Annotated in this window: 53 protein-coding genes and 1 pseudogene (2 of these 54 only partly in view); 27 read left to right on the top strand and 27 right to left on the bottom strand. The window is 69.9% G+C overall.

Annotated features, from left to right (window positions below; genetic code table 11):
- The 4 genes and pseudogenes from MNO14_RS00535 to MNO14_RS00550 form a co-directional block, all read right to left on the bottom strand.
- A protein-coding gene (locus tag MNO14_RS00535; RefSeq protein WP_241944875.1) for an endonuclease/exonuclease/phosphatase family protein crosses the window boundary here: on the bottom strand, positions 1–746 show its 5' portion. 22 nt of this gene lie to the left of the window's left edge; only the first 746 of its 768 coding nucleotides appear in the window; its start codon is at positions 744–746; its stop codon lies off the left edge, out of view.
- A gap of 35 nt (positions 747–781) precedes the next feature.
- Entirely contained in the window at positions 782–1,579 is a 798-nt protein-coding gene (locus MNO14_RS00540; RefSeq protein ID WP_241944876.1) for a thiol:disulfide interchange protein DsbA/DsbL, read from the bottom strand.
- A gap of 47 nt (positions 1,580–1,626) precedes the next feature.
- A complete protein-coding gene (locus MNO14_RS00545; protein ID WP_241944877.1) occupies positions 1,627–2,286 on the bottom strand; it encodes a thiol:disulfide interchange protein DsbA/DsbL in 660 nt (219 codons plus the stop codon).
- A 353-nt stretch (positions 2,287–2,639) separates the two neighbouring features.
- Positions 2,640–3,410: pseudogene (locus tag MNO14_RS00550) on the bottom strand (cytochrome c4); the annotation flags it as partial.
- A 132-nt stretch (positions 3,411–3,542) separates the two neighbouring features.
- Between MNO14_RS00550 and yihA the strand changes: the two are divergent.
- Positions 3,543–4,172: a ribosome biogenesis GTP-binding protein YihA/YsxC gene (gene yihA / locus MNO14_RS00555; RefSeq protein WP_241944878.1), complete on the top strand. Its 630-nt coding sequence runs from the start codon at positions 3,543–3,545 to the stop codon at positions 4,170–4,172.
- A gap of 21 nt (positions 4,173–4,193) precedes the next feature.
- On the opposite strand, the gene MNO14_RS00560 is transcribed toward yihA, so the two are convergent.
- Both MNO14_RS00560 and MNO14_RS00565 read right to left on the bottom strand, forming a co-directional pair.
- The gene (locus MNO14_RS00560; protein ID WP_241944879.1) at positions 4,194–4,493 is read right to left on the bottom strand and encodes a hypothetical protein; all 300 of its coding nucleotides are present in this window, start codon (positions 4,491–4,493) and stop codon (positions 4,194–4,196) included.
- A 75-nt stretch (positions 4,494–4,568) separates the two neighbouring features.
- Positions 4,569–5,558: a trypsin-like serine protease gene (locus tag MNO14_RS00565; RefSeq protein ID WP_241944880.1), complete on the bottom strand. Its 990-nt coding sequence runs from the start codon at positions 5,556–5,558 to the stop codon at positions 4,569–4,571.
- A 33-nt stretch (positions 5,559–5,591) separates the two neighbouring features.
- On the opposite strand from MNO14_RS00565, the gene MNO14_RS00570 reads away from it, so the two are divergent.
- Entirely contained in the window at positions 5,592–5,732 is a 141-nt protein-coding gene (locus MNO14_RS00570) for a hypothetical protein (protein WP_241944881.1), read from the top strand.
- A gap of 147 nt (positions 5,733–5,879) precedes the next feature.
- Here MNO14_RS00570 and MNO14_RS00575 read toward each other — a convergent pair whose 3' ends face one another.
- Entirely contained in the window at positions 5,880–6,995 is a 1,116-nt protein-coding gene (locus MNO14_RS00575) for an MBL fold metallo-hydrolase (protein WP_241944882.1), read from the bottom strand.
- Between the two features lie 173 nt (positions 6,996–7,168).
- The gene (locus tag MNO14_RS00580; protein ID WP_241944883.1) at positions 7,169–8,029 is read right to left on the bottom strand and encodes a helix-turn-helix domain-containing protein; all 861 of its coding nucleotides are present in this window, start codon (positions 8,027–8,029) and stop codon (positions 7,169–7,171) included.
- A gap of 151 nt (positions 8,030–8,180) precedes the next feature.
- Between MNO14_RS00580 and MNO14_RS00585 the strand changes: the two genes are divergently transcribed.
- The 5 genes from MNO14_RS00585 (at position 8,181) to fghA (ending at position 14,841) form a co-directional block, all read left to right on the top strand.
- Positions 8,181–9,545: a glutamate--cysteine ligase gene (locus tag MNO14_RS00585; protein WP_241944884.1), complete on the top strand. Its 1,365-nt coding sequence runs from the start codon at positions 8,181–8,183 to the stop codon at positions 9,543–9,545.
- 56 nt (positions 9,546–9,601) lie between these two features.
- Positions 9,602–12,331, top strand: a complete 2,730-nt coding sequence (gene ppc, locus MNO14_RS00590; RefSeq protein WP_241944885.1) for a phosphoenolpyruvate carboxylase — start codon at positions 9,602–9,604, stop codon at positions 12,329–12,331.
- Between the two features lie 204 nt (positions 12,332–12,535).
- Complete coding sequence (gene frmR / locus MNO14_RS00595; protein WP_241944886.1) at positions 12,536–12,808, top strand: formaldehyde-responsive transcriptional repressor FrmR; 273 nt, start codon at positions 12,536–12,538, stop codon at positions 12,806–12,808.
- Positions 12,809–12,860: 52 nt separating this feature from the next.
- The gene (locus MNO14_RS00600; RefSeq protein WP_241944887.1) at positions 12,861–13,970 is read left to right on the top strand and encodes an S-(hydroxymethyl)glutathione dehydrogenase/class III alcohol dehydrogenase; all 1,110 of its coding nucleotides are present in this window, start codon (positions 12,861–12,863) and stop codon (positions 13,968–13,970) included.
- Positions 13,971–14,010: 40 nt separating this feature from the next.
- Entirely contained in the window at positions 14,011–14,841 is an 831-nt protein-coding gene (gene fghA / locus MNO14_RS00605) for an S-formylglutathione hydrolase (protein WP_241944888.1), read from the top strand.
- A 12-nt stretch (positions 14,842–14,853) separates the two neighbouring features.
- Here the strand turns inward: fghA and MNO14_RS00610 are convergent, their stop codons facing one another.
- Positions 14,854–15,303: a hypothetical protein gene (locus MNO14_RS00610; protein WP_241944889.1), complete on the bottom strand. Its 450-nt coding sequence runs from the start codon at positions 15,301–15,303 to the stop codon at positions 14,854–14,856.
- An 81-nt stretch (positions 15,304–15,384) separates the two neighbouring features.
- Positions 15,385–16,116, bottom strand: coding sequence for a ComF family protein (locus MNO14_RS00615; RefSeq protein ID WP_241944890.1), 732 nt, complete (start codon positions 16,114–16,116; stop codon positions 15,385–15,387).
- Between the two features lie 49 nt (positions 16,117–16,165).
- Here MNO14_RS00615 and bioB point away from each other — a divergent pair, with 49 nt between their 5' ends.
- From bioB to bioC, 5 genes are all read left to right on the top strand, one after another.
- Complete coding sequence (gene bioB, locus MNO14_RS00620) at positions 16,166–17,239, top strand: biotin synthase BioB (protein ID WP_241944891.1); 1,074 nt, start codon at positions 16,166–16,168, stop codon at positions 17,237–17,239.
- A 27-nt stretch (positions 17,240–17,266) separates the two neighbouring features.
- Positions 17,267–18,475, top strand: coding sequence for an 8-amino-7-oxononanoate synthase (bioF, locus tag MNO14_RS00625; protein ID WP_241944892.1), 1,209 nt, complete (start codon positions 17,267–17,269; stop codon positions 18,473–18,475).
- The gene (locus MNO14_RS00630; protein ID WP_241944893.1) at positions 18,472–19,476 is read left to right on the top strand and encodes a multidrug resistance efflux transporter family protein; all 1,005 of its coding nucleotides are present in this window, start codon (positions 18,472–18,474) and stop codon (positions 19,474–19,476) included. Before bioF ends, MNO14_RS00630 begins: the two co-directional genes overlap by 4 nt.
- 68 nt (positions 19,477–19,544) lie before the next feature.
- Positions 19,545–20,312: a pimeloyl-ACP methyl ester esterase BioH gene (gene bioH, locus MNO14_RS00635; RefSeq protein ID WP_241946380.1), complete on the top strand. Its 768-nt coding sequence runs from the start codon at positions 19,545–19,547 to the stop codon at positions 20,310–20,312.
- 33 nt (positions 20,313–20,345) lie between these two features.
- Positions 20,346–21,245 (top strand): malonyl-ACP O-methyltransferase BioC, encoded by a 900-nt coding sequence (bioC, locus tag MNO14_RS00640; protein ID WP_241944894.1) that lies wholly within the window; start codon positions 20,346–20,348, stop codon positions 21,243–21,245.
- 21 nt (positions 21,246–21,266) lie between these two features.
- On the opposite strand, the gene MNO14_RS00645 is transcribed toward bioC, so the two are convergent.
- Positions 21,267–22,016 (bottom strand): SDR family NAD(P)-dependent oxidoreductase, encoded by a 750-nt coding sequence (locus MNO14_RS00645; protein WP_241944895.1) that lies wholly within the window; start codon positions 22,014–22,016, stop codon positions 21,267–21,269.
- A 95-nt stretch (positions 22,017–22,111) separates the two neighbouring features.
- Between MNO14_RS00645 and MNO14_RS00650 the strand changes: the two genes are divergently transcribed.
- The 3 genes from MNO14_RS00650 (at position 22,112) to MNO14_RS00660 (ending at position 24,514) form a co-directional block, all read left to right on the top strand.
- Positions 22,112–23,023, top strand: a complete 912-nt coding sequence (locus MNO14_RS00650) for an AraC family transcriptional regulator (RefSeq protein WP_241944896.1) — start codon at positions 22,112–22,114, stop codon at positions 23,021–23,023.
- A gap of 96 nt (positions 23,024–23,119) precedes the next feature.
- Positions 23,120–23,824, top strand: coding sequence for a YitT family protein (locus MNO14_RS00655; RefSeq protein WP_241944897.1), 705 nt, complete (start codon positions 23,120–23,122; stop codon positions 23,822–23,824).
- Positions 23,825–23,896: 72 nt separating this feature from the next.
- A complete protein-coding gene (locus tag MNO14_RS00660) occupies positions 23,897–24,514 on the top strand; it encodes a hypothetical protein (protein ID WP_241944898.1) in 618 nt (205 codons plus the stop codon).
- A 15-nt stretch (positions 24,515–24,529) separates the two neighbouring features.
- Here the strand turns inward: MNO14_RS00660 and MNO14_RS00665 are convergent, their stop codons facing one another.
- Positions 24,530–25,153, bottom strand: coding sequence for a YdcF family protein (locus MNO14_RS00665; RefSeq protein ID WP_241944899.1), 624 nt, complete (start codon positions 25,151–25,153; stop codon positions 24,530–24,532).
- Positions 25,154–25,169: 16 nt separating this feature from the next.
- A complete protein-coding gene (locus tag MNO14_RS00670; protein ID WP_241944900.1) occupies positions 25,170–26,150 on the bottom strand; it encodes a pyridoxal-phosphate dependent enzyme in 981 nt (326 codons plus the stop codon).
- A gap of 133 nt (positions 26,151–26,283) precedes the next feature.
- Here MNO14_RS00670 and MNO14_RS16655 point away from each other — a divergent pair, with 133 nt between their 5' ends.
- From MNO14_RS16655 to MNO14_RS00695, 5 genes are all read left to right on the top strand, one after another.
- Positions 26,284–26,913: a hypothetical protein gene (locus MNO14_RS16655; RefSeq protein ID WP_305879405.1), complete on the top strand. Its 630-nt coding sequence runs from the start codon at positions 26,284–26,286 to the stop codon at positions 26,911–26,913.
- 548 nt (positions 26,914–27,461) lie between these two features.
- Positions 27,462–29,375 carry a tRNA uridine-5-carboxymethylaminomethyl(34) synthesis enzyme MnmG gene (gene mnmG / locus MNO14_RS00680; RefSeq protein ID WP_241944901.1) on the top strand — a complete coding sequence of 638 codons (1,914 nt, stop codon included), beginning with the start codon at positions 27,462–27,464 and terminating at the stop codon, positions 29,373–29,375.
- Between the two features lie 102 nt (positions 29,376–29,477).
- Positions 29,478–30,290, top strand: a complete 813-nt coding sequence (locus tag MNO14_RS00685) for a rhomboid family intramembrane serine protease (RefSeq protein ID WP_241944902.1) — start codon at positions 29,478–29,480, stop codon at positions 30,288–30,290.
- A 53-nt stretch (positions 30,291–30,343) separates the two neighbouring features.
- On the top strand, positions 30,344–30,958 hold the full coding sequence (locus MNO14_RS00690; protein ID WP_241944903.1) for a hypothetical protein: 615 nt from the start codon (positions 30,344–30,346) through the stop codon (positions 30,956–30,958).
- 40 nt (positions 30,959–30,998) lie between these two features.
- Complete coding sequence (locus MNO14_RS00695; RefSeq protein ID WP_241944904.1) at positions 30,999–31,598, top strand: hypothetical protein; 600 nt, start codon at positions 30,999–31,001, stop codon at positions 31,596–31,598.
- A gap of 3 nt (positions 31,599–31,601) precedes the next feature.
- Here MNO14_RS00695 and MNO14_RS00700 read toward each other — a convergent pair whose 3' ends face one another.
- Together MNO14_RS00700 and MNO14_RS00705 are read right to left on the bottom strand one after the other, a co-directional pair.
- Positions 31,602–33,056 (bottom strand): glycine betaine ABC transporter substrate-binding protein, encoded by a 1,455-nt coding sequence (locus MNO14_RS00700; protein ID WP_241946381.1) that lies wholly within the window; start codon positions 33,054–33,056, stop codon positions 31,602–31,604.
- A gap of 26 nt (positions 33,057–33,082) precedes the next feature.
- Entirely contained in the window at positions 33,083–33,823 is a 741-nt protein-coding gene (locus MNO14_RS00705; protein ID WP_241944905.1) for an ABC transporter ATP-binding protein, read from the bottom strand.
- Between the two features lie 90 nt (positions 33,824–33,913).
- Between MNO14_RS00705 and MNO14_RS00710 the strand changes: the two genes are divergently transcribed.
- Positions 33,914–35,593 carry a M28 family peptidase gene (locus tag MNO14_RS00710; RefSeq protein WP_241944906.1) on the top strand — a complete coding sequence of 560 codons (1,680 nt, stop codon included), beginning with the start codon at positions 33,914–33,916 and terminating at the stop codon, positions 35,591–35,593.
- 44 nt (positions 35,594–35,637) lie between these two features.
- Here the strand turns inward: MNO14_RS00710 and MNO14_RS00715 are convergent, their stop codons facing one another.
- The 3 genes from MNO14_RS00715 to MNO14_RS00725 form a co-directional block, all read right to left on the bottom strand.
- Positions 35,638–36,789 (bottom strand): HAMP domain-containing sensor histidine kinase, encoded by a 1,152-nt coding sequence (locus MNO14_RS00715; RefSeq protein ID WP_241944907.1) that lies wholly within the window; start codon positions 36,787–36,789, stop codon positions 35,638–35,640.
- Positions 36,790–36,906: 117 nt separating this feature from the next.
- Positions 36,907–37,449 (bottom strand): pseudouridine synthase, encoded by a 543-nt coding sequence (locus MNO14_RS00720; RefSeq protein ID WP_241944908.1) that lies wholly within the window; start codon positions 37,447–37,449, stop codon positions 36,907–36,909.
- Positions 37,450–37,558: 109 nt separating this feature from the next.
- Complete coding sequence (locus tag MNO14_RS00725) at positions 37,559–38,410, bottom strand: methyltransferase (protein ID WP_241944909.1); 852 nt, start codon at positions 38,408–38,410, stop codon at positions 37,559–37,561.
- Between the two features lie 167 nt (positions 38,411–38,577).
- Between MNO14_RS00725 and MNO14_RS00730 the strand changes: the two genes are divergently transcribed.
- On the top strand, positions 38,578–39,528 hold the full coding sequence (locus MNO14_RS00730) for an aldo/keto reductase (protein ID WP_241944910.1): 951 nt from the start codon (positions 38,578–38,580) through the stop codon (positions 39,526–39,528).
- 76 nt (positions 39,529–39,604) lie between these two features.
- A complete protein-coding gene (locus MNO14_RS00735; RefSeq protein ID WP_241944911.1) occupies positions 39,605–40,633 on the top strand; it encodes an NADP-dependent oxidoreductase in 1,029 nt (342 codons plus the stop codon).
- Between the two features lie 250 nt (positions 40,634–40,883).
- Here the strand turns inward: MNO14_RS00735 and MNO14_RS00740 are convergent, their stop codons facing one another.
- The 5 genes from MNO14_RS00740 to MNO14_RS00760 all read right to left on the bottom strand — a co-directional run bounded on the left by MNO14_RS00740 (position 40,884) and on the right by MNO14_RS00760 (position 45,937).
- A complete protein-coding gene (locus MNO14_RS00740) occupies positions 40,884–43,115 on the bottom strand; it encodes an NADP-dependent isocitrate dehydrogenase (protein WP_241944912.1) in 2,232 nt (743 codons plus the stop codon).
- Between the two features lie 230 nt (positions 43,116–43,345).
- Positions 43,346–43,579, bottom strand: a complete 234-nt coding sequence (locus MNO14_RS00745) for a hypothetical protein (RefSeq protein WP_241944913.1) — start codon at positions 43,577–43,579, stop codon at positions 43,346–43,348.
- Between the two features lie 54 nt (positions 43,580–43,633).
- The gene (locus MNO14_RS00750) at positions 43,634–43,957 is read right to left on the bottom strand and encodes a SymE family type I addiction module toxin (protein WP_241944914.1); all 324 of its coding nucleotides are present in this window, start codon (positions 43,955–43,957) and stop codon (positions 43,634–43,636) included.
- Between the two features lie 111 nt (positions 43,958–44,068).
- The gene (locus tag MNO14_RS00755; protein ID WP_241944915.1) at positions 44,069–44,761 is read right to left on the bottom strand and encodes a hypothetical protein; all 693 of its coding nucleotides are present in this window, start codon (positions 44,759–44,761) and stop codon (positions 44,069–44,071) included.
- 354 nt (positions 44,762–45,115) lie between these two features.
- Entirely contained in the window at positions 45,116–45,937 is an 822-nt protein-coding gene (locus MNO14_RS00760; RefSeq protein WP_241944916.1) for a hypothetical protein, read from the bottom strand.
- A 732-nt stretch (positions 45,938–46,669) separates the two neighbouring features.
- On the opposite strand from MNO14_RS00760, the gene MNO14_RS00765 reads away from it, so the two are divergent.
- The 4 genes from MNO14_RS00765 (at position 46,670) to MNO14_RS00780 (ending at position 53,645) form a co-directional block, all read left to right on the top strand.
- The gene (locus tag MNO14_RS00765) at positions 46,670–50,446 is read left to right on the top strand and encodes a hypothetical protein (protein WP_241944917.1); all 3,777 of its coding nucleotides are present in this window, start codon (positions 46,670–46,672) and stop codon (positions 50,444–50,446) included.
- A 357-nt stretch (positions 50,447–50,803) separates the two neighbouring features.
- Positions 50,804–51,508: an aspartate/glutamate racemase family protein gene (locus MNO14_RS00770; RefSeq protein WP_241944918.1), complete on the top strand. Its 705-nt coding sequence runs from the start codon at positions 50,804–50,806 to the stop codon at positions 51,506–51,508.
- Positions 51,509–51,773: 265 nt separating this feature from the next.
- Positions 51,774–53,087, top strand: coding sequence for an acetamidase/formamidase family protein (locus MNO14_RS00775; RefSeq protein WP_241944919.1), 1,314 nt, complete (start codon positions 51,774–51,776; stop codon positions 53,085–53,087).
- Positions 53,088–53,198: 111 nt separating this feature from the next.
- Positions 53,199–53,645, top strand: a complete 447-nt coding sequence (locus MNO14_RS00780) for an HIT family protein (protein WP_241944920.1) — start codon at positions 53,199–53,201, stop codon at positions 53,643–53,645.
- 268 nt (positions 53,646–53,913) lie between these two features.
- On the opposite strand, the gene MNO14_RS00785 is transcribed toward MNO14_RS00780, so the two are convergent.
- From MNO14_RS00785 to MNO14_RS00800, 4 genes are all read right to left on the bottom strand, one after another.
- Entirely contained in the window at positions 53,914–54,384 is a 471-nt protein-coding gene (locus MNO14_RS00785; RefSeq protein WP_241944921.1) for a DUF3244 domain-containing protein, read from the bottom strand.
- Positions 54,385–54,420: 36 nt separating this feature from the next.
- Positions 54,421–54,693 (bottom strand): LysM peptidoglycan-binding domain-containing protein, encoded by a 273-nt coding sequence (locus MNO14_RS00790; protein ID WP_241944922.1) that lies wholly within the window; start codon positions 54,691–54,693, stop codon positions 54,421–54,423.
- 73 nt (positions 54,694–54,766) lie between these two features.
- Positions 54,767–55,597, bottom strand: a complete 831-nt coding sequence (gene queF, locus MNO14_RS00795) for an NADPH-dependent 7-cyano-7-deazaguanine reductase QueF (protein WP_241944923.1) — start codon at positions 55,595–55,597, stop codon at positions 54,767–54,769.
- 43 nt (positions 55,598–55,640) lie between these two features.
- Positions 55,641–55,768, bottom strand: the end of a protein-coding gene (locus MNO14_RS00800; RefSeq protein ID WP_241944924.1) for a DUF4261 domain-containing protein. Its footprint extends 676 nt past the window's final position; the window shows 128 of its 804 coding nt (coding positions 677–804); its start codon lies beyond the right edge, outside the window — the gene reads right to left on this strand; its stop codon occupies positions 55,641–55,643.

Below are 55,768 nucleotides of genomic sequence, written 5' to 3' on the forward strand. Positions count from 1 at the left end.
GGTACCACGAGCTCGGTCGACAGGGCCAGATGGTCGGAGAATGCCGCCGGCAGTGCCTGCATGTTCGTGCACTGCAGCGTGCGGGTGGCGAGGATGTGGTCGATCGCGCGCTGCGGTCGCCAACTGGGGAAGGTGTGCACCTCGCAGGCCGGCGGCTGCAGGCCGGTGCCGCGGTAGAGCACGTCCATCTCCGGGCGGTCCCAGGTGCAGTTGAAGTCGCCCATCAGCACCGCGTTGGGATAGTCCTGCAGCACTTCGGAGATGAAGGCCAGCTGCGAGCGTCGCGACTGCGCGCCCAGCGACAGGTGCGCGATGGCGACCACCAGGCCTTCGGTGCCTTCGCCGAACCGGCTCAGCAGCACGCCGCGTCCGCCGATCCGGCCGGGCAGGGCGTGGTTGATAACCTCGACCGGTTCTAGCCGGCTCAGCAAGCCGTTGGCGCTGGAGGCAACCGTGCCAACGCGGCGGTTGGGCTGGTGGCTCCAGAACGCGAAGCCGCCGCGCTCGGCGAGGTAGTGGGTCTGGTTGGTGAAACCCGAGCGCCAACTGCCGGGGTCGGCCTCCTGCAGGCCGACGATGTCGTGGCGGCCGGCCAGCGCCGCGATCGCATCGAGCGCGGTGCGCTTGCCGGCCGGCAGCACGTGCGACCAGCTGCGGGTCGCATAGTCGGTGTAGCGGCGGGTACTCGAACCGGCCTGGATGTTGGCGCTGAGCAGCCGCAGGCGCTGCGGTGCGGGTTCGGACACTGGGGCGGGCGTCGGGTCGGGCTGCGGCATCGGCCCTAGCGTGCGGCACGCTCCGTTGCGATCAGGTGATCGGCGATACGCAGCATGTCCTCGAGCGACTTGCGGCCAATGATGCGGTACTTGCCGGCCACGACCAGCGTCGGCGTGGAGTCGACACCGCTGCGGGTCGCGAACTGGCGCGCGCGGCCGAGGTTCGCATTGACCGCGAAGCTCTGCATCGTGCTGCGGAAGCGCTGCGGGTCCACGCCCAGGCTGCCGTAGAACGCCACGATGCTGTCGGCATCGGCGTTCTGGCGCAGCTTGCGCTCGATGTGGATAGCGTTGAACGTCGCGTCGTGCGTGCGCGCCAGCGTGCCCATCGCCTCGGAGGCGTAGAACGCGCGCGGGAACTGGTCGTTCTGGTCGAACACCACCGGCACGGCGACGAAGTTGACGTCGTCGGGCAGCTTGGCCTTCCAGGCGTTGACCAGCGGTTCGAACGCGGCGCAATGGCCGCACCAGTAGGCGAACACCTCGGCGACCTCGATCTTGCCGGCGGTCTGGGCGAACGGCTGGCCGTTGTCGATGACGACGTAGTCGGTGCCGGCGACCGGGGCCGGGCCTTCGGGCGCGACGACCGGATTGTGGGCGGCCGGTGCGGCGGCCTCGGCCTCGTTGCCCGCTTCGGCGGCCGGGGCCTGAGCTGCGTCGGGCGTGGGGGCCTGCTCGCTTGCGGGCGCGCTAGCCGGCGCAGTCGGCGCGGCGTCGGGCGCGGCGGCCGGGTCGGGCTGCTGCCCGCAGGCGGCGATCAGGACGGGGGCGAGCAGCACCAGCAGGGAATGGCGGATCTTCATGGATGGTCTCTCGATGTGAGCGTTCGGTACGGGGCTCGGTCGCCGGCTCAGGGCCGGACGCGTTCCCGGGCGATGAGCTGGTCGGCGATCGTCAGCGCGCCCTCGAGGGTACGCGCCTGGACCCGGTAGCGGCCATTGATGATGAGCGTCGGGGTGCCCTGCAGGCCACTCCGCAGCGCGAAGGCCTGCGCTGCGTTCAGCCGCTCGTCGGTCTGCGCGCTGGTCATCGCGGCCTTGAACGCCGCCTGCGATGGCGCGCCGTGCGCGGCGTAGAACGTCGCCAGCGCATCGAGACTCGCGCCGCTGCGCGGCAACTCGCCGGTCTTGTGGACCGCGTCGAACACCGCGGCATGCGTGCGCTTGTCGATGCCCAGCGATTGCGCGGCGAAGAACGCCCGCGCGAACGGGTCGCCCGCGGTGAACACTGCCGGCAGGTACGTGAAGCGCACATCGCGCGGCTGCCGGGCCAGCCACGCGTCGATCATCGGCTGGAAATGGAAGCAGTGGATGCAGCCGTAGGAGAACACCTCAACCACCTCGACATGGCCGTCGAGCGGCTGCCACGGCGTGCCGCCTTCGATCACGGCGTAGTCGACGTTCTCCACCGGCGCAGGCGACTGCGCGGCGGCGGGCAGGGCGGCCGCCAGCGCGAACAGCGCGCAGGCCAGCCAGCGACACCAGGCGGGAACGAAACGGGAGACGGACATGGCGGCGTGGACTCCTGGAGCGGCGCGGCGCAGGCCGGCCGGGAACACGGGGATGGACACAGCACGGTGGGACGGACACACGAACGCCGGCGCGGGAAGCCCGGCCGGCGTTGCGGACGATACGGGATCGGGCAGGACCGTGCATGGCCCACGCCCGGCGGCGACGCTCACTCGGTCGCGGCGGGCGCCGGCTCGGCGGGTGCGTCGGCAGCCGGGGCCGCCTCGGCGGTGCCGTCGTTCTGCTGGGCCTGCTCGGCGGTCTCGTCGGTCGGCGGGACCGGCTGTTCGGCCGGCGGCGTGGCCGGTGCCGGCATCGCCGCGGCCTGGGCCTCGATCGCGGCCAGCATCTTCGGGTCGGGACGCGTGTGCAGGCCCTGCATGTAGCTGGCCAGCGCCTCGATCTCCTGATCGGTCAGCGGCTTGGCGACCGTGGCCATGATGTCGAACAGGTGGCGGTCGGCCTCCTGCGTCTCGCCGGCACGGTAGGCCTGCAGGCGCGCGGCGCTGTACCAGGCCTGCTGGCCACCGACATGCGGGTACGCCGGGCCGGGGTTGCCGGCGCCTGCCGGGCCATGGCAGGCCATGCACGCCGGGATGCCGCGCTTGGCGTCGCCGCTGCGGAACAGCGTCTGGCCGATCTCGTAGAACTTCATGCCGTCGTAGGGGCCGCCTTCGACGACCGCATCGTCGGCGATGCCCGCGCCGCTCTTCTGCAGCGCGTAATGCGCACCCAGGTCGCGCATGTCCTGCGCGCTGAGCATCGCGGCGAACGGCTGCATGATCGGGTTCATGCGCTCGCCGCTCTTGAACAGCGCGAGCTGCCGGGCGACGTAGCGCTCGCTCTGGCCGGCGATGCGTGGATAGACCGTCGGCGCGGCGTCGGCGTTGCCGTCCACGCCGTGGCAGGCGGCGCAGGTGCCGGCCAGCTGGCCACCCTTCTGCGCATCGCCCGGACGTGCCTTGGCCAGCGCGGCGACCGCATTGACGTCGGGATGGCTATCCAGGTCGACCGCCTCCACTTCGGGGGCGTCGGGCAACGGCGCCACGGTGGACTGGGCGAACGCGACCGCGCCGACCACGAGGGCGGCAAAGCCGGCGATAGCAAAGACGCGAGCGTGGCGCATGGCTGGGCTCCGAGAATTCTCGACGCTGCGGCCGGCGGAATGCGGCTCGCGAGGGTTGAAATTATGTGTGGCGGACCCGAAGCGGTCAAACCGCGACCGGACGCCGCAGGGGCGGTGTGCCAAGCTATGCCGATGTCCAATCCTTTCAACCGCGCCGCGTACTTGCTCGCCGCGCACGTTCCGCGCCAGCTTCCGCCCGACGACGGCTTCGAAGTCGCGTTCGCCGGCCGCTCCAATGCCGGCAAGTCCAGTGCGCTCAATGCGCTGTGCCGACAGAACGCGCTGGCGCGTGTGTCCAAGACCCCCGGCCGCACGCAGCAGCTGGTGTACTTCGAGCTGCCGCCGCACGAGCGCCGGTTCCTGGTCGACCTGCCGGGCTATGGCTACGCCAAGGTGCCGCGCGAGCTGCAGGCGCACTGGCAGGCGTTCATTGCCGACTACTTCGCCCATCGCCAGGCGCTGCGCGGTCTGGTGGTGGTCATGGACATCCGCCACCCGCTCAAGGACTACGACCGGCAGATGATCCAGTTCGCGGTCCGCAACGGCACACCGGCGCATGCGCTGCTGACCAAGGCCGACAAGCTCGGCCGCGGCGCGGCGGGTAACACCTTGCAGGCGGTGCGCCGTGAACTGCAGGCCCAGCACGGGGAGCAGGTCAGCGTGCAGACGTTCTCGTCGGAATCCAAGGCGGGCGTCGACGAACTGCGCGCGGTGGTCGCGCGCTGGATGGAGATCGGCGCACCCGCCCCCGGCGCTGACTGACCTGGCGTCTTGCCCGATGCGCTACTGCGGCGCGGTCGGGCGCGGTGCACCGACCCGCGGCATCGCCTGGAGTTCGTCGATCACCTCGCGCGGCGCGCGCAGGCGGATCTGCACCGGGAACGATTCCTGCACGACGACGTTCTCGACGACGCCTTGCCGTTCCAGCGCCTGGACCCGCTCGAGCACCGGGTCGGGGGATTCGGCGCTGCCGACGATGGTCGCCGCCTCGAGCGGCGCGCGTGGCGTGGATGTCTGCGAGGGCGTCGCGCCGCAGGCGGTCAACAGCAGTGGCAGGGCGAGCGTGGCGAGCAACGGTCTCATGGAGCCTCCTGTGGTCTGCGGGTGGAGGTCATGGCGCCCATGCTGCGGGCGCCATGAGGGTCGGCAACGCGCCGGTCAGGGGTTGCTGGAGATCCAGTTCTGCACCGTGTTCTGCACCGTGGCAGTGATCCGCGTGCCGCAGTTCTGGCTCGACGAGCCGGTCGTGTGCACACCGCGCACGACATAGCCGCTGTCGTAGATGCCACTGCCGCTGTTGCCGCCGGCGGTGTCGATCGTATAGCACAGCCGGAACGAACCGCTGGTGTTGACCGTGCCCGAGTGCCGCCACATCGTGCCGAACGGCTTGTCACCCGGATAGCCGGTGATGGTGTGGGTGCCGCCGCCGTAAGTGCCCCAGGCCGCGTAGCCGCCGTGCGGCGGCGCGCTGAGCACGATCAACGCATAGTCGTAGTTGGTGTTGCCGCCGTTGTGGTATTCGCCCGTGGTCATGACCCGGCTCCAGGACGTCGTGCCCCAGGGCTGGTAGCTGCCGTTCTGCGCCACGGTGAAGTTGAGGCTGGAATAGAAACTGCCCGCGCCGTTGGACACGCAATGGCCGGCGGTGAGCACATGTTTGGGGCCGATCAGCGTGCCGGTGCAGCCGATGCCGATGCGGCCGATGTTGTAGAACGGCGCGACGGTGGTGTTGGTCACCTGCACGCGGTCGTCGGCGCCGATGACCACTTTGGGCGAGACCGTCGGCAGGCCGTCGGTCCGGGGCAGCGAGGGCGGCATCCCGGGCGTCGCGGCGGGCGTACGGCCCAGCACCTCGAGGGCCTCGATCGCCTGCTCGAACAGCGCGACATCGCGCGGGTCCATCGTCGCGATGTACTGGTCGCCTTCGCGCGTGGCCATGACCGTGCTCAGGCCCCCGGCCTTCTGCAGCAGGGTCGGCGGGCGGTTGGCGGTGGCGGTCTCGGGCTGGACGCCGGTCACCAGGTCGTCGCCGTGGATGAATCGGGCCTTCTGGCCCAGCTTTTCGAACTTCAAGGGTTCAGCGCTCGCCACGCCGACGCTCAGTGCGCCCAGCGCGAGGGTCAATCCCAATGCGGTGACATGCTTCATCGCAATTACTCCTTGTGTCGATGGATGGTCCTGGTGAAATACGCCGGAAAGAGCGTGTCGCGAACACCCGGGCCGCCCGGCGATGCGGTCCGGCGTGCGTTCGATGGCGATGCGGCGTTGAGGCCGTTCGACGCGCGGCTGCGCGGCGAAGGCGATGCATCGATACGGCAATGACCTTGCGGGCACCTCCTGTCCTGCGCCGCGCCATGCGACGACGGGCATCGAGCCGATACGGCGGCGATGGCGCGGTGCGACAGAATGTCGCAGCAATCGCGAGCGGCCACTATGGCCATAAACCCGCGGGCGTGGTTGTGATTGGAGTCACGGATGATCGGGCGCAGCGCGCGCTGCCGCATATTCATGTGTGGGTGAATACGGTCGGGGCCATTCAGATGGCGGCCAGTCCGCCGACTCGACACAGCGTGGGGCATGGCCGATGCCGCCCGCTGCGTCGTCGTGCGACCGCGGCACGGGCGCGAACTCCACCGGCACCCAGGCGTGGCCGTCGCCGTCGCGGCGCACGTGGCCCAGACCCGGAAAGGGCAGGTGTGCGCCTGCGACCCACCAGCCGCGCGTCGCCGCTTCGGCCAGCAGCCGGCGCCGGCTTGTGATTGCCGCCGCGGGGTCGCTATCGGCTTCGTAGCTGGCCTCGGGCCGTGCGAACTGCACTGCGTGGTAGTGGACGATGTCGCCCCAGACCAGCAGTTGCGCGCCGGCGCCGCCGTCGATCAGCCACGACACGTGGCCGGGGGTGTGCCCGCGCGAATCGAGCGCACGCACGCCGGCAGGCAACGCATCGCCGGGCGAGAACCGCCGCAGTCGCCCGCGCGCGGCGTACGGCGCGGCCGCGCGTTGTGCCATCGCGAACGCCGGCCGCATCCTGTCCGGCGCATCGGCCGCGTTCGCCGGGTCCAGCCACCAGGCCGCGTCGGCAGCCGACAGCCATAGTGTCGCGTTGGCGAACGCCGGCCTCCCGTCGGCCGCGAGTACGCCGCACATGTGATCGGGGTGTGCGTGGGTCAGCAGGACGTCGTCGATCGACGACGGGTCGATGCCGGCGGCGGCGAGATTGCGCGGCACCTGGCCGAGTGCGTCGCCGAAGCACTGCGCGGTGCCGGCATCGACCAGCAGCCGGCGACCGTCGCGCTCGACGAGATAGGCATTGACCGCGGTCTGGATGCCGTCGGCGCGTTCGGGCACGTAATGCCCGTCGAGCAGTCGGGCGACCTGGCCGGGGTCGAGACCGTGCAGTTGCTGGCGCGGCAACGCGACCACACCGTCGAACAGCGCGGTGACCCGCAGCGTGCCGATGTCATGGTGCTGGAAGCCGGGCACCTGGGCATCGGCGGCACCGGCGGCGGACACGGACGACAGCGGGGCGATCGCCAGCAGGGCGGGTAAGAGCAGCGCGCGCAGCGCGGACGCGGGGAGGGGCATGCGGCGGGTCCGGAAGAAAGGAATCCGCATCGTGTGCCCGGGCCGCCGCGCGGTGCGCGCAGAAACGTGCGCGAATCGCTCAATCGCGTGCTGCGTGCGGTGCGTGCGACGTCGGCCGGCTGCCAGCCACGAGTATCGACCCGACTCGACGCGCGCCCGACATACGCGACCGGCTATCGCGCATCGTTCCCGGGCGCGGTCCCGGCGTTGCCGATGTCGCCCGGGTCGAAGCCGTAGCGGGCGCGGAAGCGCGCCGCCAGGCTGCGGACAGAGCGGTAGCCCACGCGCGCGGCCACCGTCTTGAGCGGCAGCGTCGTGGTGTAGAGCAGCGTCATCGCGTGCGCCAGTCGCGCCTCGGCGACCAGCGTGCGCAGCGACGTGCGCTCGGCCGCCAGCCTTCGTCGCAGCGTCGCGCCGCTCAGGCCGAGCTGGTCCTCCAGGTCGCGCGAGCGCCAGTCGCGCGCCGGGTCGGTCGTCACCCGCTCGCGCACCTTCTCGGCCAGGCTGGGCACCGGCGGCAGCAGCAGGCTGCCGTGGCCGTGGCGGCACAGCGTCACGATGAGCGCGGCCAGCGCGAGCCGCGCCTCGGTGTAGCGGCCGTCGGCCAGCGCGCGGCGCCAGTCGAGCAGCGTCCGCGCGTGGTCGATCGCCGGCATCCGCGCCAGTGCCTGTCCCGCGGCCGGCAGCGGTTCATTCCACAGCTCCCGTGCGGCGGCCAGTGCTTCCTCACACAGCGGGATCACCACCGACAGGTAGCGGCCGGTCCGCGCGTCGGGCACGTTGACCACGTCGATCCGGCAGGCGCGCGTGACCAGGAAGGCGTCGCCGGGCGTGAACGCCAGCACCTGCGTCGCGGTGCGCACGACCTTGCGTCCCTGCAGCACGATCGCCAGTTGCGGCCGATCGATCGCGACCGAGCGGGCGCCGTGCTCGCGCCGCGCCGCGATGCAGGTGTAGCCCTCTGCGTGCGCGCAGTCGGCAAGCGAGGCCAGCGCGGGCAGCAGGCCGTCGGGGTCGGGCGGGGCGGCGTCCATCGCCGCCGATGCTACCGCCGAGCATGCGCCACCGGCGGAATTCTGCGACCCGATCCGCTCAACGATGGCCGCCGATGCAACCGGTATAGTGCGCGCATTCCCGCGGCTGGCCTGCGGTCGTCCCTGCCTCAACGCCTGCGAGCGCCTTCTCTTGTCCAGCCCTAGCCACGTCGCCGATACGCCGATCACCGACCGCGACACCCTGGTGGAGGTCTTGGCTTCGGGCGAAAAGCCGCCCGCCGACTGGCGCATCGGCACCGAACACGAGAAGTTCGGCTTCCGCCTGTCCGATCTGCGCCCGCCGACGTTCGACGGCCCGCAGGGCATCGAGGCGTTGCTGACCGGGCTTACCCGGTTCGGCTGGGCGCCGGTCGACGAAAATGGCCGCACCGTCGCTCTGCTCAAGGACGGCGCCTCGGTGACCCTCGAGCCGGCCGGGCAGCTGGAACTGTCGGGCGCGCCGCTGATCGACATCCACGCTACTTGCAGCGAGGTGCACACGCACCTGCGCGAAGTGCGCGCGGTCGCCGAAGAGCTGGGCCTGGGCTTTCTGGGCATGGGCTTCCAACCCAAGTGGCGGCGCGACGAGATGCCGTGGATGCCCAAGGGCCGCTACCGGATCATGCGCGACTACATGCCCAAGGTCGGCACGCTCGGCCTGGACATGATGACCCGCACCTGCACGGTGCAGGTCAACCTGGACTACGCGTCCGAAGCGGACATGGTCAAGAAGTTCCGCGTGTCACTGGCGCTGCAGCCGGTGGCCACCGCACTGTTCGCCGATTCGCCGTTCACCGAAGGCAAGCCCAACGGGTTTCTGAGCTACCGCTCGCATATCTGGACCGACACCGATGCCGACCGCACCGGCATGCTCGACTTCGTGTTCGAGGAAGGCTTCGGCTACGAGCGCTACGTCGACTATCTGCTCGACGTGCCGATGTACTTCTCCTATCGCGACGGGGTCTACCATGACGCCAGCGGCCAGAGCTTCCGCGACTTCCTGCACGGCCGGCTGCCGGCGCTGCCCGGCCAGCTGCCGACGCTGCGCGACTGGTCCGATCACATGACCACCGCGTTCCCCGAGGTGCGGCTCAAGAAGTACCTGGAGATGCGCGGCGCCGATGGCGGCCCCTGGGGCCGGCTGTGCGCGCTGCCTGCGTTCTGGGTCGGCCTGCTCTACGACGACACTGCGCTCGACGCGGCCTGGGACCTGGTGCGCGACCTCACGCTCACCGAGCGCAACGCATTGCGCGACGCGGTGCCCCGGCAGGCGCTCGCCACGCCGTGGCGGCATGGCACGCTGCGCGACCTGGCGATCGAGGCGTTGAAGATCTCCGCCGCCGGTCTGCAGCGCCGCGCCCGCGTCAATGGCGACGGCCAGGACGAGCGCGTGTTCCTGGAGACCCTCATCGAGATCGCCGAGTCGGGCCAGACCCCGGCCGAGCAGAAGCTCGCGCTGTACCACGGCCCCTGGCAGGGCGACATCGACCACGTGTTCCGCGAGTTCGCCTACTGACCGCCGGGGCGCAGGCCCGTCACCCATCGCGGCCTCGGCTTGTGTAAGTTGTCGGGATGACGCCAGACGCCTCCCAAGACCCCGCCTTACCGCTGCGCGACGTCGAGTTCGCGCGCACCGATACCCTGCTGCGCGACGATGTCCGCCGACTCGGCGCGATGGTCGGCGACATGCTCGCCGAGCAGGCCTCGCCGGCGCTGCTCGAGCGCGTCGAGGCGCTGCGGCGCGCGGCGATCGCGCGGCGCGAATCCGGCACCCCGGTCGATGCGCTAGCCGAAGCTCTGTCGCAGGTTGCCACCGACGATGCCGAGGTGCTGGTGCGCGCCTTCGCCGCCTACTTCGGCGCGGTCAATCTGGCCGAGCGCGTGCACCGCATCCGCCGTCGCCGCGACTACCAGCGCGCCAGCGACGCGCCGCAGCCCGGTGGACTGGAAGCCGCGGTGCGCGCGCTGCACGAGGACGGCGTGACCCTCGAGGACTTGCAGGGGTGTCTTTCGCGGCTGCATGTCGAGCCGGTGTTCACCGCGCATCCGACCGAGGCGGTGCGCCGGGTGCTGCTGGAAAAGGAGCGCACGATCGTTGAACGGCTGATCGCCGACATCGACCGCGAACGCACACCGACCGAGCGCCGGGCCGACGACGCCCGGATCGGGCAGGCACTCGCCTCGGCCTGGCAGACCTCCGAATCGCCGGCGCGCAAACCCACCGTCGCCGACGAAGTCGACCATGTCGGCTTCTATCTGTCGAACGTGCTCTACCGCGTGCTGCCGGTGTTCTACGAAGCGCTCGGCGACGCGATCGAACGCGTCTACGGCACGCGGCCCACCTTGCCGCAGGTACTGCGCTTCGGAACCTGGGTCGGCGGCGACATGGACGGCAATCCCAACGTCAACGCCGCCACCATGCGCGCCGCACTTGGCGCCCAACGCAGCCTGGCGCTGGCGCAGTACCGCCGCGACCTGCGCGGGCTGGGCCATGTGCTGACCCAAACCCTGGGCCGGGCGACGATCGACGACGCGGTGCTGGTGCGGGTCGACGACTATCGGCGGCGGCTGCCCGACGCCGAGGCGGTGCTCAATCCACGGCACGCTGATATGCCCTACCGGCGGCTGCTCGACCTGATCGACGCGCGCCTGGCGGCGACCGCGGCCGAGCATCGCGCCGGCTACCCCGACGCCGGCGCGTTCATCGACGACCTAGTGTTGATCGACGCCAGCCTGCGCGCGCACCGCGGCGAGCACGCCGGGCGCTTCGCGCTCGAACGGTTGCTGTGGCGTGCGCGCACCTTCGGCTTCCATCTCGCCGCCCTCGACCTGCGTCAGGATTCGGCGGTCCACGACGAGGTCCTCGGCCGCATCGACGGCGGCGACTGGGCGGCGCGCGATGTCGCCGCGCGCGTCGAACGCCTGCACGCGATGCTCGACGCGCCGCCGCGGGCACCGGCCGGCGACGACGGTGATGTCGTCGCCTCGACACTCGGCGTGTTCCGCGCCGTGGTCGATCTGCGTCGCAGCCACGGCGAGGCTGCGACCGGCCTGTACATCATCTCGATGGCGCGCAGCGCCGCCGATGCACTGGCGGTGCTGGCGCTGGCGCGCATCGCCGGCTGCGTCGAGGACGGCGACGTACCGCTCGATGTCGCCCCGCTGTTCGAGACCGTCGATGACCTGGAGGCGGCACCGGCGGTCATGCGCGCGCTGTTCGACGATCCCCGCTACCGGGCGCATCTGGCCACGCGCGGCGACCGCCAGACCGTGATGCTCGGCTACTCGGACAGCGCCAAGGACGGTGGCTTGCTGGCCTCGCGTTGGGCGTTGCAGCGCACCCAGGTTGAACTGACCGCGCTGGCCCAGGCCGCCGGGGTGCGCATCGCCTTCTTCCACGGCCGCGGCGGTTCGGTCAGTCGCGGCGGCGGCAAGACCGGCCGCGCGATCCATGCCGCGCCGCGCGGCTCGGTCGACGGCGTGCTGCGCGTGACCGAGCAGGGCGAGGTGATCCACCGCAAGTACGGCATCCGCGCGCTGGCGCTGCGCAACCTCGAACAGACCGCCGCCGCGGTGCTGCAGGCCACGCTGCGTCCGCGCCCGGCCGACCCGCGCGAGGACGCCTGGCGGGCCCTGGCCAGCGAACTTGCCGGCGTCTCGCGCGCGCACTACCGCGCACTGGTGCACGAGCGCGAGGACTTCCCCGATTACTTCCGCGCCGCCACGCCGATCGATGTCATCGAGCGGCTGCAGATCGGTTCGCGGCCTTCGCGTCGGCGCGAGGGCGGCATCGCCAACCTGCGCGCGATTCCCTGGGTGTTCGCCTGGGCGCAGAACCGCTCCGGCCTGACCGGCTGGTACGGCCTGGGCACCGCGCTCGCGCACGGCATCGCGCGCCACGGCCGCGAAGCGATGACCGAGATGGCCCGCGACTGGCCGTTCTTCCGCGCCGCGCTCGACGATGTCGAGATGCTGCTGGCCAAGAGCGACATCGACATCTTCGAGCGCTATTCGCAGCTGGCCGGCGACGCTCATGCCGCGTTCTTCCCCGAGATCGCGGCGGAGTTCCGCCGCACCCGCGACGCGATCCTGCTGCTCAAGGACCAGGACGTGCTGCTGGCCGACGACTACCGCCTGCAGTTGTCGATCCGCCTGCGCAACCCCTACGTCGATCCGATCAGCCTGCTGCAGGTCGAACTGCTGCGCCGCTGGCGCGCCGCCGACCGCGAGGACGACAACCTGCTGCGCGCGCTGATCTCGACCGTCAACGGCATTGCCGCGGGCATCCAGAACACCGGCTGAGTCGGACCGCCGCGCACGTTCGACACGGCCTTCCGTCCCGTCCCGCCGACGCGCGCCGGCGGTACACGCTGCGCGCGCATCGAGTCACCGTTGTCCGGCCAGGCGCAGCGTCGATCAAGGCGCGCGGCACGTCGTTGTGGCCGTTTGCGCGCACGCATCCCCGTCGCGATATACTCCACCCCAGTACCAGCCCGCAGGCCGGCCATGCCGCATTCGCCCGAGGAAAAAAAGCGCGTGCTTGCCCGTGTGCGCCGCATGCGCGGCCAGCTCGACGCGCTCGAGCGCGCGCTCGAGGCCGGGGCCGAGTGCGCGCCGGTGCTCCAGCAGCTCGCGGCGATCCGTGGCGCGGTCAACGGTCTGATGGCCGGCGTGCTGGAAAGTCACCTGCGCGAAGAACTCGCCGGCGCCAGCAGTGCTGACCGGCGGCAGGCCTCGATCGACGACGCCATCGCGCTGGTCCGGTCCTACCTGCGCTGAGCGGCCCACCGCCCGCGCGTTCCTTATCCTCAAGTTCCTTGGAGTCATCGCCATGAAATCCCGTGCTGCCGTCGCCTTCGCCCCTGGGCAACCGCTGAAGATCGTCGAGATCGACGTCGCGCCGCCAAAGGCCGGCGAGGTGCTGGTGAAGATCACCCACACCGGTGTCTGCCATACCGACGCGTTCACGCTGTCGGGCGACGATCCGGAAGGGCTGTTCCCCGCGGTGCTCGGCCACGAGGGCGCGGGCATCGTCGTCGAGGTGGGCGAGGGCGTGACCTCGGTCAAGCCGGGCGATCACGTGATCCCGCTTTACACCGCCGAATGCGGCGAGTGTCTGTTCTGCAAGTCAGGCAAGACCAACCTGTGCGTCGCCGTGCGCGCCACCCAGGGCAAGGGCGTGATGCCCGACAGCACCACGCGCTTCTCGTACAACGGTGAGCCGATCTATCACTATATGGGCTGCTCGACGTTCAGCGAGTACACCGTTGTCGCCGAGGTTTCGCTGGCGAAGATCAATCCCGACGCCAACCCCGAGCACGTCTGCCTGCTCGGCTGCGGCGTGACCACCGGCATCGGCGCGGTGCACAACACCGCCAAGGTGCAGGCAGGCGACAGCGTGGCGGTGTTCGGTCTGGGCGGCATCGGCCTGGCGGTGATCCAGGGTGCGCGCCAGGCGAAGGCCGGTCGCATCATCGCCGTCGACACCAACCCGTCGAAGTTCGAACTGGCGCGCGAATTCGGCGCCACCGACTGCGTGAACCCGAAGGACTTCGACCAGCCGATCCAGCAGGTCATCGTCGAGATGACCGGCTGGGGCGTGGACCACTCATTCGAGTGCATCGGCAACGTCAACGTGATGCGCGCCGCGCTCGAATGCGCCCACCGCGGTTGGGGCCAGAGCGTGATCATCGGTGTCGCCGGCGCCGGTCAGGAGATCAGCACGCGGCCGTTTCAGCTGGTCACCGGGCGCAAGTGGCTCGGCACCGCGTTCGGTGGCGTCAAGGGCCGCTCGCAGCTGCCGGGCATGGTCGAGGATGCGATGAAGGGCGAGATCGAACTGGCGCCGTTCGTCACCCACACGATGGGCCTGGACGCGATCAACGACGCCTTCGACCTGATGCACGAGGGCAAGTCGATCCGCTCGGTCGTCCATTACTGACCTGCTTCTGCGAGCCCCCCATTCCTGAGTCCGGATTGCCATGAAACGCATCGAACACCGCGCCAGCTTCGGCGGCTGGCAGGACGTCTACGAACACACCTCCGACACGCTCGGCTGCACGATGCGGTTCGCGGTCTATCTGCCGCCGCAGGCCGAACAGGGCCCGCTGCCGGTGCTGTACTGGCTGAGCGGCCTGACCTGCAACGAGCAGAACTTCATCACCAAGGCCGGTGCGCAGCGCTACGCCGCCGAGCACGGCGTGATGCTCGTTGCGCCCGACACCAGCCCGCGCGGCGAGGCCGTGGCCGATGCCGAGGGCTACGACCTCGGCCAGGGGGCCGGCTTCTATGTCGACGCCACGCAGGCGCCGTGGGCGGCGCACTACCGCATGCACGATTACATCGCGCGCGAACTGCCCGCGTTGATCGAAGCGCAGTTCCCGGCCACCGGTGCGCGCGCGATCAGCGGGCATTCGATGGGCGGCCACGGCGCGCTGGTGATTGCGCTCAAGCACCCGGGGCGCTACCGCAGCGTGTCGGCGTTCTCGCCGATCGTCGCGCCCAGCCAGGTGCCGTGGGGTGAGAAGGCGTTCTCGGCGTATCTCGGCGACGACCGCGCCGCCTGGCAGGCCTGGGATGCAACCGCGTTGGTGGCCACGGCGCGCGAGCGGCTGCCGCTGCTGATCGACCAGGGCGAGGCCGACGAGTTCCTCGACGGCCAGCTGCGCCCGCAGCTGCTGCAGGCCGCCTGCGCCGCCGCCAGCCATCCGCTCGAACTGCGCATGCAGCCCGGCTACGACCACAGCTACTACTTCATCGCCAGCTTCATCGGCGACCATATCGCCCACCACGCCCGCGCGCTGCGCGGCTGACAGGCCGGGCGGTTACGGGGCGTCGCTGACCACCAGCGAGCGGCGCAGGCGGTCGGCGTCCTCGAGCGTGTCGGTCGTCACCTGGAAGCCATCGGAAAAGGGACCGGCGATGGTCGCGGCGAGCAGCAGCTGGTCGTTCGCGACCAGGCCCAGCATCCGGCCGACGTGGTCGGCGGTCAGCGCTTTGAGCTGGGCGGCGCCGGGTGCCGTGAACTCGAACACGACCGCGGGGTGGTCACCGACGACCTCGGCGCGGATCGAGCGGATCTCGGCGCCGGGGATCGTGTCGACGTGACGCAACTGGAGTGTGCGGCCGTCGTCGGTGGTCCAGGCGCGCGCATCACTGCTCGGCGCCGCGCCCGCAGGCGGTGCCAGGTGCAGTTCGAGATCGACGTAGCGCTCGGAGACGGCGGGCTCGGCGGGCGCCTGGCTGCAAGCGGGCAGCGCGACGAGTGCGGACAAGGCAAGCAGGACAGAAAGCAGCGGCGTTCGCGACATGGGCAGGACCGTGTGGGGGACGTCGCATCATCCTACCCGCCGCGCTCATGGCACCCGCGCGCAGACCCAGGCATCGACGCGCGCGATGCCCAGGCGACGCAGCGCCAGCGCGGCCGCGTGCAGGGTCGCGCCGGTGGTCATGACGTCGTCGACCAGCGCAACGTGCGCGGGCAGGACGCCGCGGGCCGTCGCGGCGAAGGCGCCGCGGACATTGCGACGCCGCGCCGGCGCATCGAGCCGGGACTGCGGTGCGGTGGCACGCTGCCGACGCAGCAGGTCGGCGCGCAGCGGCAACGCGAGCGCACGGGACAGCGGGCGGGCCAGTTCGAGCGCCTGGTCGTAGCCGCGGGCGCGCAACCGCGCCGGGTGCAGCGGCACCGGCACCAGCGCATCGGGCCGAGGCCGCGTGGCCAGCGCCCGCGCCATCGACGCCGACAGCAGCGCACCGGCGGCGAGGTCGCGGTGGAACTTCAGCCGCGGCAGCAGGCGATCGACCGGAAAGCCGTAGACGAACGCCGCGTAGGTCGCATCGAGCGGCGGCGGGCGGCGCAGGCATCCCCCGCACAGCGTGTCGCCGGCCGCCAGCGGGACCGCGCAGCGCGCGCAGGCCGGACCGGTCCACGGCAGTGCCGCGGCGCAGGCCGCGCACAGTGCCCGGCCGTCGTCGCCGCGTTCTTCACACACCAGGCAGCGCGCCGCGAACAGGCGCCGCAGCCAGCGATGGCCACGGCGCTCGTCAACCGGCGGGCCGGGCGTCTGGTTGACAGCCTGCGTCATGCTTTCCAGACTGCCGGCCCTATCCCGCCGCGACCGTCGGAAAACCACCATGTCCGTTGTCAGCCACGCCCGCGATACCGCCGGCCAGCCCGCCCTGCGTCACGATTGGAGCCGTTCGGAGGTCGAGGCGCTGTTCGCGCTGCCGCTGACCGAACTGCTGTTCCGCGCCGCGCAGGTGCATCGCCAGCATTTCGATCCGGCCGAGGTCCAGGTCAGCACGCTGCTGTCGGTCAAGACCGGCGGTTGCCCGGAGGACTGCGCCTACTGTCCGCAGGCCCAGCGCTACCACACCGGTGTCGATGCGACCAAGCTGATGGCCACCGAGGCGGTGCTGGAGAAGGCGCGCCAGGCCAAGGCCGCCGGCGCGACCCGCTTCTGCATGGGCGCGGCGTGGCGCTCGCCCAAGGACCGCGACATCCCGAAGGTCGCGGCGATGATTCGCGAGGTCAAGGCGTTGGGCATGGAGACCTGCGCCACGCTGGGCATGCTCAGCGGTGAGCAGGCGCGCGCGCTCAAGGACGCGGGCCTGGACTACTACAACCACAACATCGACACCGATCCCGAGTACTACGACGCGATCATCCGCACGCGCGATCTGCAGGACCGCTTCGACACGCTCGAGCACGTGCGCGAGGCGGGCCTGAAGACCTGCTGCGGCGGCATCGTCGGCATGGGCGAGAGCGGCCGCCAGCGCGCCGGTCTGCTGCGCACGCTGGCCAACCTGCCGGCGCATCCCGATTCGGTGCCGATCAACCGGCTGGTGCAGGTGGAGGGCACGCCGCTGCATGGCACCGAGCAGATCGACCCGTTCGACTTCGTGCGCACGATCGCGGTCGCGCGGATCCTGATGCCGCGCTCGATGGTGCGGCTGTCGGCCGGGCGCCAGGACATGAGCGACGAACTGCAGGCGATGTGCTTTCTGGCCGGCGCGAACTCGATCTTCTACGGCGAGCAGTTGCTGACCACCGGCAACCCCGACACCGAGCGCGACCTGGCGCTGTTCGCGCGCCTGGGCCTGCGGCCGATGCAGGTGATGGTCGATGCCGCCGATCACGACCACCCGGGCACCGTGCACGCCGACATCATCGAACTGCCGCAGCACCCGGCGAGCTGCGCGGCATGACGTCGGCGCGCGCGGACGCGGGCGGCGATGTCGCCTGAGCGGCCCGATCTGCGCGAACGCGCGCGCGCGGCGCGGCTGGCGCGCGATGCCCGCCACGCCCGTCGTCGGCGGCGCACGGTCACGCGCCGCGACGGCATGCGCTGCGAGGTCGACGACCGCTGGCTACTGAACTTCTGCGGCAACGACTACCTCGGCCTGGCCCAGCATCCGGCCGTGGCGGCGGCGCTGCGCGATGCGGCCGTTGACGACGGCGTCGGCAGCGGCGGCTCGCACCTGGTCTGCGGTCACCACGCCCGCCATGTCGCGCTTGAGCGCGAGGTCGCCGACTGGCTGCAGGTACCGGCGGCGCTGCTGATGGGCAGCGGGTTTGCGGCCAACCTCGCGGTGCTGCAAGCGCTGCTGGGCGAGGCCGATGCCTGCGTGCAGGACCGCCTCAACCACGCCAGCCTGATCGATGCGGCGCGGCTGGCCGGTTGCCGGTTGCGCCGCTACCCGCATGGCGACGCGCAAGGCGCGCTGCGCCAGTTGCAGGGGCTGCCGGGCGGCGCGGCGCTGGTCGCCACCGACGGCGTCTTCAGCATGGACGGCGACATCGCCCCGCTGCGCGAGCTGGCCGCGGTCGCGCAGACGCAGCAGGCGTTGCTGTATGTCGACGATGCGCACGGCATCGGCGTGTGCGGGCCCGAGGGCCGCGGCAGTGTCGCCCAGGCCGGGCTCGGCATCGATGCGGTGCCGCTGCAGTTGCTGACGCTCGGCAAGGCACTCGGCGGCTACGGCGCGGTGGTGGCCGGCGATGCCGATCTCGTCGCGCACCTGGCCGAAACCGCGCGGCCCTATGTCTACACCACCGCACTGCCACCGGCGCAGGCCGCCGCGACGCTGGCCGCGGTGCGGCTGGCGCGCCATGAACACTGGCGCCGCGAGCGCCTGGGTGCGCTGGTCCAGCGCTTTCGCGAACGCGCCGCGCGCGCGGGCCTGGACCTGATGCCGTCCGACACGTCGATCCAGCCGCTGCGCTGCGGCGACAACGCGACCGCGCTCGCGCTGTCCCAGGCGCTCGACGCGGCCGGCTTCTGGGTGGCGGCAATCCGGCCGCCGACCGTGCCCGAGGGCCAGGCGCGGCTGCGCATTACGCTCGCCGCAACCCACGAGGACGCGCAGATCGATGCGCTGGTCGACGCGCTCGCCGCCGCGCGCGATGTGCTGGCCCCGACGTCTTCCGCGATCCCGGCATGAGCACGCAGCCCCACGACAACCGCCGCGCCCTGCTGGCGGTGGCGATCGCACTGGCTTCGGCGCTGTTCTTCACGCTGACCTACGTGCTCAACCGCGCCAGCGCCAGCGGCGGCGGCCACTGGGCGTGGACCGCCTGCCTGCGCTATTTCATCACCCTGCCGCTGCTGCTGCCGTTGATGCCGTGGCAAGGCGGCGCCGCGCCGGTGCTGCGTGCGATCGTCGCGCATCCGTGGGCGTGGCTGCGCTGCAGCGCGATCGGTTTCCTGCTGTTCTACGGCATGCTCTCGTTCGCCGCGTCCAGCGGCCCGGCGTGGCTGGTCGCCGGCAGTTTCCAGTTCACCGTGATCGCCGGCATGTTGTGCGCGCCGCTGCTCTATCGCGACGCCCGGCGCCGCGTGCCGCCGGCCGCGCTGGCCGTGGCGGCAGCGATCCTGGTCGGCGTGCTGCTGATGCAGTTCGGCCACGGCGGGGCGGGCCTGGACGCGGCGGGCTGGATCGCGCTGGCCTGCGTGCTGACCGCGGCGATCGCCTACCCGCTGGGCAATCGTCTGCTGTTGCTGCATCTGGAGCGCACCGGCGAAGACCTCAGCGCGACCCAGCGCGTGTTCGGACTGACGCTGGCCAGCCAGCCGTTGTGGCTGGTCGTGGCGGCCTTCGCCTGGCACCAGGCCGGCGCACCATCGCTGCCACAGGTGTGGCTGGCGGCAGGCGTGGCGCTGAGCGCGGGCGTGATTGCGACCATCCTGTTTTTCCAGGCGACCGGCATGGTCCGGCACAATCCGGTCGCGCTCGGCGCGGCCGAGGCGATGCAGGCGGCCGAACTGCTGTTCGCCGCGCTGCTGGGCGCGCTGTTTCTGCACGAGGCCTGGCCCCAGGGCCGGGCGCTGCTCGGCGCGCTGGTGGTGACCGGCGGCATCGTCGCGTTCGCGCTGCTGGTCGCGCGCCCGGCGGCGACCAGCCCGCGTCGCACGCGCGCGCTGCGCGGGGACAAGGGCGCATGACCCACGAAGGCACACCGACGATGCACGACACCCCCTCGGCCACCGTGCTGCCCGATGACGGCAGCGGCCTGCACATCGAGGTCTGTGGCGACGGGCCGCCGCTGGTGCTGCTGCACGGTTGGGCGATGCATGGCGGCGTGTTCGCGCCGCTGGTCGCGCGCCTGCGCGCCCACCGCACCGTCTACTGCGTGGACCTGCCGGGTCATGGACACAGTCGCGAGGCCACCGTGCCGCTGGCGCTCGCACCGGTGGTCGATGCGCTCGCGTCGCGGCTGCCGCCGGCGCCGTGGCTGGGCTGGTCGCTCGGCGGGCTGTTCGCACTGCAAGCGGCAGCGACTCGCCCGGGCACGGTGACTGCGCTGGCGATGCTGTGTGCGAGCCCGCGGTTCGTGCGCGGCGACGACTGGACGCACAGCATGGCGCCGGAGATCTTCCACGACTTCGCGCGTGGTCTACGCGACGACTACCGCGGTACCCTCGACCGCTTCATCGCATTGGAGGCGTTTGGCTCGGAGGATGCGCGTGGCGAGTTGCGCGCGCTGCGCGCGGAGGTGTTCGCGCGTGGCGAGCCGGCCGCGCATGCGCTCGCCGAGGGGCTGCAACTGCTGCGCACCGTCGACCTGCGCGCGGCGTTGCCCGGACTCACCTTGCCCAGCCTGTGGCTGGCCGGTCGCCGCGACCGGCTGGTGAACCCCCAGGCGATGCACGCCGCCGCCGCGCAGGCCCCCGGTGCGCAGGCGCACACGATTGCGCATGCCGGCCACGCGCCGTTCCTGACCCATGCCGATGCCGTGGCCGAGCAGTTGCTCGCCTTCCTGCCCGCGGCTGCGACCTGACGCGCCATCTTCCGTCACCGAATCGCCGACCCCATGACCGCCATCTTCGATCGTACCCACGTCCGCCGGGCGTTCTCACGCGCCTCGTCGAGCTACGCCGGCGCCGCCGCCCTGCAGCGGCAGGTCGAGGCGCATCTGCTCGAGTCGCTGGACTATCTCGACGACCGCGTGCCGGGCTGCGTGCTCGATGTCGGCAGCGGCCCGGCGCACGCCGCGCTGGCGATGCGCGCGCGCTGGCCCAAGGCGCGCATCGTCGCGGTGGACCTGGCCTTGCCGATGCTGCAGCAGGCGCCGGTGCGCACCGGCTGGCGTGACCGCCTCGGGCTGCAGCGGCCGGTCGATCGGGTCTGCGCCGATCTGCGTGCGCTGCCGATCGCCGACGACAGCGTCGACGTGCTGTTCTGCAACCTGTCGCTGCAATGGGTCGAGGATCTGGCGGCTGCGTTCGCCGGCTTTCGCCGGGTGCTGCGTCCCGACGGTCTGTTGCTGTGTTCGACATTCGGGCCGCAGACCCTGATCGAACTGCGCGAGGCCTTCGGCCATGCAGACGAGGTGCCACACGTCAGCCCGTTCGCATCGATCGCCGAGTTCGGCGACGCGCTGATGCAGGCCGGCTTCCGCAACCCGGTGCTCGACCGCGAGGTCGTGGTCCACCATCACCCCGACATGACCGCGCTGATGCGCGAGCTGCGTGCGGTCGGCGCGACCAACGCGCTGGCCGGTCGCCGCCGTGCGCTGACTGGCCGCGCGCGCTTCGCCGCGGCCGCCGCGCACTACGCGCAGTTCCGTGAACCCGAGGGTCTGCCAGCGAGCTGGGAATGGATCACCGCGATGGCCTGGGCGCCGCAGCCGGGTGCGCCGATCCGCGACGGCGGCGAGGAACTGGCGCGGTTCCCGGCCAGCGCGATCCCGGTCCGCCGACGGCGCGACTGACGCCGCGCCGCCGGCGCAGGCTCAACCGGCCTCGGCCATCCAGGCCTCGGCATCGGCGCCGGCCGCAATGCGCATCGGCGTTCCGGGCTCGGTCGTCGCCCGCCAGATCGCCTCGGCCACGTCCGAGGCCTGCGTGACCGGGCCGCCGGTCTCGCGGAAGCCGGCGATCATGCGCTCGACCAGCGGCCCGTACGCGGGATGGTCGACGCCACGCAGGTGCGCACGCGCGTTCTCGCCGAAGCGCGTTTCCGGCGCCCGGCCGGGCAACACCAGCCGCACGCGGATGCCCAGCGGCTCGACCTCGACGGCCAGCGATTCGGTCAGCGCCTCGACCGCCGCCTTGCTGGCGCGATAGACGCCCAGCAACGGCAGCGGCCGCAGGGTCACCGACGAACTGACGTTGACCACGACCCCGGCGCCGCGTTCGCGGAACTGCGGCAGTACCGCTTGCGTCGTCGCCAGCGTGCCCAGGGTGTTGGTGCGCAGCAGCGACAGCGCGACGTCGGCCGGCGTCAGCTCGACCGGGGCCGGCGCACCGAAGCCGGCGTTGTTGACGAGCGCGTCGATCGGCCCGGCGGCGTCGACCGCCCGCGCGATGCTGTCGGCATCGGTGACATCGAGCGGCAGCACGCGCAGCCGCTCGGACGCAGGCAAGACATCGGGACGCGGCGTGCGCATCGTTGCGACGACGTGCCAACCGCGTTCGAGGAACAGCTGCGCGGTCTGCAGGCCGAAGCCGGAGGAGCAGCCGGTGATCAGGACAGTGGACATGGGCGATGCCTGTTGGGGGAGGAGCCTCGACGATAGGGCGCGGCGGCCGGACCCTCTAGAATCGAACGTCGCCCATTCCACGCCGAGCGTCCTGCATGGTCGATCCCCTGTCCGAAGTCGTGGGCCTGCTGCAACCGGCCGCACGGTTCTCGAAATTGCTCGAAGGCGCCGGTGCGTGGCGCATCCATCGCGACGGCACTGGCGAGCCGTTCTATGCCGCGGTGCTCGAGGGCACCTGCTGGCTGTCGGTCGACGACGGCCCGCCGATCGCCCTGCAGGCGGGCGATTTCCTGCTGGCGCCGGCGATGCACGCGCTGATCGCCACCAGCGCCGTGCCCGGCGGAGCCGATGATGTGACGGCCACTGTGCCGGTGCAGGTGCGCGACGGCCTGGTGCGTATCGGGCCGGTGGGGGCGCCGGTCGATCTGCGCGTCCAGATCGGCTACTGCCAGTTCGCCGCGCCCGACGCCGGGCTCCTGGTCTCGCTGCTGCCCGGTGTCGTGCACGTGCGCGACGACCCACGGCTGACCGCACTGGTGCACCTGGTCGGCGAAGAGGCGCGGGCGCATCGCCCGGCACGCGAGGTTGTGCTCGAGCGCCTGCTCGAGGTGCTGCTGATCGAGGCCCTGCGCGGCCGCGGCGACGCCGCCGAGGCCTCCGGCCTGGCGCGGGGGTTGGCCGACGAGCGGCTCGCGGCGGCGCTGCGCGCGCTGCATGCCCGGCCCCGGCACCCTTGGACCGTCGCCGAACTCGCGAATGAGGCCGCGCTGTCGCGATCGGCGTTCTTCGCGCGCTTCACCCGGGTGGTCGGGATGGCGCCGATGGCCTACCTGCTGACCTGGCGCATGGCGTTGGCCAAGCGCCTGCTGCGCGGCGCGGACCTCGGCCTTGACCAGGTCGCCGAGCGCGTCGGCTATGCGACCGCCAACACCTTCGGCACGGCATTCACGCGACATGTCGGGGTCTCGCCGGCCCGATACGCCCGGGACGACCTCGCGCCCGCATAGCCAGTGCTGTCTGCGCGCGGCTGCGGGGGCATGGGTCTTCGGGCCGCACTGCGCACTGACGACGCCGGCCCGCAGGCGTTATGCTGCGCTGCAGCAATGACTGGATCTTCTCCTGTGCCTGCCGACTTCCGCCCTGGCGCGTTCGAAGCCGTGCCCGATGCTGCCGAGGTGGCGGCGGCGGTGGCTGTGGCCGCCCCGGCGCCGCTGCCACAGCGCCATACCGTCACCGAGGATGTGCAGGGCCTGATCCTGGCCAGCCTGGTCAGTGCGCTGGGCATGTCGATCCTGGCGACCGGCGGCCTGATGGTCGGCGGCGTGGCCGGTATGGCGCTGCTGGCGCACTACGCCACCGGCGCGCATTTCGGCCTGCTGTTCGTGCTGTTCAACCTGCCGTTCTATTGGATCGCGGTGCGGCGCATGGGCTGGGAGTTCACCCTCAAGACCTTTCTCGCGGTCGGCGTGACCGGCGTCGTCGCCGACCTGATCCCGCGCATGGCGCCGTTCGAATCGATGACGCCGTTGTTCTCGGCGGTGTTCGGCGGTGCGCTGGTCGGCATGGGCATCCTGTCGTTCATCCGCCACCGCGCCAGCCTGGGCGGGGTGGGCATCGTCGTGGTCTGGCTGCAGCGCAGCCGCGGCTGGAGCGCGGGCAAACTGCAGCTGGGCTTCGACACGGTGCTGATGCTGGTCTCGCTGACCGTGCTGCCGCCGTCCAAAGTGCTGTACTCGGCGCTCGGCGTGCTGGTGCTCAACTTGGTGCTGCTGTTCAACCACCGGCCCGGGCGCTACATGGGCGCCTGAGCGCGGCGTTCATCCGCCGCCGCACGCCACCGCCTAGACTCGGCGCCTCCTCCCGGCGACGTGGATGCCTTGATGCGCTGGCGCCCGACCACTGTGCTGCTGTTGACCGCGTTGTGGCTGCCGGCGTGGCCGGCGTCCGCGCAGCAATACGAGATCGACCTGTCGCAGATCGATACGACCGCGGTGCTGTCGAGCGGCGGCGACGTGCTGCGGCGCGCTGCGCCCGAGGCCATCGACGGGCTGTTCCAGGCGGTGCTGCACGCCTCGCGCGAACCCGGGGAAGCGCGGGCGTTGTGCGACCTGTTCGAGCCCGATGCCGCGCGCGACTTGGCTGCGTTCCAGCGCACCGTCGACCGGCTCGGGCCGGCCAGCCGCAACCGCTTCGCCAACGCCTTCACCCAGGTCGCGCTGACCGGCTTGCAGGGCCCGCCACAGGCCTTCGATCCGGCCGCCGCGCAACAGGTGCTGCGCGCGGCCGCGGTGACCGCGACGTTGCTCCATGACGGTTTCATGCTCGGGCTCACCTCGACCGGGACCGACGAGGCCAGCCGGGCAGGGCGCTGCCGCGCGTTCCGGCAGATGGTCGACGTGCTCAAGGACCAGCCGCAGACCCAGCGCGTGCTCGCGACCCGCTGGCTGCTCGCCGAGGGCCTGACCCTGGTCGCCGACGGCCAACCCGCAGCGCGCTGAGCGCGCCGTGTCGGCTCACGACGCGAGCCGGGCGACGATCGACTCGTAGAGATCGCGGTGGAAGAAGTACACCTCGCGCAGCAGGAACTCGCGCTGGGTGCGGAACGTGCGGAAGCGCGTCGACGGTGTCGGTGAGCCGACCGCATCGATGCCCAGCCGGCGGCTCGCGCGCAGGGCGCGCGCCATGTGCAGCGGGTCGCTGACCACGATGACCCGGTGCAGGTCGTGCTCGCGCATCAACCGCCGCGCTTCGACCAGATTTTCGACCGTGGTGCGCGAGCGCGACTCGGTGAGAATCGCCGAGGCCGGGATATCGCGGCGCAGCGCGTAACGCCGCGCGACCTGCGCCTCGGAGAAGCGCGCCTTGGCGCCGCCGTAGCCGCCGGTGAAGATCAACACCGGCGCATGGCCGGCGCGATAGAGATCCAGGCCGTGGTCGATCCGCGCCTCGAACACCGGCGAGGGCACCGCATCGTAGGCGGCCGCCCCCAGCACGACGATCGCGTCCGCCGGGCCAGCATCGTCGCGGCTGCCCACATGCACGATCCAGGCCGCGACGCCGGCCAGCCAGGCGACCAGCAACAGCGCGCCCCACATGCACAGGCGCAGCAGCGAACGGCGTCGACGCCGCTGGGTCATGGCCGCACCGCTGCACTCACGGCCGCCACGGCAGCCGGTCCGGATCGACGTTGCCGCCGCTGAGCACGATGCCGACGCGGCGGCCGGCGAAGCGCGCCGGCGCGCCGAGCACCGCGGCCAGCGCGATGGCCGACGACGGCTCGACCAGTTGCTTGGTGTGCACGGCGATCCGCCGCGCGGCGGCGATGGTGTCGGCATCATCGACCGCCAGCACCTCGACCGGCGTTCCCTGTGCGACGCCATGGCGCGAGAGGATCTCGAAGTTCGGCGCGCCGAGCAGCCCGCGCAGCCCGTCGCAGACCGTATCGGGCACCAGGTCGTCGACGCGCGCGCCCTGGCGCAGCGAGCGCAGGGTGTCGTCGGCGCCGCGCGGCTCGGCCAACACCAGCCGGGTTTGCGGCGCGGCGTGCGCGATCGCCAGCGCGGTGCCGGCCGCCAGCCCGCCGCCGCCGACCGGCACGACCAGATCGTCGAGCGGGCCGGCCGCATGCAGCAGCTCGAGCGCGGCCGTGCCCTGGCCGGCGATCACCTGGGCATTGGCATAGGGGTGCACGAGCGTGGCGCCGGTCTGCGCGCGGACCTGTTCGCAATTGCGCTCGCGGTCGGCCAGCGTCGCCGCGCAGCGATGCAGCACCGCGCCGTAGCTGGCGATTGCGGCCAGCTTGGTCGCCACCGCGCCTTCGGGCACCACGACATGGCAGGCGATGCCGTGCAGATGCGCGGCCAGCGCAAGCGCCGCGCCGTGATTGCCGGACGAGTGCGTGACCACCCCGCGTGCCGCGATCAAAGGGTCCAACGCCAGCACCGCGTTGCACGCGCCCCGGAACTTGAACGCGCCGGCACGCTGCAGGTGTTCGGCCTTGAAATGCAGCGCGCAACCGGCGGCCGCATCGATCACCCGGCTGCGCAACACCGGTGTGAGGTGGGCGACCTGCGCGAGCCGGGCCGCCGCGGCGAGCAGGTCGTTGGCATCGGGCAAGGGCAAGGCGGCATGCATCGCAACAGCGTAGCCGAGCGGGCTTGCGGATTCACGACCGAACATGAGCGTGTCGCGTGGCCGGCCGGTGCCCTTAAGGGCTGATTCAATGGGCACAGCCGAAGCTGGAGCCCTTATCGAGCGGGGGACCGCCATGATCCGCAAGGGACTGATCCTCGTCGCCTGTCTGACCCTTGCCGGTTGCGCGAGCTACGGCTACCGGGGCGGCAGTGGCGATTACTACTACGGCTCGCCCGGCACCGTGTACCGCAGTTACGGCGCGCCCTATGGCAGCGTCGGCTACGGCAGCTACTCGGGCTGGTATGGCGGCGCGGGCTACGGCGCGCCGTACTACTACAGCCGGCCTTACGGCTATGGCTACGGCGGTGGTTACTACCGGCCGCCGCCAGTGATCGTGCGCCCGATCGTGCCCGGTCGTCCGGGGTACGGACACGGACACGGACGGCCCGGTTATCGGCCGCCGCACGGCCACGGCCCTGGCCGCCCGGGCTGGGGCAATGGCCGGCCTGGCGTCGGCCGCCCGGATCGGCCCGGACGTCCTGACTCCGATCGCCCGGGGCGCCCCGGTGGGCACTGGGGCGGACGCCCCGGCGGCGGCGACGGCCGTCCCGGCCACAATGGCCCGCGTCCGGGCTACCGCCCGCCGTCGCAGGCACGCCCGCCGGAGCAGCGCCCGCCGAGCCGCCCGCCGAGCAGCGACACCCCGCGCCCAGCGCCGCGCGAGCGCGCCGGCTACCGCCGCCCCGACGAGCGCGTCCCCTGATCCATTCAAAACCGGGGTCAGAGTCGCTTTTCGCGCATGCATTGCTGACGCCATGGCGCGGTGTCGAGGCGAAAAGCGACTCTGACCCCGGTTTTCGGGTCTGCCGGTTTTGCTGGACGTGGCGGCTTTCGTGAACGCCGGCCCATTCCGGGAAGTCGAGGTGCATTGGGGCTTGCGCCTTCGGCATTCCCGGGCGAAGCTTGGCGCCGCCTGACCGATTGCGTCGGTTTACGACGAAAAGGTCATACGACTGTCGATGCCCGGCGGGGGACTCTCGGATCCCCCCTGTTCCGCCCTCCGCCGGGCATCGGCTCTTCACCCTGCCGCGCAAGGCGCGCGCGTGGGGCGGCGAGCCAAAAAAAAAGGGCCGGATGTCCCCCGACATCCGGCCCCGCGCTTCCCCGGGACGTACATGGCTGGCCCTGTTCCAATCTCCAGCCGCGCCCCCCTTTCAGACGCTTGCCGTCCTGGGTGCAGCCCGGACGTACGCAGAAATCGTGCCAAGCGCCGGCTCGCCCGCGCCGGCCGACCTGCCGGATAATCCGCCGATGCCCAACGACTTCTACAGCTACGACGTTATCGTCGTCGGCGGTGGCCACGCCGGCACCGAGGCCGCGCTCGCATCCGCGCGCGCCGGTGCCCGCACGCTGCTGCTGACCCACAACGTCGAGACGATCGGCGTGATGAGCTGCAACCCGGCGATCGGCGGTATCGGCAAGGGCCACCTGGTGCGCGAGATCGATGCCCTGGGCGGGATCATGGCCCGCGCCGCCGACGCCGCTGGCATCCAGTGGCGTCGGCTCAACGCCTCCAAGGGCCCGGCGGTCCGCGCCACCCGCTGCCAGGCTGACCGCAATCTCTACCGTGCGTTCGTGCGCCGCGCGGTCGAGGCGCAGCCGAACCTGACGATCTTCCAGTCGGCGGTCGACGATCTGCTGATCCACAACGGCATGTCCGAAGGCGATGCAGTGCGCGGCGTCATCACCCAGAGCGGCCTGCGCTTCGATGCGCCGGCGGTGGTGCTGACCGCGGGCACGTTCCTCGGCGGTCGCATCCATGTCGGCGAAGCGCAGTCGGCGGGCGGCCGTGCGGGCGATCCGCCGGCGACCACGCTCGCCCAGCGCCTGCGCGAGCGCCCGTTCGTCGTCGACCGGCTCAAGACCGGCACGCCGCCGCGGATCGACGGCCGCACGCTCGACTACGCTGCGATGGCGATCCAGCCTGGCGACGATCCGCGGCCGGTGTTCTCGTTTCTCGGCTCGCAGGCCGACCACCCGCGGCAGGTGCCGTGCTGGATCACCCGCACCACCGAGCACACCCACGAGATCATCCGCGGCGCACTGCATCGCTCGCCGATGTACTCGGGCCAGATCGAAGGCATCGGCCCGCGTTACTGCCCGTCAATCGAAGACAAGGTCGTGCGCTTCGCCGACAAGGACAGCCACCAGATCTTCGTCGAGCCTGAGGGCCTGGATGTCGCCGAGATCTATCCCAACGGCATCTCGACCTCGCTGCCGTTCGATGTGCAACTGGCGCTGGTGCGCAGCATCGTTGGCTTCGAGCAGGCGCACATCACCCGCGCCGGCTACGCGATCGAGTACGACTTCTTCGATCCGCGCGGGCTGCGGGCGTCGCTGGAGACGCGCGCGGTGGCCGGGCTGTTCTTCGCCGGGCAGATCAACGGCACCACCGGCTACGAAGAAGCTGCCGCGCAAGGCCTGGTGGCCGGGCTCAATGCGTCGCGTCGCGTGCGCGGCCTTGATGCCTGGACCCCGCGCCGCGACCAGGCCTACATCGGCGTGCTGATCGATGACCTGATCACGCACGGCACGAAGGAGCCGTACCGCATGTTCACCAGCCGCGCCGAGTACCGGCTGCAGCTGCGCGAAGACAATGCCGACCTGCGCCTGACCGGCATCGGCCGTGAGCTGGGCTTGGTGGACGACGCGCGCATGCAACGCTTCGAGGCGCGACGCGAGGGGATCGAGCGCGAGACCGCCCGTCTGCGCGGGCTGTGGGCCTCGCCGCACAACGCGTTGGGCCGTGCGGTCGTGGAGACGCTGGGCATCGAGCTGCGCCGGGAGAGCAATGCGGTCGATCTGCTGCGCCGCCCCGGGCTCGATTACCCGGCGCTGATGCGCGTGGACGGCCTCGGTCCGGGCGTGAGGGATGCCGAAATCGCCGAGCAGGTCGAGATCGAGGCGACGTACTCGGGCTACCTGGAACGCCAGCGGGTGGAGATCGAGCGCCAGCAGCGCCAGGAGGGCACGACGATCCCGGACAGCTTCGACTACACCGCTGTGCGCGGGCTGTCGGCCGAGATCGTGCAGAAGCTCGGCCAGGTGCGGCCGTTGACCGTCGGCCAGGCCCAGCGCATTCCCGGCATGACCCCGGCGGCGATCTCGCTGCTGCTGGTGCATCTCGAACGCGCGCGGCGCGGACGCGTGGCCGGCGCGGCGTAACGGCGCGCGGCGTGGTCACCGGCCGCCAGACCGCTGTGGCCGCTTCAGCACTGCGCTTGCGTTCTTACGATCCGTCGCCACCTTGGATCGATGCATCTGGACATGCCCGAAACGCCTGAGGATTCGCCCGCCCAGCGGGCGCGGGACCGGCAGCGGTTGTCGCGTGCGCTGCAGGCCAGCATCGGCTTCGTGCTGCTGCTGGTCATCGCCTTTGGCCTCCAGGCGATGGTCGATTGGCGTGCGCTGGCGGTCCGTCCCGGCGAATGGGCGGGGCTGGCGGGCCTGCTCGGTGCGCCGCTGCTGCACGGCTCGCCGGGTCATCTGATCGCCAACGCCAGCGCGCTGCTGGTGCTCGGCACGCTGGCGCTCGCGGTGTATCCCAAGGCCACGCTGCGCGGCTTGCCGTTGATGTGGCTGGGTTCGGGCCTGGGTGCCTGGCTGCTCGGCGATCCGGGCTCGCACCATCTCGGCGCCAGTGGCGTGACCCATGGCCTGATGTTCCTGGTGTTCGTGCTCGGCCTGCTGCGCCGCGACCGGCCCTCGGTCGCCGCCGGCATGATCGCCTTCCTGTTCTACGGCGGCATGTTGCTGACGATCCTGCCGCAGGAGCCGGGCGTGTCGTGGCAGTCGCATCTGGGCGGCGCACTGGGCGGCGTGCTTGCGGCGTTCTGGTTCCGCCGTGCCGACCCGCAGCTGCCGCGCCGCCGCTACAGCTGGGAGATCGAGGAAGAGGAGGCGCAGCGCGCTGCGCGCCTGCAGGCCGGGACGCTGGAGCCGCCGACGCCGCACGACGTGCCGGTGCTGTGGCAGCGCCCGCCGGCCGATGACGCGCGCGGGGTCGTGCTGCCGTTCCCGTCGCGCGCGCGGGCGCGCGACCAGGACGACGACGCCGACGACGCGCCACCGGCGCGCTAACGAAGGCGGCGCCCGCGCTACCATGCGCAACGCCTCGAAACAGGACATCACCTATGCAGGATGCATCTTCGGACAATCTGTACGCGCCACCCACCGCGGACGTGGCGCCGATGCCGGACGCTGCCGTCGCCGCGCAACCGTTCTATGTCGTCTCGGCCACGAAGTTCTGCGTGCTGTTCTTCGTCACCTTCGGACTCTACGTTCTGTACTGGTTCTACGTGCACTGGCGTCGATGGGGACGCGCCCACAACGAGACCGTGTGGCCGGTGCCGCGGGCAGTGTTCTCGATCTTCTTCGCCCATGCGCTGGCTCGGCGCATCGACGAGCGCCTGCGCGCGCTCGGCATCGTGCGCGCCTGGTCGCCGGCGCTGGCGGCGACGGTCTACATCGTCTTCCAGATCGCCAGCACGGTGACGTCACGCCTGGCCGATCGCGGGATCGGCGTGCCGATCACCGACCTCGTCTCGCTGCTGGCGCTGGTGCCGATCGCGCTGTCGATGCTGGCGATGCAGCGCGCCGCGAACGTGGCCTGCGGCGATCCCGACGGCGCGGGCAACCGGCGCTTCACCTGGGGCAACTGGGCGTGGATCGTGGTCTTCGGTCTGGTCTGGGTGCTGATCGGCGCGGCGATCCTGTTGCCGGTCTTCGACGTGGAGTTGCCGCAATGACCCCGACGTCGCGTGCATCGCGCGCCGGTGACTGACCGGCATGCACGCACCGGACGATCCCTACGCGCCGCCGCGGGCCGACGTGCGCGCATCCGTCGCCACCGGCGATGCGTTCTACGTGGTCTCGCCGCTGAAGCTGGTGGTGCTCTACGTCGCCACGTTCGGGCTCTACCAGATGTACTGGTTCTATCGGCACTGGGACCGCTGGCAGACCGTGCACGGCGTCAGGGTGCGACCGGTCGTGCGGGCATTGTTCGCCTTGTTCACCGTGCATGCGCTGGCGCGCCGCATCGACGAGGCGCTGCGCGCGGTGGGCAGTGCGCGGCGCTGGTGGCCGATGGCGGTGGCGAGCGTGTTCTTCCTGTGCGAAGCGGTGTCGTGGGGCACCGCGTTCGCCGGCCCGGAGGTGGCCGCGCGCTGGCCGGCGACGACGCCGTGGATGGACTGGTCGGGCATCGCGTTGATGCCGCTGGCCTGCGCCAGCCTCGTCCGCCTGCAGCTGGCCGCCAATGCCGCCTGCGGTGACCCGCAGGCGCTGCGCAACCGGCGCTTCACGCTCTACAACCGGCTCTGGATCGTGGGTGGTGTGTCGGTGGTCACGATCGCGACCGTCATCGTCTTCCACATGCGCGCGGGCTGAGGCTCAGCGCCGCGCCGCCAGCCGCAGGCCGCGCGGCACTAGCGCGCGCTCGGCCAGTTCGAACACGCCCTGCACCGCCAGCGCCAGCAACGCGGCGGGCACCGCGCCTTCGAGGATCAAGCCCAGGTCATCGAGCCGGATGCCGGTGAGGATCGGCTGGCCGTAGCCGCCAGCGCCGATCAGCGCACCCAGCGTTGCGGTGCCGACGTTGATCACCGCCGCGGTCTTGATGCCGGCCAGGATCGTCGGCAAGGCCAAAGGCAGTTCCACCCGCAACAGCCGCGTCGTCGGCGGCAGCCCGATCGCCGCCGCGGTCTCGCGCAGCTCGCGCGCGATGCCGGTCAGCCCGGCGTGGGTGTTGCGCACAATCGGCAGCAGGCTGTAGAGAAACAGCGCGGCGATCGCCGGCCCTGCGCCGATGCCGAACAGCGGGATCATGAACACGAACACCGCCAGCGATGGCAGCGTCTGCAGCACGCCGGTCAGCGCCAGCACGCCCTGGCCCAGCCGCGGCCGCCGCGCCGCGATCACGCCCAGCGGCAACGCGACCAGCAGCGCCGCACCGAGCGAGATGCCGACCAGCGCCAGATGCTCGCCGGTGCGCCGGGCGATGCGCGCCATGCGGCTGTCGCCCTTGCTTGGCGCGACCCCGAGCCAGTCGGCCGCGACCGTTGCCTCGTCCACGCCATCGAGCTTCACCTGCGCGTTGAGCCGCTGCATCGTCGCCGCGTCGATCCGGCCTTCTAGGCCGCGCAGTGCGGCCAGCACGGCGGGCGCACGCGTGCCCAGGTCCGCGCGATAGAGGTAGACCGCGGCATACGACGGGAAGTAGTCGCGGTCGTCATCCAGCACGACCAGGTCGTAGTGCGGAATCTCGGCATCGGTTGCGTACAGGTCGGTGGCGTCGATCGCGCCGTTGGCCAGCGCCCGATACGCAAGGTCGTGGTCTAGCCCGTCAGGGCGCTGCGGCAAGCCGTAGGCCGCGCGCAAGCCCGGCCAGCCGTCGCCGCGCGACATGAACTCGTTGCTCAGGCCCAGCCGCAGTGCCGGGTGCGCGGCGAGATCGGACAGCTGCGTGATCCCCAGTTGCGTGGCCTGCGCGCGGCGCATGCCGATTGCGTAGCTGTTGTCGAAGCCCAGCGGCGCGGTCATCGCCAGTCCGCGTTCGGCCAGCGCCGCCTCCAGCGCCGCACGTTGCGCACGCGGCATGCGCAGCAGTTCGTCGGCCAGCGTGCCGGTGTATTCGGCGTAGGCGTCGATCTCGCCTTCCAGCAGCGCACGCCACAGGATCCGGCTGCCGCCGAGCTGGCGGCGATGGGTGACCTCGGCACCGGCCTGACGCGCGGCCAGCGTCGCGATCTCGCCCAGCACCACGCCTTCGGTGAAGTTCTTCGAGCCGATCGTGGCGGTCTGCGCGGCGGCCAGTGTCGGCAGCAGCAGGCCGACCAGCAGCGCCAGCGTCGCACCCAGCCTGCGCCACCCGCTCACCGCGCCGCCTCGTCGACGCTGCGCTGGGCGTGCATGAAGGCCTGCACGAAATCGTCCGCCGGTGCGTCGAGCAAGCTGCGCGGCGGGCCTTGCTGCACGATGCGCCCGGCCCGCAGCAGCACCACCGTGTCGGCGAACCACACCGCCTCGGCGATGTCGTGGGTCACCAGCACCACGGTCTTGCCCAGGCGCGCGAACAGCGCGCGCATTTGCGCCTGCAGATCGTGGCGCACGATCGGGTCGAGCGCGCCCAGCGGTTCGTCGAGCAACAGCACATCGGGGTCGAGCATCAGCGCACGGATCAGCCCCACGCGCTGGCGCTGCCCGCCCGACAGCTCGGCCGGATAGCGTCGCAGCGCATCGGCCGGCAGCTGGCACAGCGCGGCGAGTTCGCTCATGCGCGCTTCGATCCGCGCGCGCGACCAACCCAGCGTGCGCGCCAGCAGCGCGATGTTGCCGGCGGCATCGAGATGCGGGAACAGCCCGCCCTCCTGGATCACGTAGCCGATCCGTCGGCGCAGCGCCGGCAACGTGTCGCGGCGCAGCGGCGTGCCGTCGAAACGCACCTCGCCGGTGTCGGGCCATTCCAGGCCGACCAGCATCCGCAGCAGCGTCGACTTGCCCGCACCGCTGGGGCCGATCAGTGCGGTCGTCGCGCCGGGCGCGATATGCAGATCGAAGCCATCGAGCGCGTCGGCCGCGCCGTAGCGCCGGTGTACTTGGTCAAGGTCGTACATCGCGGCAGGCTAGCAAGCCCGATGTGCAGGCCCCGCGGCCGCGTCGGCGGCCTGTGCTACGGTCCGGCCTCGCCCGCCCGGACCCGTGTCATGCCCCGTCTCGCGCTGCTCGTCTGCCTTCTTGCGCTGTTGCCCGGCTGCGGGCGCGACCCGGCCCCGGCGCCCGCGGCCGCCGAGGCGATGCCCGCCGCCGCCGCGGTCGCGAACGACACCCCGGCCGGCCAGCGCATCGAGGCCGACGTGCGCACGTTGGCCGATCCGCGCATGGACGGCCGCTTCACCGGCAGCGCGGGCTATGCGCGGGCCGCCGACCATGTCGCCGCCCGCTTCGCCGCGATCGGCCTGGAACCGGCCGGCGACGACGGCGGCTGGCAGCAACGCGTGCCGCTGCTGCGCGCCAGCGTCGAGCGCGACGGGGCCCGGCTGGAGGTCGAGCGCGGCGGGCGGCGCATCGCGCTGCGGCCATTTGAGCAGTTCCTGCCGCTGCCCGACTTCGCCGCGCCGCGCAGCGAAGCGAGCGCACCGGCGGTCTTCGTCGGCCAGGCAATCGACGCCCCCGAGCTCGAGCACGACGACTTCCGCGGCGTCGACCTGCACGGGCGCATCGCCGTCGCCTTCGGCGGGGCACCCGCACGCTTCCCGGGCACCCAGGCCGCGCATTACGGCAGCCTGCGCAGCAAGGTCGAGGCGGTCGCCGCACGCGGCGCGATCGCGCTGGTCTTGGTGCACACCGCCGCCGACGAGGCCGGTACCCCTTGGCCGCGCACGCTCGAGCGCGGGCTGCAGCCGGCGATGCGGTTGCGTGGCGACGACGGCCGCGCCTTCGACGACGGCCCGCCGCTGCGCGCGATGGCGGTGGTGTCCGCGGCCGCCGCCGACCTGGTGTTCGCCGACGGCCCGCGCACCGCGGCCGAACTCGCCGACGCCGCGCGCGCCGGCACCGCGACGCCGTTCGCGCTGCCCGGCACGCTGACCCTGGCCGCGCGCACGCGCATCGACACGCTCGAGGGCCACAACGTCGTCGGCCGGCTGCCGGGCCGCGACCCGGCGCTGGCCGGCGAGAGCATCGTGCACACCGCGCATCTGGACCACCTGGGACCGGGCGCGGACGGCGAGGGCATCCACCACGGCGCACTCGACAACGCGCTGGGCGTGGCGATCATGCTTGAGGCCGCGCACGAACTGGCGCACAACGGCCGCGCGCCGCGGCGCTCGACAGTGTTCGCGGCGGTGACCGGCGAGGAGCAGGGCCTGCTCGGCACCACCTGGCTGGCGCGCCGGCCGCCACCGGCGGTCGGCCGCGTGGTCGCCAACCTCAACATCGACATGCCGATCCTCACCGCGCCCACGCGCGACATCGTGGCGATCGGCGTCGAGCATTCGAGCCTGAAGCACGCAGTCGAACGCGCGGCGGCGGAAGTCGGTGTTGCGCTGTCGCCCGATCCGTTTCCCGAGGAAGCGACGTTCGTGCGCAGCGACCAGTACGCCTTCGTGCGCGCGGGCGTGCCGGCGCTGTACCTCGACGGCGGTGTCACGTCGGCCAATGCGGGCCAGGACCCGCGGGTGGCGGCGACCTGGTTCCTGCGCAACTGCTACCACCGGCCCTGCGACAACGTCGAGCTGCCGATCCAGTACGGCGACGCCGCGCGCCTGGCGCGGGTGAGCGCGGCGATCACCCGCCTGGTCGGCGACGATGACGCGGCGCCCCGGTGGAACGACGGCGATGTGTTCGGTACGCGCTTCGCGGCGCCGCGCGGGAATGAAAAATAACGTCCCGCACCGCCGCCGGCCCCCGGTTTTGGGGGGCGATGGCCTCAGCCGCGCGTGCGCGAGGGGACGTCGTCGTTGGCGGCGGCCGGCAGCGTGCGCTCGGCGGCGACTTCGGGCAGTTCGATGATGAAGCGCGCGCCGCCGCCTTCGCGATCCTCGTACCACAGCTGGCCGCCGAGGTTGACGATGATCTGCTTGGCCAGCGAGAGCCCCAGGCCGCTGGAGCGCCCGTCGTCCTTGTCCGCGTGCGCCAGCCGCTGGAACGGCCGGAACAGCGCGTGCTGCAGGTCGCGGGCGATGCCCGGACCGCGGTCCTCGATCAACAACTGCCAGAACCCTGGGCCGCCACCACGCAGCGAGATATCGACATTGCTCGACGGGGCGTACTTGATCGCGTTGGTGATCAGGTTTTCGGCCACCTGGCGCAGCACCAGCGTATCGACCGCGACGATCGGCGACGCCGACGGCAGCCGCGTCTGCAGCGCCACGCCGCGGTCCTCGAACTGCAGCGCATAGCGGTCGACCAGCCAGTCGACCACCTCGCGCAGCGCGGTGATGCTGCCGGCGGCTTCGTTTTTGCGCGAGGTGTCCTGGGTCTCGAGATAGCGCCGGATGTAGCCCAGCGCGTCTTCGGCGCTGTCGTGGATCATCCGGTGGTAGCGCGGCACGCGCTCGGGCTTGGTCTCGCCCTTGAGCAGCATGTCGCTGGCGAACCAGATGCTCGACAGCGGGTTCTTCAGGTCGTGCGCCACCAGGTTGACCAGCTCCTGGCGCTCGCGCGCGATGCGCTCGAGCCGGTCGCGGGTCTGCTTCAGGCCGACGTGGGCATTGACACGCGCCAGCAGTTCCTCGGGCATGAACGGCTTGGTGACGTAATCCACCGCGCCGGCGTCGAATGCGCGCAGCAACAGGTCGCGGTCCTGGGCGACGGTCAAAAACACCACCGGCAGCCGCAGCAGTTCGGGGATCTGCTTGATCTCGCCCAGCAGCGCGAAGCCGTCCATGTTCGGCATCAGCATGTCGAGCAGCAGCAGGTCCGGGCGTAGGTCCGACAGCAACGCCAGCGCCTCGGCGCCGTCGGCCGCCGTCGTCACCTCGTAGCCGTGACGGCTCAGCAGCGAACTGACCACGCGCAGGTTCGCAGGCTGATCGTCGACCACGAGAATGCGGCCACTGACGGGACTGGAGTAAGGCATGGAGCTCCGAGAGGAAGCCTGGCGGACGGACAGCGTGGGCGTCCACGCCAAATTGACGCAGACGTTAACAGAAATGCACGTCACGTGAGGGGCGCCTGTACAGGCGGTGTGCGCGGTTCAGTCTGCCTCGGCCCGCCAGCCGCCCGGCGGCAATGCGTCCAGGCGCCAGGGACCGATCGCGACCCGCACCAGGCGCAAAGTCGGCAGCCCGACCGCGGCGGTCATCCGCCGCACCTGCCGATTGCGGCCTTCCCGGATCGTCAGTGCCAGCCAGGCGTCAGGCACCGACTTGCGGAAGCGTACCGGCGGATCGCGCGGCCACAGCGTGGGCGGCGGGTCAAGCAGCGCGACCTGCGCCGGCCGGGTGGGGCCATCCTTGAGCGTCACGCCCTCGCGCAACGCCTGCAGTTGCGCGGCCGTCGGCGTGCCTTCGACCTGCACCTGATAGGTCTTGGGCAGCTTGTGCCGGGGGTCGGTGATCCGGTGCGCCAGCGGCCCATCGTCAGTCAGCAGCAACAGCCCCTCGCTGTCGTGGTCCAGGCGCCCGGCCGGGTACACCCCGGCCGGCAACCCGAACCCGGCCAAAGTCGCCCGCGGCGGCGTGCTGCGGTCGGTGAACTGGCACAACACGGCGAAGGGTTTGTTGAAGGCGATGAGCATGGGAACAGGGGTTGGAACGCAGGCGGGGGACGCTTCGGCAGCACGCGCACGGCGGGACGCGCGGTGGCGCATCCTTAACGCCGAACGCCGGCCCCCCAATCCTGGTCGGTCAGGGCTTCACGAACCGCAACGTCATCCGGTCGCTTTCGCCGATGGCGGCATAGCGGGCGGCATCGCCCGGCTCGTGGCGGCTGGTCGGCGGCAGGGTCCACACGCCGTTGGGGTGATCGCGGGTGTCGCGCGGGTTGGCGTTGATCTCGCTGCTGCCGTCGACCCGGAAGCCGGCCGCCTGCGCCAGCGCGATGACCTGGGCCTGGCCGACGTAGCCGCTGCGATCGTCAGCGGGCACGTCGCCGGCCGCGCGATGCTCGACCACGCCCAGCACACCGCCCGAACGCAAGACCTCGAAGAACGCCTTGAACATGCCCTCGGCCTGGCCGCTGCTGCGCCAGTTGTGGACATTGCGAAATGTCAGCACGACGTCGGCCGAGCCGGCCGGCCCCAGCCGTGGCGCCGCCGGATCGTAGGTCACGATCTGCGCCTGGTCGAACTGCGCCGGATCGCGCGCGAACCGCGCCTGCAGGCCGTCGTGTTGCGCCTGCTGGTAGTCGCGCCCACGACCGGCGGGCACTGCCGCCGGGTCGACCATCGCGGCGACATAGCGCCCGCTGCCGCGCAGGTACGGCGCCAGGATCTCGCTGTACCAGGCGCCGCTGCCGGGCGTGATCTCAATCACCGTCTGGCCCGGACGCACGCCGAAGAACTGCAGCGTCTCGCGCGGGTGGCGGGCGCCGTCGCGCGCGGCGTTCTCGGGCGTGCGCCAGTCGCCGGCGATCGCCGCGTCCAGGCGCGCCACGTGGGTGGCATCGAGGGCGGCCGAAGTATCGGCCCGGGTCTGCGGACCGCTGCAGGCGGTCAGCGCGAGCAGGGCGGCGGCGCACAACGACAAGCTGCGTTGCATGGGCGAAACTCCGGTGGACAGAGGCCGCCAGCGTGCCACAAGCCGCGCCGTTGCGGGCCGGACAGTCCGTACACGCGTGACCGGAACACTGCTTTGCGAGGCGGGGACGCGCACGTCGCCGCGCGCTGCCTATGCTGGCCGCATCTCTTCTCGACGGATCTTCGACCATGCCCGAACGCGAACTCGGACACTCGGGACTGCGCATCTCGCCGCTGGCGTTCGGCGGCAACGTGTTCGGCTGGAGTGCGGACGAGGCGACCTCGTACGCCTTGCTCGATGAATGCGTCGCGCTGGGCATCGACCTCATCGACACCGCCGATGTCTACTCGGCCTGGGCCGAGGGCAACACCGGCGGCGAATCGGAAACGCTGATCGGCAAGTGGCTGCAGCGCAGCGGCAAGCGCCAGGCGGTGACCATCGCCACCAAGGTCGCCAAGTGGTCGCAGCGTCCCGGCCTGTCGCCGGCCAACATCCAGGCCGCGTGCGACGACTCGCTGCGCCGGCTCGGCACCGATGTGATCGACCTCTACCAGGCGCACGAGGACGACCCCTCGGTGCCGCTGGAAGACACGCTCGGCGCGTTCTCGCGGCTGATCGAACAGGGCAAGGTGCGCGCGATCGGCGCCTCCAACTACACCGCCCCGCGCCTGGCCGAAGCGCTGGAGGTGTCACGTCGGCACGGGCTGCCGCGCTACGAGACGCTGCAGCCGCCGTACAACCTGGTCGATCGCGCCGGCTATGAGCGCGAGCTCGAGCCCCTGGTGCGCGCGCACGGCCTGGGGGTGATTGGCTACTACGCACTGGCCAGCGGCTTCCTCAGCGGCAAGTACCGCAGCGAGGCCGACGCCGCCAAGTCCAGCGCGCGCGGTGCCCAGGTGGTCAAGCAGTACCTCAACCCGCGCGGCAAGCGCATCCTGGGCGCGCTCGACGATGTCGCCTGCCGCCATGCGGCGACCGTCGCCCAGGTCGCGCTGGCCTGGCTGATCGCGCGCCCCGGCATCACCGCGCCGATCGTCAGCGCCACCAGTCTCGCGCAACTGCGCGAACTGGCCGCCGCGCGCACGCTGCTGCTGTCCAAGACCGACATCGCCGCCCTCGACGGCGCCAGCGCCGGTTGAGCTGCCACGCCGCCTCCACGGGGCGCAACGCCCCGATGCGGTATGACACCGAGGTTCCCGCCCGAGGTCCGCGCCGATGAAGCCCGCCACCACCACCCGCATCGTCCTGGCCGCACGCCCCACCGGCGCGCCGACCGCTGCCAACTTCCGCATCGAACAGGCCCCGCTACCAGCGCCGCGCAACGGCCAGGTGCTGCTGCGCAACCGCTGGCTCTCGCTCGACCCCTACATGCGCGGCCGCATGAATGCCGGCCGCTCCTATATCGCCCCGATCGAGGTCGGCGAGGTGATGGACGGCGGCACCGTCTCGGAAGTGGTCGAGTCGCTGCACCCAGCCTGGTCGCCCGGCGACCTGGTGCTCGCGCACGCCGGCTGGCAGACCCATGCCGTGGTCGACGGTGAAGGGCTGCGCCGCAAGATCGACCCCGACGGGCCGGCGCCGTCGCTGGCGCTGGGCGTCTATGGCATGCCCGGCTTCACTGCCTACGCCGGGCTGCGCGAGATCGGCAAGCCCGCGCATGGCGAGACCGTGGTCGTGGCCGCGGCCAGCGGCCCGGTCGGTGCGACCGTCGGGCAGATCGCCAAGCTCCAGGGCGCCCGCGTGGTCGGCATCGCCGGCGGCCCGGACAAGGTCGCGCATGTGCGCGACGACCTTGGCTTCGACGTCGCCCTCGACCACCGCGCCGACGACTTCGCCGCGCAGCTCCAGGCCGCGTGCCCGGACGGCATCGACGTGTACTTCGAGAACGTCGGCGGCAAAGTGCTCGACGCCGTGCTGCCACTGCTCAACGACTTCGCGCGCGTGCCCGTGTGCGGCCTCGTCGCCCACTACAACGACCGCGCGCTGCCCCCCGGCCCCGACCGCCTGCCGCAGCTGATGAGCCTGATCCTCTCGCGGCACCTGACCGTGCGCGGCTTCATCCAGCGCGACTTCATCGCGCTCTATCCCGAGTTCCTGCGCGAAATGGGCGCCTGGCTGCGTGACGGCCGCATCCGCTGGCGCGAGGACGTGGTCGAAGGCCTGGAAAATGCGCCCGAGGCTTTCATCGGCATGCTCGAAGGCCGCAACTTCGGCAAGCTGGTGGTGAAGCTCACTGACGACTGATAGCGTCGCGTCTTACGCGGTCTCTGCACACCACCGTCTGCGCTCCCGCTTGCGGGGCATTGCGCCCTTCACGGGTGGAGGGCCGGGGAGGGGGCAAACGCTCGCGCTGATGCTTGTTCCTAAAAAGAAAAACCCAGGACGCGATGTCCTGGGTTTTCTGCGACCGAAAGCGGCCCCCATCCCAACCCTCCCCCGTAAACGAGGGAGGGGGCGAGAGGCGGGGGTTACCGCAGTCCAACCAACGTGCCGATCAGCCCTGCAACGTCGCCAGCGCGTCGTTGAAGGTCGCGCTGGGGCGCATCGCCTTGGCGATCTTCGCCAGATCGGGGTGGTAGTAGCCACCGATCTCCACCGGCGTGCCCTGCGCGCCGTTGAGCTCGGCGACGATGGCCGCCTCGTTGTCCGACAGCGCCTTGGCGAGCGGTGCAAACGTCGCCTTCAGCGCGGCATCGTCGTTCTGCGCCGCTAGGGCCTGCGCCCAGTACAGCGCCAGGTAGAAATGGCTGCCGCGGTTGTCGAGCTCACCCACCTTGCGCGCCGGCGAGCGGTTCTCGTCGAGGATGCGGCCATTGGCCGTATCCAGCGTCGCCGCCAGTACCTTGGCCTTGGCGTTATCGCGCGTCTGGCCCAGGTGCTCGAGCGAAGCCGCCAGGGCGAGGAACTCACCCAGCGAATCCCAACGCAGGTAGTTCTCTTCGACGAACTGCTGCACGTGCTTGGGCGCCGAACCGCCGGCACCGGTCTCGAACAGCCCGCCGCCCGCCATCAGCGGCACGATCGACAGCATCTTCGCGCTGGTGCCCAGCTCCATGATCGGGAACAGGTCGGTCAGATAGTCGCGCAACACGTTGCCGGTCACCGAGATGGTGTCCTCGCCCTTGCGGATGCGTGCCAGCGAGAACGCGGTCGCCTCGACCGGCGGCAGGATGCGGATGTCCAGGCCGTTGGTGTCGTGATCCTTGAGATAGGTCTCGACCTTGGCGATCACCTGCGCATCGTGCGCACGCGCGCGGTCGAGCCAGAACACCGCGGGCGTGGCCGACAGGCGCGCACGGCTCACCGCCAGCTTCACCCAATCCTGGATCGGCGCGTCCTTGGTCTGACACATGCGCCAGATGTCGCCGCTCTCGACCGCGTGCTCGAACACCACATTGCCGTCGGCATCCGTCACCCGCACCGTGCCGTCGGCCGGAATCTGGAACGTCTTGTCGTGCGAACCGTATTCCTCGGCCTTCTGCGCCATCAGACCGACGTTGGGCACCGAGCCCATCGTCGCCGGATCGAACGCGCCATGCGCGCGGCAGTCCTCGATCACCGCCTGGTAGACGCCGGCATAGCAACGATCCGGAATCACCGCCTTGGCATCCTGCAGCTTGCCTTGCGCGTTCCACATGCCGCCCGAGTCGCGGATCATCGCCGGCATCGACGCATCGACGATCACGTCGCTGGGCACGTGCAGATTGGTGATGCCCTTGTCGGAGTTGACCATCGCCAGCGCCGGGCGCTGCGCATACAGCGCATCGATGTCGGCGCGGATCGCATCCTGCTGATCCTGCGGCAGCGACTGGATGCGTGCGTACAGGTCACCGATACCGTTGTTCGGATCGAAGCCCACCTTGGCCAGCGCATCGGCATGCTTGGCCAGCACGTCGCGGTAGAACTCGCCCACGACCACACCGAACATGATCGGGTCGGAGACCTTCATCATCGTCGCCTTGAGGTGCAGAGAGAACAGCACCCCCTGCGCCTTGGCATCGGCGATCTGCGCCGAGACGAACGTCGCCAATGCCTTGCGCGACATCACCGCCGCATCAACGATCTCGCCGGCCTGCACCTTCACCGGATCGCGCAGCGCGGTGACCGCACCGTCGGCGCCGACCAGTTCGATCGTCAGCGCGCCGGCCTTGTCGATCGTCGCCGAACGCTCGCTGCCATAGAAATCACCGTCGTCCATGTGCGCAACGTGCGTCTTGGAATCCGACGACCACTTGCCCATGCGGTGCGGATGCTTGCGCGCGTAGGCCTTCACCGACGCCGGCGCGCGGCGATCGGAGTTGCCCTCGCGCAGCACCGGATTGACCGCACTGCCCTTGACCCGGTCGTAGCGCGCCTTGGCGTCGCGCTCGGCGTCGTCCTTGGGCGTATCGGGGTAGGCCGGCAGATCGAAGCCCTGCGCCTGCAGCTCGGCGATCGCCGCCTTGAGCTGCGGCACCGAGGCGCTGATGTTCGGCAGCTTGATGATGTTGGCCTCGGGCGTGGTGGCCAGCGCGCCGAGCTCGGCCAGGTGATCGCCGATCTTCTGCGCCTCGGTCAGCCGCTCGGGAAACTGCGCCAGGATGCGCCCGGCCAGCGAAATGTCGCGGGTCTCGACCGCGATGCCCGCCGTGCGCGTGAACGCCTCGACGATGGGCAGCAGCGACTGCGTGGCCAGGAACGGGGCTTCATCGGTGAGCGTGTAGAGGATCTTGGGGGTATCGACCATGTCGGGCGTGTCTCGTCGGAAGTCGTCGGGGAGAAAACGCACCATGGCCACCCGGCGCAGCCTGCGGCTGCCCCGTGGCGCTGCATCCGCAAGGGGACAAGGCCATGGCACGCGCGTCGCGAACGACGCAGCGCCCCGCATTGTCGCGTGTTTGCCGGGGGCGCGAAAGGCGACGGGGTGCGTGGGAACATACGGGACAGGATGGGTTTTGGCTTGCCACTGTCTCGCGATCACGCATCAGTGCTGAAGGCGGGCGGCTTGAGCCTGGCATCACCCGATGCTTCGGGTGACGCCCCGGAATCCCCGCCAACGCTGGGCCTTGGGGCTGACGCCGTGTCGGGGCACAGCGCATCAATCAAGATGCGCCGGGCCTCATCTTCCATCGAATGGCCGTGTTGCGTTGCCAGGATGCGCAGGCGCGCGAGCATGTCGTCGTCCAGGTCATGGAGCGTCAAGCTGTCCAAGCGATCGTCTCCAAACCGAGGCTGATGTTATGGATCGTGCGGTGATGGCGCATGTCAGGTCTCCGCGCCATCGACGGTGAGCATCAATACGCCCTTGCCGGCAGTGATCCGCAAACGCGTACCGACGTTGAAGCCCAGCGCGTCAAGCCAGAGCCCGCTCAAGCGCAGGTAGGGCACCTCGTCGTCGCCCTTGTAGCGATCGCGCACTGCGTAGTGGTGATAGCCCACCGTGCAACGCCGTGGCCGGCGCGGGCGGCGGGCCTTGGCGGGGTGGTCGTGACCGATATGCCGTGGGGTGCCCGCATCGGTCGGTGATGAGGGCGCGTCGGCTCGGGACCCGATGACGGAAATGTCGAGGCTGTCGGTTTGGCAATACATGAGAATCCTCCATGACGAACGTGCGCTCGCGAAAGCGCGAATGGCAGCGACAACGGGAGCGGGCCCGCCGCTGTAAGGCACGACCAGCGGCGAACCCGATCCGTCAGCCGATCAGTGCAGCGCGAGCTGTTCCGACACACGCGCAGGCGATGCGACGCCATACGCCGGCCGGTCCTCGCGCACGCCGCTACGCGGCTTGGCGCTGCGCTCGATCAATTGATCCTGCACCTGCTCCAGGATGTCCCGGACGGCATCGGCGCCCTCCGAGATCGCCAGACCCAGCGTCGGCACCGTGGCATCGGCCAGATCGTCTTCGTGGCCCGATGCCAGCACGTCGCCATGTGCCATCAGCGTCTGCACCAACCGGTCGAGTGCGTCTGCCTGATCGATGGTGACGCCGAAGACGTACGGCTCCGGCACATCGGATGCACGTGCGGGCGACTCCCTTGTGGCGTATGGCGTCGCATACGGATTGGCCTCGGGGTCTTCCGCAGGCGCGTCCGATGGCGCTGTGCGTTCGTCGGTCGCCGTTGCGGCACGCGGCTTGGACGGCGCGTCTGGTCGCGGTCGCCACGCCATGGCCTCCAGTACCAGTTCAGCCTGCTCGGCCAACATGGCCAGGCACGTCGCCAAGTCGCCGTGGCTGACCTCGGGCGGGTGGTCCTGTTCCTCATCGTACGTGCGCGGCTGCGCCAGACGCGACAGAAACTCCATGTGGTCGCGCAGTTTCGTCAGCCGCTTGCGGTCGTCTTCCGGCAGGAAGTAGCCAGCCCGCTCGGTGTCGTGCGTGTCGTGGTTCGACATGATGTTGCCTCCTTCAGTCCATCGAAGTGACCCGCCAGCCGGAATCGGCGACGGGAAGTCGGGAGGCTAGAAACCGCACGTAGACGGCGGGCGTATTTCCCCGAAGGGTGTTGTATTAGCCGCCCTCCCGACGCAGGCAACGCGTCGGTTGTGCTCGAAAGGATCTCGGGCACAAAAAACCCACCGGTTTGTCGGAGGTGGGTACCGCTACGTGAGGAGTTTCTAGGCTCCGTGGTCGAGTGTGCGAGGGGGCTGCGTGGTTGTCAAGTGACCCGTCTGCTTTTCGGCCAGAAGCGGCCACTTAGACGCTTGAGTTAAGCAGCGCCGCGAAGGGGCATCGGCTTGACTGAATTGTTAGAGGTCACTGACCTTGCTGGCCGGCCAATTAATGTTTCGAAGATTTGATAATTCTTCTCTGAATTTCTCACCGTAGGCTGATCCAGCCGCACTACGCTCCTCATCTACGGCGATTTGAACGAGAACATTTCTCCGAAAATCCTCTGGTTGGCCCGTTAGGAGGTGCTCGGCCATTGCTCTGGCCGCTGGCCCTCTTGGCATACCAGGAGGTCTATTTCTAGCCCTCTGTCCCGCCCCAGAATACTCATCCAAAGCCTCCTTTCGAAGTGCCTCGAGCCTAGCGCCAACACGAGAAACCTCCGCTTGAAAGAAGCTCATATCACCCGCTCTCAGCTCCTTTAATGCAGCCATTTCCATCTCCCTCCTTAAACACTCCTCGGGAGATATAGACAGCACCCTCTTTGCAAAATCAACCTTTCCTCCTGAATCATCGCCAGTTTGATCAACGGGTAGAAGTGCCCCAGAGCATTCTGCTCCGACGCGAAAAATGTAAGTGCTAACTGAAGATGCTCGGATCTTCTTGTACGCCACATCGAGTTCGTCTTGTATCCGATTGAGCTCAATCTCTCTACGGGCAATTTGCTCGTCCAGTAATGCCTTTTGATAAAGAGGTATCACAGTAAAGTAAATTGTTCCTGCCGTGATAATGAATAGACCGAACTGAGCGACGTGGCTGGCTCTTACGAGCCAGACGTCCAACGGGTTCAACGGGGGATCGGCTGTGGTTTTTTGCCTTCGGATAGCAGGAAATTTTCGCGGTATTCTTCGGAATGCCATGATGTTGAGTATCACCTCTAACTTCCAAGTTGACGGAGCCATGGGTCTGGTTATACGACTTATGCACAAAGCCTCGTGCGTCGGGCTTTCCCCCTTGATACCACTCGATCTTAGGGCGGCTGGGCCCGACGAACAAGGCAACGTATAGCCGGGCCTGGCGAGGTTCGGCGCTCACACCAATGGCGGCTATGGGTCGGATGCCGCCATGTCGTGCCCACGACTTCTTTCGGCCAATAGCTGACATTCGGCTATCACCAAGGCGACCTACGGAAAAAGGCAAAAACTGGGCTGGAACCACACTGGCTGCTTCTGAGCCGCAAATCGTGCTGAATGGGCATTCGTTCAGGCTGGACCTTTCAAGGCCGCCGATCATTCTCGAGGAAATAGCATAGGCAGCATCACCGGCGGCGCCGACGCCGACGTCACCGTCAATCGGTTCAAGAAGTTCTTTTGCGACGTGAAAGGAAAACGCTTTTTCTTCACGAAAGGGCTGGATAACGCGGCGCTAAAGCATCTCGAGACGATTAAGGTGCTACGCACTAGAAGAAGTCGCGCAGATGGCGACCCAACAGTCTCTCCGCCGGATCGCGCGAGTTCGCGCTCGTGCCGTGGCCACCGGCGCTGGAGCGCCAGCTCAGCAAGCCAGTCGCAGGCATCGTGCGTGGCGATGGAAGAACTGGCAGTTTCGTCGCGCCCGTGGCGGACCAACTATCGTGTGACCGCTCTTTATTCTCCCGCATGCTCTCCTATACTTGACGAAAGGGGGGAAGAACGATGTTCGAAATTACTGGCGCGCAAGTCGCCGACCTCAATGACGCCGATCTGCGGACACTCGTCGCACGTCTCGCTTTGGCAGAATTGCGGGCTCAGGGTTGCCCCAGTTCGTCGGTGACCGCTGGCGGCAATCAGGACGCGGCGGATGGCGGGCTTGATGTTCGGGTCGAGTGCCCGTCCGCACTGCTGATGCCGGATTTCGTGCCGCGCCAGCACACAGGGTTTCAGGTAAAGAAGCCCGACATGCCGGCGAGCGCAATCCGCGATGAGATGCGTCCTAGCGGCGTACTACGGCCGGTCATCGCCGAACTCGCCGCTCGCTCGGGCGCCTACATCATCGTCAGCGCTCAAGGGTCGGTCGCAGACAAGCCGCTGAGCGATCGTCGCGATGCGATCCGGGCGCAGCTCGACGACCTGCCTGAGGCCGGGCAGTTGCATAGCGACTTCTACGATCGCGACCGGCTGGCTACATGGGTCAATCACTATCCCGGGATTGTTGCCTGGGTCCGCATGCGGCTCGGCATCGGTATGTCGGGCTGGGGCAGCATCGGCGATTGGTGCGGCGTCGGCGTGAGCGAGGAGACGCCCTATCTCTTCAATGACAAGGCTTGCCTAACTGATGAGCGAACGAGCGACCGCGAGCAACTCACCATCGGCGAGGGTCTCGCCCGGCTTCGTGTCTCTCTGACCCAAGCTCGCCAATGTATCCGGTTGATCGGCTTGTCCGGTCTCGGAAAGACTCGTCTCGTGCAGGCACTGTTCGAGGATGGTGTCGGCGAGGCGCCGCTGGACCCGGGGCTTGCCGTTTATACCGACTATTCGGTCGAGACTGACCCGACCGCCCGGGACATGGCGCGCCAGCTAGTTATCGCACGACAACGTGCGATCCTGATCGTCGATAACTGCAATCCGGCGACGCACAGCGAACTTGCCCGCATCTGTTCGGAAGCGGGGAGCCAGGTCAGCCTCCTCACGGTCGAGTATGATGTTCGCGACGATGAGCCCGAGCGTACCGAGGTCTTTCGCCTGCAATCAGCGTCACCCGAAATGGTGGAACTGTGGCTGGAAAAGACCTTTCCCAATGTGACGCAGGTGGACCGGCGCACCATATCGGAGTTCAGCGACGGCAATTTCCGCGTGGCGCGCGCCCTCGCCGAAACCCTCCGGAAAGGCGAGACCTTGGGAGAGCTCAAGAGCCGTGACCTCTTCGAGCGGATTTTTCACCAGCGCAACGAGCCCGACCGGGATCTCCTTTCCGCCGCCGAAGACCTTGCGCTGCTCTATTCGATCGATGGCGAAGACACGTCGGAAAGCGGCGAACTTGCGCGGGTTGCTGCTATTCGCGGCGCTTCCGTGGCGGCGATGTATGCGGCGCTGAACACGCTTCGTCAGCGCGGGATCGCGCAGCTGCGCGGACGGTGGCGCGCGATCCTGCCGCACGCGATCGCTAACCCGCTCGCCGGGTTCGCCCTCGAACGCATGCCCCCTGCCGATTTCGATCGCTTCTGCGCGTCGCTCACGGCGCGGATGCAGAAGTCCCTTTCGCGCCGCCTCGGCTATCTGCACGACAGCGCCGAGGCACGGGCCGCGGTCGAGCGCTGGCTCGGTGCCGACGGTCTTCTTGGCGATCTCACGGCGTTGGGCGAAGACGGCCTCCAGATCATCTCGAATATCGCTCCGGTCGCGCCCGATGCCGTGCTCGCAAGGATCGAGCAAGACGTGGCCGGGCCGCGCGGCGCCGAGATACTCGATCCGCAGTCGAGCGACCGATGGCAGTGGATACGGTTGATCAAGCTCCTCGCTTACGATCCACCGCTATTCGACCGCGCGGCGACATTGCTTGCCCGGTTCCTCGCCACCGAACCGCCCAATCACAACAACAACTCGGTATCGGAGATGTTCGCCGAGCTGTTTCACCTGCATCTGTCCGGCGCCAAGGCTTTGCCGGACCAGCGGCGATCGCTTGTGCGCCGGTTCGCCCAATCTGGTGATCCGGCTTTGATGCGCTGCGCCGGCGTCGCCCTCGATGCGCTGCTGAAGGCGCATCATTTCAGTTCATCCAGCGACTTCGACTTCGGCGCCCGGTCACGCGACTATGGCTGGCACCCGCCGACCTATGGCGACATCTGGGCCTGGTACAACGGCGCGATCGACTTGGCGGTCGAGCTTTCGCCAATCATCGAAAACGCCCGGGACCACCTTGCCCATAGCGTAAGGGAGCTCTGGCATTTCGGCGCCTGTCACGATGCGCTCGAACGGGCAGCGACCCACTTCTCTTCCGAGCGGCCCTGGATCGAGGGGTGGATCTGCTTCCGCACAGCGCTGCGTTTCGACGGCGACTCTATGCCTGATGAGGTGCGTGCGCGTCTCACCGCGCTCATCGACCGCCTGAAACCCACCGATCTCCTCCATAAGGCCCGTGCGGTGGTACTGGGGCGCAGCAGTTTCGGTTGGGATGTCGCTGACGTTGATGTCGACGACGGCAATGTCATGAAGCCGTATGAGCGCGCCTCCCAGCTCGCGAAGGAGATCGGAACCGCGCTCGCGCACGACCCGGAGACGCGTGCTGCCTTCATCGCCGAACTTCTCGTCAAACAACATCCGGAGCGCGCCTACGAGTGCGGCATCGGCCTGTCGGTTGGCGCCGCCGATCTTGATGCGATGTGGCGGGAACTGCTGAGCCTCTTTTCTGCCGCCGATGTGGACAGCCGGAATCCGACGGTGCTGGGCGGGTTCATCCATGGCGCACACGCCAGGGATTCGGCCTTCGCCGACGCCGCGCTAGAGGATGTGATCGAGAATTCCGATCTCGCCGCGAGCTTGCCCTATCTTCAGGCGCGTGTTGCTATCGATACCCAGGGCATTGCGCGGCTTCGGCGTGCGATTGATCGTGGCGTCCTGTCGGCGCGGACTTTTCACAGCCTCGCCAATGGCAGCGTCGGCGAGTCTCCACCCGACGCGCTTGGCCCGCTGCTCACCGACATCGCTAGCCTCGCCGACGGCGTGGAGATCGCGCTCGATATCCTTCACATGCACTTCTACCGCGATCGGGAGGAGGGCCGGCAACACGCTCCATCATTGATTGCCGTCGGCCGTGAGCTGCTGCTGCGCGCCGACTTCGGGAAGCAACAGTTGCCTCGCGATTTCAGGCTGCATACCGTCATTCGGGTCTGCTGCGCCGGACCTGATGGTGCGGCGACGCTGCGCGAGATCTGTGCACGGGTCCGGGTCGGGCTGGAGAACGTCTATCTCTCGTCCTACGATCTTGGTTATGTCTTTAAGGCGCTCTTCGAAACGCATCCCCTCATCGCTCTCGACGAATTCCTGCTTGCTGAGCACCGGCCGAGGAATCGGAGACTTTTTGCGGGGGACTTCGGGTCTGGCACGCCGGTGGAAGATGTTGGCGCCGAGACCCTTGTCCAGTGGGCGAATATCGATCCGGATCGGCGCTATCCTCTGCTTGGCAAGAGCATCTCCATGTTCAAGCGGCGGCAGGGCGAAGAGGAGAATGGTGTCTCCACGCTTTTCCTGAAAATATTGGGCCACGCGCGAGACAAGCAGGCGTTTCTCGGTGATTTCTGGTCGCGGCTGCAGCCGCGCGGCTGGAGTGGCTCGCTTGCCGATATCCTAGTTCGGCGTCGCGCAGCTATCACAACGCTGGGTGACGATGTCGGAGGCGAGGTTCGGCAATGGGTCACCGACATGCTGCCCGAACTGGAACGCTGGATCGAACATGAGAGCAAGCGCGATCGGGAAGGCGAGCAGAGTTTCGAATAGCTGCTGATCCGAGCATCCTCAGCGGGGCTCTGACGACGATCGCGGCTTTCGCGGAGTCTTAGGCCGGACCCGCCGCCCTTTGCATTTCTGCCCGACGCTTCGCGCTGCGCGAATGGCCGGTTTTGGCACACCGCTGCCGAACGGCTGCTTAGGGCCGATAGCGGACCTTCCCGGTCGTCCGATGGCTGAACTGCACGGTGCAGTAGATTCTTGCGATGATAGTGCAGTGGTCCTACAGCTGCCCGCGCGCGCTGCAGGGCAACTGATGGCACAGTCGAAGGTCAACGCGCCCCCCCGGCTGCCCTATCATCGACGCGCACATGGCGCCCTCCGCCGCGCCACATATCGAGTCCTGCCATGAAAATAATCGGCCTGCTCGGCGGCATGAGCTGGGAATCCACGATTCCCTACTACCGCACGATCAACGAGACCATCAAGCAGCGGTTGGGCGGTCTGCATTCGGCCCGGATCGTGTTGTTCAGTGTCGACTTCCACGAGGTCGAGCGGTTGCAGCACGCGGGGCAGTGGGACGAGGCGGGTGCGTTGCTGGCGGACGCGGCGCGGCGGCTGCAGGCGGCGGGCGCGGAGGGCGTGGTCCTGTGCACCAACACCATGCACAAGGTGGCCGGGCACATCGAGTCGGCGGTCGAGATTCCGCTGTTGCATATTGCCGACCCCACCGCCGAGGCGATCCAGGCGCAGGGCCTGCGCCGCGTTGGGTTGCTGGGCACGCGTTTCACGATGGAGCAGGCTTTCTATCGCGCGCGGCTGGAGGACAAGCACGGCTTGCAGGTGCTGACGCCGGCGCCTGACGATCGCGAGGTGGTGCATCGCGTGATCTACGACGAGTTGTGCCTGGGCCGCGTCCGCGAGGTATCGCGCGCGGCGTATCTCGCGATCATCGATCGCCTGGTGGCCGAGGGTGCCCAGGCCATCATTCTGGGCTGCACTGAGATTTCGTTGCTGGTCGAACCGCAGCATGTGCCGCAGGTGCCGTTGTTCGATACGACGCAGCTGCATGCGGTGTATGCCGCGACGTGGGCGCTCTCGCCGTCCTCGTGACGGTGGCGCCCGGCCCGATGCGGCGGCAGATGTGCTGTCGTCTTCAGGGGCAAAGCCGGCGGGTTCGGTACGGACGCCCGTTGTTCGCATCGCGGCGGCGCTGGACCCGACCGCGCTTGCCGGGCGGCTGACCGTGTCGAGCACCGCCCCGCCGTAACGGGGTCGGGTGCAGGCCATGACTTATTCCACTGCCCGCCGCGGTGGCGGCGCCTCTAGCGTGTCGCATGCGCGCCGTCCCGGCATCGCACCGTGTGAGGGTGAGGCGATGCGACTCTGCCTGTGGGCTCTTCTGCTCGTTCTGACGGCGTTGCCGGCCGCGGCGCAACACCCGGACACCTGGCTGCTCTCCATCGACCGGTGGGGCAATGCCGAACACAAGTTGCTGACCCTCCAGTCGTCGGCCTCTGGCGTATCCGGCGACCTGGACGGCTGGCCCGTGAACGGCGCGAGGCAGGGCACGCACCTCAGCGTCTCCGCTGTCGACAGCCACGAGGTCGCGTATCGCTTCGAGGTCGAGGTGTCGGGGGACCGTCTGACGGGGTGGGCGGATTATCCCGATACCAGTAATCAGGGGCCGCGCGTGCGGCACGCCGTCACCGGGTTGCGCCTGACGCTGCCATCGGGGCCGCCCACCCGCCGGGTGTACGCACCGACCGGCTACGCGAATGCCTTCGATGCGTCGCGCGCGCCGGTGCTGGTGATCCAGCCCGGCGATGTGGTGGCGACCCGCACCGTCGATTCGGGCGGCGTGGACGCCGACGGCAAGGTGGTGGCGCTGTATGGCAATCCGCACACCGGCCCGTTCTTCGTCGCCGGGGCGAAGGCCGGTGACGTGCTGGCCGTGCGGATCGTGCGGTTGCGGCTCAATCGCGACACCGCCGACAGCCTGAATGGCCTGACGCCGCGGGCGACCTCGCTCGGCATGGTCCCGCAGACGGCCGGGCTCGGCCAACGGGTGCGCTGGCGGCTGGATCGCGAGGCAGGCACGGCGCGCCTCGAAGACCCGCCCGAACGCCTGCGGTCCTACGTGGTCCCGGTGAAGCCGATGCTCGGCGGCTTGGCGGTCGCGCCCGATTTCGGATTCGGTGCGCCGTCCACCGGCGACACGGGGCGCTGGGGCGGCAACATGGACTTCAACCGGATCGTCGAAGGCGCGACGGTCTACTTGCCCGTCTACCAGCCGGGCGCCCTGTTGTATCTGGGCGATGGCCATGCCTTGCAGGGTGACGGCGAGACGACGCAATGGGCCCTGGAGACTTCGCTCGATGTCGAGTTCAGCGTCGAGGTGTTGCCGGGCCGCGCCTTGGCCGCGCCTCGGGTGGAGGACGCGACGCATCTCAGTGTCGTCGGCCAGGCGTCGTCTCTGGACGAGGCCGTACGCGCGGCAACGGCGGCGATGATCCAGTGGCTGGCGCAGGACTATGGGCTCGATGTGTCCGAGGCGTCGATGGTGTTGGGTACGGCGGCGGAGTTGCGCGTCGTCACGTTGGCTGGCCGGAACGCAGGCATCGCCCTGAGTCTGGAGAAGGCCCGCCTGGCCGGCCTGGCGAAAGAGGGGCGGGGCTCCCCTGGGCGGTAGCGACCTGCACGCGGCGCCAGCGTTCGCGCGGGCACAGGCGGGCGCTCGGTTGACGGGCCGTCAGCGCGCCATCCAGTATCGGCCGGCCGTCGATCGAGAGCGTCTGGTGTCATGAAGCACGCGCCACCGGGGTACGACTGCCCGTTCTGCGGCATCGCCAACACGCTGCCGTCGCCCGCGCAGGCGTCGGCGGTGGTGCTGGTGGACGCACATGTGTTCGCACTCGTGCCGACGCATCACTACGCCGGCATCCAGGGCAACTGTCTGGTGATTCCGCGGGCGCACTACGAGAACGTGCTGGATGTGCCAGATGCGCTGGGCGTCGACGTGTTTCGTGCTACACGCCGGCTGGCCACCGCGATGCGCGGCGCCTTCGGATGCGACGGCATCTCGACGCGACAGCACAACGGTCCGGCCGGCAATCAGGATGTGTGGCATTACCACCTGCATGTCTTTCCGCGTTACACGAACGACGGATTGCACGCAGGGCCGAAAGCCCGCTACACGACCGAGGCGCGCATTGCGCTGGCGGCGCGCCTGCGGGCTGCATTGCCGTGACGGGGACATCGCGACTCCGATGTTTACGCGGCTGGCTGCTGGCGTGGGGTGAAGTAGCCGCATCATCCGCACGATCGTGAGGATTGAACGCGGACTTCAAGGCGTCGGGCAAAGATCCTCATGTCAGTGAGGACTTTGGCGTGCTTGGTCTGGTTTGCGATGCGGCCGGGCGAGGGCAAACAAGCCCAAAGCCTTCGACTTGCGCCAACACAGAAGCGCCGGGCAGTTCACCCGGCGCTCGGTCGCTACATCGCGGCAGCGCGTCCGCCTATCGCACCGCGAACTCCCGCGTCTCCACCACGGTGCCGTCCAGCAGCACTTCGAGTTTGTAGGTGCCGGTCGGCCAGCCGTCGGGGTGCTGGATGTCGAATGCGATGACATCGGGCCCGGGGACGATGTCGGTGTCGGTGTTGCGCACCAGCTGCCCTTCGCCGTAGGTCCAGCGCGCGGTGAGCTTGGCGGCGCTCTCGCCGTCGACGCCGACCGAGGCGTAGATGGTGTCGGTCGGCGCGAATTCGGAGGCCGGTGCGGCGACGCGGTTGTCGCCGTCGACAGCATTGCCCAGTTCGACGCTGGTCACGCGCGCGGGCGCCGGCGGTTCGGGCGCGGCCGGGGCTTCGGGAGCAGGTGCCTGGGGCGCGGGGACGACGGGGGCGGGCGCGTCGCGGTTGCAGGCGGCGAGCAGCACGGTGCTCAGCATCGCGACGGTCATGGCGGCGGGAACGACGGGACGGGTCATGGGCACTCCGGTAACGGGAAGGGCGCGGGCCGTGCTTCAGTCCGCGGGCAACTGCAGCACCTGACCGGGCTGGATGCGGTCGGGGTCGTCGAGCACGTCGCGGTTGGCGGCGTAGATCGCCTGCCAGCGGCTGGCGCGGCCGTAGACCTGTTCGGCGATGGTGGAGAGCGTATCGCCCTTGCGCACGACATGGGTGCGCACGGGCGCGGGCGCGCCGGCCTGCGCGTCCTCGTCGGCGGCGCTGCGCACGCCGCCGGTGACGCGCGAGAAATCAGGGGCATCGTGGCCGGGGGGCCTGGACGGGGACATCGCGACAGCCTCCAAGGACGGGGACGCCGCCAGCCTCCCATCTGCCGCGTTAAGAATCCATCGCGCGCCAGCGCTACTGGCGGGCGTCGCGCAGCATGGTCGGTGCGGCAAGGCCGGGGGTCGCGCGCCAGGGGTTGATGTCCAGGCCGCCGCGGCGGGTGTAGCGCGCCTCGACCGACAGCGCGAGCGGGGCGCAGCGGGCGACCAGGTCCACGAAGATCCGCTCCACGCATTGTTCGTGGAACTCGGCGTGATCGCGGAACGAGACCAGGTAGCGCAGCAGCGCGTCGCGGGCGATGCGTGGGCCGCGGTAGGCGATGTGCAGGCTGGCCCAGTCGGGTTGGCCGGTGACCGGGCAGTTGGACTTGAGCAGCGCGGAGGTCAGCCGTTCTTCGACGATCTCGCCGGGGTCGGCGCGCAGCAGCGCGGCATCGGGCGGGCCGTAGTGGGCGATCTCGACGTCCAGGGCGTCGATTGACGTGCCCTGCGCGGCGTCGTCGGCCATCGGTGGCAGGCCGAAGGCGACCGTGACCTCGGCGCCCGCAGCGTGCGAGAGGTCGGCAGCGATGCGCGCGCGCGCCGCTTCGGGGGTGTCGAAGCGGGTGTGGTTGAGCGAGTTGAGGTAGAGCTTGAGCGACTTGGACTCCACCAGTTGCGGCGAGGTGGCCGGCACGAGCACGGTCGCGGTCGCGACCACGGGCTTGCCGCGGGCGTCGAGCCAGCTCAGTTCGTAGGCGTGCCAGCGGTCGTGGCCGGCGAACGGCAGCGCGTCGTCCAGGCCGATCTCGCGGCGGCCGAGCGTGCGCGCGATCGGGAACAGCAGGCCCGGGTCGTAGTGGCGCGGATAGGCGACCTCGCGGCCGAGCGGGATGGGCGGCGCGGCCGCGGCGGGGACATCGGACATGCGCCGATTCTACCGCCGTGGGCCGCGCTGCCCGGCGCGACGTTCAGTGGCGCGTGGGTTCGCTGCGCAACTGCAGCACCTGGCGGCCGTCGCCGTAGGCCGATGGGGCGTGCGCGACGACGATGCGTTCGTCGGCGCTCTCGCCCAGGGTGTCGCCGTCTTCGATGACCG

It is taken from the genome of Luteimonas sp. S4-F44, assembly GCF_022637415.1.
Taxonomy (GTDB): domain Bacteria; phylum Pseudomonadota; class Gammaproteobacteria; order Xanthomonadales; family Xanthomonadaceae; genus Luteimonas.

Excerpts from the sequence above, each read along its gene's own strand:
- MNO14_RS00760 (WP_241944916.1), bottom strand. The coding sequence starts at position 45,937 with ATGGCTCCGTCAACTTGGAAGTTAGAGGTGATACTCAACATCATGGCA.
- bioF (WP_241944892.1), top strand. The coding sequence starts at position 17,267 with ATGTCGCCTGAGCGGCCCGATCTGCGCGAACGCGCGCGCGCGGCGCGG.
- yihA (WP_241944878.1), top strand. The coding sequence starts at position 3,543 with ATGTCCAATCCTTTCAACCGCGCCGCGTACTTGCTCGCCGCGCACGTT.
- ppc (WP_241944885.1), top strand. The coding sequence starts at position 9,602 with ATGACGCCAGACGCCTCCCAAGACCCCGCCTTACCGCTGCGCGACGTC.
- MNO14_RS00705 (WP_241944905.1), bottom strand. The coding sequence starts at position 33,823 with ATGTACGACCTTGACCAAGTACACCGGCGCTACGGCGCGGCCGACGCG.
- MNO14_RS00685 (WP_241944902.1), top strand. The coding sequence starts at position 29,478 with ATGCCCGAAACGCCTGAGGATTCGCCCGCCCAGCGGGCGCGGGACCGG.
- MNO14_RS00545 (WP_241944877.1), bottom strand. The coding sequence starts at position 2,286 with ATGTCCGTCTCCCGTTTCGTTCCCGCCTGGTGTCGCTGGCTGGCCTGC.
- MNO14_RS00645 (WP_241944895.1), bottom strand. The coding sequence starts at position 22,016 with ATGTCCACTGTCCTGATCACCGGCTGCTCCTCCGGCTTCGGCCTGCAG.
- MNO14_RS00655 (WP_241944897.1), top strand. The coding sequence starts at position 23,120 with ATGACTGGATCTTCTCCTGTGCCTGCCGACTTCCGCCCTGGCGCGTTC.
- bioC (WP_241944894.1), top strand. The coding sequence starts at position 20,346 with ATGACCGCCATCTTCGATCGTACCCACGTCCGCCGGGCGTTCTCACGC.
- MNO14_RS00575 (WP_241944882.1), bottom strand. The coding sequence starts at position 6,995 with ATGCCCCTCCCCGCGTCCGCGCTGCGCGCGCTGCTCTTACCCGCCCTG.
- MNO14_RS00710 (WP_241944906.1), top strand. The coding sequence starts at position 33,914 with ATGCCCCGTCTCGCGCTGCTCGTCTGCCTTCTTGCGCTGTTGCCCGGC.
- mnmG (WP_241944901.1), top strand. The coding sequence starts at position 27,462 with ATGCCCAACGACTTCTACAGCTACGACGTTATCGTCGTCGGCGGTGGC.
- frmR (WP_241944886.1), top strand. The coding sequence starts at position 12,536 with ATGCCGCATTCGCCCGAGGAAAAAAAGCGCGTGCTTGCCCGTGTGCGC.
- MNO14_RS00725 (WP_241944909.1), bottom strand. The coding sequence starts at position 38,410 with ATGCAACGCAGCTTGTCGTTGTGCGCCGCCGCCCTGCTCGCGCTGACC.
- MNO14_RS00665 (WP_241944899.1), bottom strand. The coding sequence starts at position 25,153 with ATGACCCAGCGGCGTCGACGCCGTTCGCTGCTGCGCCTGTGCATGTGG.
- MNO14_RS00670 (WP_241944900.1), bottom strand. The coding sequence starts at position 26,150 with ATGCATGCCGCCTTGCCCTTGCCCGATGCCAACGACCTGCTCGCCGCG.
- MNO14_RS00790 (WP_241944922.1), bottom strand. The coding sequence starts at position 54,693 with ATGTCCCCGTCCAGGCCCCCCGGCCACGATGCCCCTGATTTCTCGCGC.
- MNO14_RS00720 (WP_241944908.1), bottom strand. The coding sequence starts at position 37,449 with ATGCTCATCGCCTTCAACAAACCCTTCGCCGTGTTGTGCCAGTTCACC.
- MNO14_RS00695 (WP_241944904.1), top strand. The coding sequence starts at position 30,999 with ATGCACGCACCGGACGATCCCTACGCGCCGCCGCGGGCCGACGTGCGC.
- MNO14_RS00540 (WP_241944876.1), bottom strand. The coding sequence starts at position 1,579 with ATGAAGATCCGCCATTCCCTGCTGGTGCTGCTCGCCCCCGTCCTGATC.
- MNO14_RS00660 (WP_241944898.1), top strand. The coding sequence starts at position 23,897 with ATGCGCTGGCGCCCGACCACTGTGCTGCTGTTGACCGCGTTGTGGCTG.
- MNO14_RS00750 (WP_241944914.1), bottom strand. The coding sequence starts at position 43,957 with ATGTATTGCCAAACCGACAGCCTCGACATTTCCGTCATCGGGTCCCGA.
- MNO14_RS00615 (WP_241944890.1), bottom strand. The coding sequence starts at position 16,116 with ATGACGCAGGCTGTCAACCAGACGCCCGGCCCGCCGGTTGACGAGCGC.
- MNO14_RS00770 (WP_241944918.1), top strand. The coding sequence starts at position 50,804 with ATGAAAATAATCGGCCTGCTCGGCGGCATGAGCTGGGAATCCACGATT.
- MNO14_RS00580 (WP_241944883.1), bottom strand. The coding sequence starts at position 8,029 with ATGGACGCCGCCCCGCCCGACCCCGACGGCCTGCTGCCCGCGCTGGCC.
- fghA (WP_241944888.1), top strand. The coding sequence starts at position 14,011 with ATGAAACGCATCGAACACCGCGCCAGCTTCGGCGGCTGGCAGGACGTC.
- MNO14_RS00600 (WP_241944887.1), top strand. The coding sequence starts at position 12,861 with ATGAAATCCCGTGCTGCCGTCGCCTTCGCCCCTGGGCAACCGCTGAAG.
- MNO14_RS00690 (WP_241944903.1), top strand. The coding sequence starts at position 30,344 with ATGCAGGATGCATCTTCGGACAATCTGTACGCGCCACCCACCGCGGAC.
- MNO14_RS00735 (WP_241944911.1), top strand. The coding sequence starts at position 39,605 with ATGAAGCCCGCCACCACCACCCGCATCGTCCTGGCCGCACGCCCCACC.
- MNO14_RS00650 (WP_241944896.1), top strand. The coding sequence starts at position 22,112 with ATGGTCGATCCCCTGTCCGAAGTCGTGGGCCTGCTGCAACCGGCCGCA.
- MNO14_RS00565 (WP_241944880.1), bottom strand. The coding sequence starts at position 5,558 with ATGAAGCATGTCACCGCATTGGGATTGACCCTCGCGCTGGGCGCACTG.
- MNO14_RS00755 (WP_241944915.1), bottom strand. The coding sequence starts at position 44,761 with ATGTCGAACCACGACACGCACGACACCGAGCGGGCTGGCTACTTCCTG.
- MNO14_RS00715 (WP_241944907.1), bottom strand. The coding sequence starts at position 36,789 with ATGCCTTACTCCAGTCCCGTCAGTGGCCGCATTCTCGTGGTCGACGAT.
- MNO14_RS00630 (WP_241944893.1), top strand. The coding sequence starts at position 18,472 with ATGAGCACGCAGCCCCACGACAACCGCCGCGCCCTGCTGGCGGTGGCG.
- queF (WP_241944923.1), bottom strand. The coding sequence starts at position 55,597 with ATGTCCGATGTCCCCGCCGCGGCCGCGCCGCCCATCCCGCTCGGCCGC.
- MNO14_RS00785 (WP_241944921.1), bottom strand. The coding sequence starts at position 54,384 with ATGACCCGTCCCGTCGTTCCCGCCGCCATGACCGTCGCGATGCTGAGC.
- MNO14_RS00730 (WP_241944910.1), top strand. The coding sequence starts at position 38,578 with ATGCCCGAACGCGAACTCGGACACTCGGGACTGCGCATCTCGCCGCTG.
- MNO14_RS16655 (WP_305879405.1), top strand. The coding sequence starts at position 26,284 with ATGATCCGCAAGGGACTGATCCTCGTCGCCTGTCTGACCCTTGCCGGT.
- MNO14_RS00740 (WP_241944912.1), bottom strand. The coding sequence starts at position 43,115 with ATGGTCGATACCCCCAAGATCCTCTACACGCTCACCGATGAAGCCCCG.
- MNO14_RS00560 (WP_241944879.1), bottom strand. The coding sequence starts at position 4,493 with ATGAGACCGTTGCTCGCCACGCTCGCCCTGCCACTGCTGTTGACCGCC.
- MNO14_RS00775 (WP_241944919.1), top strand. The coding sequence starts at position 51,774 with ATGCGACTCTGCCTGTGGGCTCTTCTGCTCGTTCTGACGGCGTTGCCG.
- MNO14_RS00780 (WP_241944920.1), top strand. The coding sequence starts at position 53,199 with ATGAAGCACGCGCCACCGGGGTACGACTGCCCGTTCTGCGGCATCGCC.
- bioB (WP_241944891.1), top strand. The coding sequence starts at position 16,166 with ATGTCCGTTGTCAGCCACGCCCGCGATACCGCCGGCCAGCCCGCCCTG.
- MNO14_RS00765 (WP_241944917.1), top strand. The coding sequence starts at position 46,670 with ATGTTCGAAATTACTGGCGCGCAAGTCGCCGACCTCAATGACGCCGAT.